We start from the raw sequence: 57,671 nt of genomic DNA, 5'->3' as shown, positions 1-57,671 counted from the left end.
GAGACACAGAGACTCATAAAACTGGAGCTTTCCACGCAACAGGAAAATGAGATGATCCATGAGATAAGAACTTTTTATTGATGGTTTGCGAAATGGAAATGATGAATTAAATCTTGTGCGTCTCGATGATGTTGATTTTCAGAAAAAAATGCAGGAACTGGATGACAAATTCTCTGACCTGTATAAGAAAATTTATCTTGTGAGGTTTAAAGGGGCCAGAAACACAGATATTATTCCGGAAAGTGAGGAGTTTTTTGTGATCTGTGATGAAGCAACAGGTCTGGCTGAAAAATATTCGCAGAAAAAAGCCACATCCTTATCATTGCTTGAAAAATATATCACAGCAGATATTGTTGTATTGATGCTGCTGATCGGATATGAGTTTATCAAAGCAATACAATATGCTGCAATGAACCGTCTGCTGCAGCGAAAGGTATATCTGGATGATGCGACGGGACTTCCGAACAAAAATAAATGTGAAGAATTGCTGAATGAGGAAGAACCGGATGCAGATATCGGTGTCTGTAGTTTTGATCTTAATAATCTCCGGCGTATTAATGACAGCAGAGGACATGAAGCCGGTGATGCCTATATCCGTAGATTTGCTATCTGCCTGCGGGATTCCATGCCGGCTGAGCAGTTTGTGGGAAGAGCAGGTGGAGATGAATTTCTTGCAGTTACCCACGGACTGGACAGAGAACAGATGACACAGTGTCTTGAAAAGGTGCGCAGGGATATGACAGAGGAATCCAGAGTGTATCCGGATACTCCCCTAAGCTATGCGGTGGGATTTGCACTGGCCGGCGATTTTCCCGGAAGTACAATGAGAGAACTGTTTAACTGCGCAGACAAAAACATGTATATCAATAAGAATCATGTGAAACGGGAAGAGGCTGCAGCAGAAAAGAATCAGGGATATCAGCTGTTAAAGCTGCTTAATCAGCACGGCAGTAATTTCTCAGACTGTCTGTATTGTGATGCCAGGATGGATACTTATCGGGCGATTCGTTCCAGTGAAAATTTTTTCCTGGCCTCTGATGGTGCATATTCCGGTGCTGTGGAACAGATCATAGAGGAACAGATTGAAAAGTCCTGTCAGGCAGATATCCGTGAAGGACTGCAGATTTCGGAGCTTCAAAAGAAGATGCATACGAAGGAAGATGTGCTGGAATATGAGTATAATATCGGAAAACAGGGGGCATATAACCGCCTGACACTGATTCCGGTGGACTGGGATGAGGACAAAAAGCTGCATCATTTTCTTCTGGCATTTGAAACCATCCGAAAGACTTCTGAAGGCCAGACAGGGGCAAAAGAGCAGCTGCAGCTTTATTATGAACAGCTGAAACAGTCTATCCTGGAAAATGACAGCTATGTGGATGCACTTCTGGAATTGTCAGATGTGATCTATACAGTAAATCTGACAAAGGATGTTTTGGAAAGAAGGATCGTACTGAATGGAAAAGAACAGAAGAGTCGGGAGCTTTTTATGGACTATCCGCTTCCATGTTCTTATCAGGATTACTGTTGGGAATATGAGAAAAAAATCACCCAGGAAACAATTGCCGGTTACTGCATGACAGATAATTGTGAAAAGCTTCGTAAGAGGTTTGAAAACGGAGAAACAAATATGTCTGTGGAATATTGTGCCCGCGAAGATGATGGAAGTATCCGATGGGTACAGAAAACAGTTCTTATGACCAGAGTGGTAGTGTTTGATACAGAAATCCTTGCTGAGGTACCCATGATCTATGCAATCATTCTGTTGCAGGATACCACACAGAGGCATGAACGGGATGAACAGGAACAGGCGCGCCTTCAGGCCGCATTCAATGAGATGCGTGCCGAGAGCAGGGCGAAAACGAATTTCCTCAGCCGTATGAGCCATGATATCAGGACACCTTTGAATGGTATTATTGGTCTGTTAAAGATTGATGAGACTCATTTTGAGGATAAGGCACTGATACGGGAAAATCATAAAAAGATGAAGATAGCAGCGGATTACCTGCTTTCCCTTATCAATGATGTTTTGCAGATGAGTAAAATAGAGGAAGGTCATATTGTTCTGACTCATGAATATATCTATCTTAAAGATCTGGTCTATGAGATTGAGAGTATTATCACTCACAGGGCAGCAGGTGAGGATATTCAGTGGATTTATGAGAAAAATAAGGAGGATATTCCTTATCCGTATGTCTATGGAAGCTCACTGCATCTTCGTCAGATTTTTCTGAATATCTATGGAAACTGTATTAAGTATAACCGACCGGGAGGAAAGATTACTACGGTAATGGAGGTAGCAGATGTACATGATGGAATCTGTACATACAGATGGACGATTTCTGATACAGGTATAGGGATGAGTCCGGAGTTCCTGAGCCATATTTTTGATCCGTTTTCACAGGAAAAAACAGATGCCCGGAGTGTTTATCAGGGAACCGGTCTGGGAATGGCGATTGCCAGGGGATTGATTGAGCAGATGAATGGAAGTATTGAAGTGACAAGTCAGGTGGGCATTGGCTCTGTGTTTGTCATTACCATTCCCTTTGAAATTGCCCAGGAACAGAAAAGGGATGAGGAACTTGCAGAGAAATATGATATTCGTGGATTGCATCTGCTGGCAGCCGAGGATAATGAGCTTAATGCAGAAATCGTAGAAATGCTGCTGACAGATGACGGTGCGAAGGTTACAGTTGTAAAAAATGGCAGACAGGCAGTGGAGCACTTCGAAAGTAATCCTCTGGGAACCTTTGATGCCATATTGATGGATGTCATGATGCCTGTTATGGATGGTATTGCAGCAACAAAAGCCATACGTGCCATGGACAGGGCGGATGCAAAAATAATTCCGATCATTGCAATGACTGCAAATGCATTTGAGGAAGATGCAAAAAGATGTCTCGCAGCCGGCATGACCGCACATCTGGCAAAACCATTTCAGATAGAAGATGTGGAGAAAACCATTGTGGAGTGCTGTGGAAGGTGATGTCATCTGCAAGATCTGTTGCCATCAGTAAATTATCAGAAGCAGAGTTAAAAGTCTGGATGACAAAAATATGAGTAGAGAAAGGCGTAAGTCACAGAAATGTGGGTTGCGTCTTTTTTGTCTGAAAAACGTAAAAATATTATGAATATAGAATCATAAAACGTGATGACCTTGTTGAGGAAAGAAGCCGGCTGACAGTTCACAAATTCTTCACAAAATAATTAGCACTCACCTATTGACAGTGCTAATAATAAGTGTTATATTACAGCTAGAACAAAGGAAGGGGAACAAAAAGAGAACAAAGAAATAAGTTCTATGAGATTCCTGATAACCTAAGTTCCAAAGAAACAAGGTAAAGATGCATAACTGAGAGTCCATCATATACAGATGGACGGTATAGAAAAGGAGAGATGACTTATGTTGATGCCTAGTATTTTTGGAGAAAATTTATTTGATGACTTTTTTGGAGATTTTCCATTTTATTATGATGACAGAGCAATGAAAGATACAGAGAAGAAACTTTACGGACGCAGAGCCAGCCATATAATGAAAACCGATATCAAGGAAACTGATAAAGGCTATGAACTGGTCGTAGATCTTCCGGGATTTACCAAAGATGAAGTAAAGGCTGACCTGGAGAATGGTTATCTGACTATCAGCGCTGAGAAAGGCCTGGACAAAGATGAGCAGGAAAAAGAGACAGGACGTTATATCCGTAAGGAACGTTACGCAGGTGCCTGTAGCCGTAGCTTCTATGTAGGTAAAGAAGTTGAGAAAGAAGACATTAAAGCAGAATTCAAACATGGTATCCTCACATTATTTGTACCAAAGAAAGAAGCAAAACCAGCAGTAGAACAGAAGAAAACAATTGCCATTGAAGGCTGATGAATAAATATTCTGACTGACCCGTTGAGGGTCAGCCAGAGATTAAGAACAGACAGATATAAAAAATAAAAGCTTACACTAAAAGATTGAAGATAAAAGGTTGAAAAAACCTGTAAAGATAGATTTGGAAAGTAAATCTGGTGAACAGATTTGACATATATAAAATATATTAGAAAAGGAGATATGACTTATGTTAATGCCTAGTATTTTTGGAGAAAATTTATTTGATGACTTTTTTGGAGATTTCCCATTCTATTATGATGACAGAGCAATGAAAGATGCAGAGAAGAAACTTTATGGACATAAAGCAAATCATGTAATGAAAACTGATATCAAGGAAATGAATAACGGATACGAACTGGTTGTAGATCTTCCGGGATTTAAGAAAGATGAAGTCCATGCAGCACTTGAAAATGGTTATCTGACTATCAGTGCAGAGAAAGGCCTGGACAAAGACGAGAAGGAAAAAGAGACAGGACGTTATATCCGCAGAGAACGTTATGCAGGTGCCTGCAGTCGTAGCTTTTATGTAGGTAAAGAAGTACATCAGGACGACATCAAAGCAGAATTCAAACATGGTATCCTGACATTATTTGTTCCGAAGAAAGAAGCAAAGCCAGCAGTGGAACAGAAGCACAGCATCTCCATTGAAGGATAATAGATGTTAAGTTACAGCAACGGGAGGTCAAATCTTTTGGCTTCCCGTTGTTTGCATAATGAGGATTGCAGAAATATGAAGTCAGGAATGATTGCGTTAGAATGTGTTTATGAGGGAAGGTGATGATATTGAAAAGAGACTACTATGAAGTTCTGGGCGTGAACAAAAACGCGGATGCAGCAACGATTAAGAAAGCATACAGAAAACTGGCCAAGAAATATCATCCGGACAGTAATGAGGGAAATGCTTCGGCAGCAGAGCACTTTAAGGAAGTAAATGAAGCCTATGATGTTCTGAGTGATGAGAAGAAGCGTAAACTGTATGATCAGTTTGGCCACGCTGCTTTTGAAGAAGGTGCCGGTAATTATGGAAACGCACAGGGCAGTGGATTTGGCGGAGCGCAAGGCAATCCATTTGGCAGCGGTTTCCATGGTTCGTACAGTGATGGCAATGGTTATCATGAATATCATTTTGAAAATGGCGAAGATATGGATGATATCCTGAAGAACCTTTTTGGTGGTGGATTTAAGAAGAGTAAATCATCAGGTGGTTTTGGAAGCAGCGGATTTGGAGGCAGTGGCTTTCACGGAAGTGGTTTTGGCGGTTTCGGAAGTAACGGAACTGATGGATTCGGCAGTGGCTTTGGTACAGGTGGAAGTGATTTTCGCAGTCAGGGCTTTGGCGGTTCTTACAGCAGCAAAGGTGAGGATCTTCATGCAGAGGTTACTGTCAGCTTTGATGAAGCTGCTTTTGGTGGCAAGAAGGTTATCCGCCTGCAGAGCAGTAATGGTGGCGTCCAGAACTATGAAGTCAATATTCCGGCAGGTATTGAATCCGGTAAATCTATCAGACTTAAAGGAAAAGGCTATCCGGGAGTTGGCGGAGGTGAAGCCGGTGATCTGCTTCTGAAAGTAAATGTTCAGGATAAACCCGGATATAAACGGGAAGGCAGAGATGTTTACACAACAGTGAATATCCCATTTACAACAGCAGTATTTGGCGGTGAGGCGAAGGTTCACACTATTTACGGTGATGTTCTCTGTAACATTAAACCGGGTACTCAGTCCGGAACGAAGATACGTCTGAGAGGTAAAGGTATTGTTGCAATGAATAATCCGTCTGTGCACGGTGATGAATATGCAACTGTACAGATTGAAGTTCCGACCAGTCTGACACCGGAAGCAAGACGCAAACTGAAAGAATTCGAACAGGAATGTAATGGAAACCGCAGAAGCCGTGGATTTGGCAGCGGGAGTGCGGCGTGAAGAGTAATCAGAAATATTTTTGAAAGAGAAACGAAAAGGATACATGCACAGTAACATTACCGTGTATGTATCCTTTTGTCATAATAGGGAAAAATATTCTGTGAGCTTTTTCTGATATAAAATATTGTTTATCTGGGTTCCTTTCCATCACGGAAGAGCATCATCATTTCCTTGGTCAGGCTGATATTATTGCCCTGATCCGGGATTTTATCACGTTCTACCCACTGTGCCATGGAGAGTTCTTCATGGTCAACGGTCAGGGTATCATCACCGTCTACATCACAGAAGAATCCAAACAGCAGAGAGCCGCTGAAGGACCATGGCTGGCTCTTGTAGTAGCGGAGATTTTTGACTTTCAGACCTACTTCTTCCATTACTTCACGGTGTACGGTTTCTTCGATGGTTTCCCCGATTTCTGCGAAACCTGCAATCAAAGCATAGCGTTTGAAGTTGCGTCCCTCATATTTGGAGAGGATGATCTTATCTTTGTTTGTAATCCCCACAATAACAGCAGGGCACAGAACCGGATATTCGTGATTGCCACAGGAAGGGCATTCCATCATACGTTCCTTCTGGCTGTGAACCATTGGTTTTCCGCAGCAGCCACAATGCTGACGTTTGCTGTACCACTGGAACAACTGATGTCCTGTAATCCCTGCAAATGCCAGATGTTGCGGATGTGCAGTACGCAGGACACGTACATCCTGAAATTCATAGTCAGGAAGAAGTGCATTATCCAGATGTGGAATCAGATAAAAGCGCTGGTCATCAATGGAGAAGAGGTAGATATAGTTCACATAAAGATTATCGAGCCGTCCCTCTAATTCCTGGAAACGTGGAAATGTGATTGCCTCTTCGCGATTCTGTCGGGGAAGAAGAATTCTGCCATTTTCATAGGTGAGGATGAAGCTGTCTTTATCCGGGGCAGATGGTTTGTATTCGTTATGGTAAATATGTGGTGCGATGTCTTGAATCATAATGTAATAGTCCTTTTCTGAAAAATATGAGGAGATAATGAGAATACCCTGAAAGGTACAGACTGTTTAACAGCCGGTTTATTATCTGCTCATAGTATATTCCTGAGCTTTTATAAAAGCAAGAGACAAAAATATCTGATTATAAAAAGATATTTCAAAAAAATAGTATGCTCTGAAAAAAATAAAATAGCGTATTGCGCTTTGAAAAAACAAGTGGTATAATCAACTCATAAAATTGGTAATACCAAAAAAGAGAACGAGTAGTACTTCAAGGAGGGCTTTTACAGTTATGGGTTACGTGAAATGGAGTTATGACACATTAAATACTTTTTGCCACGATGTATTTCGAAAGTTTGGTTTCAATGAGGAACAGACCAATATTATTAAAGATGTTTTACTTACCGCAGATCTGTACGGGATTGAGAGTCACGGAATGCAGAGAATGGTAAGATATGATAAAGGAATTGAGAAAGGTACGATTCATCCGGATGCGGAACCGGAGGTTGTATTTGAGACACCTGTATCAGCAGTGATCGACGGACATGACGGAATGGGACAGTTGATCAGTCATTTTGCAATGGAGAAAGCAATTGAGAAAGCAAAAAAAACAGGCGTTGGTTTCGTTTCAGTAAGAAATTCCAATCATTTTGGTATTGCAGGATATTATGCGGAAATGGCTTCTAAACAGGGACTGCTTGGAATGGCATGCACTAACTCAGAAGCAATCATGGTACCTACCTTTGGACGTAAGGCAATGTTAGGTTCCAACCCGATCGCAGTAGCGATGCCTGCAGAGCCATATCCGTTTCTCTTTGACTGCTCTACAACAGTTGTAACCAGAGGAAAACTGGAAATGTATAATAAATCAGGTAAACAGCTTCCTGAGGGCTGGGCTCTCGGAGCAGACGGACATGAAAGTACGGATGCACCGGCTGTACTTGCAAATATTGTTGGCAAAAAAGGCGGCGGAATTATGCCACTTGGTGGAAATAAAGAAGTGAATGGAAGCCATAAAGGTTATGGATATGGAATGCTCTGTGAGATTTTCAGTTCTATTCTTTCTATGGGTGTTACTTCTGATAAATGCTGTACATTTAAAGATAAGACAGGTATCTGCCATGGATTTGCAGCAATCGATCCTGCAATCTTCGGAAATGCAGATGATATCAAGGCGCATTTCTCAGAATATCTGGAAACTCTTCGCCAGAGTCCGAAGGCCGAAGGTGCAGAGCAGATTTATACTCATGGTGAGAAAGAAATTATGGCAGAAAAAGAACGCAGGGAAAATGGCATTCCAGTAAATGACAATACTATGGTTGAACTGGCTAATCTCTGCAATTATCTGAAGATAGATTTTGGAGCTTATTTTAAAGATTATGAGCTGCCAAAAGACAGTAAATTTTTCGGTGGAAATTATTAAATACAAAACATCAACAAAAATCATTAAATAAAAATTACAAAACAAAAACTGCTAAACAGAACCCATCGTACTGATAATATTAACTATAAAATATATGAAATATACCTTTTTTTGAGACAACCGTTTATCAGTATGTGGAAATAAAAAAGAGACTGCATAGTTTCGTACTGTTTGTAAAAATTACAGATAGTATGAAACCATGCAGCCTTTTTTTATTATATCAATCACAGGAAATTATTCCGTAATGTTTCTATGATTGATATAATAAAGCCTTTCGGGCATAATCGCACTGCGGCGGAGAGGAATTATGTCGCTAAAACGATCCGCCGCAGGAAAGAATCCTGCTTGCAGGATTCTTTCCTGAACAAGAGAGCAAATTTTAAAGTTCTTCTGTGTCCTTATTTTTGTGTGAGTTCATGTCATCGTTGTCGGTCATGAGGTATTTGCGGATGCCGAAAAGTATTGCAATACTGATAACACCGAGAAGTGTCTCATTTGGACCGAGATGTTCAACGACCATCTGACGTGCAGTGGCAAACATCAGAACTTCGACAACTGTCTGTGCGGAATGTTGGCAGAGCATTTTTACAAACTCTACGCCGACTACCAGGGACAATGCCTGAGACAGGAAACTGGTAAAGAATTCTGTGTCCATATCGGGAACGGCAGTGCCTGCAACTTCCATGATAAGACGGATTCCGGCCAATGCGATCACTACAAGGATGATGATAGACAGCACGATTTCTGTGTAGCGTGAGATATTGTAAATGATACTATTAAAATGTTTGCGAATGTTGTGGTTTATTTCTTTTTTGGGGCTCATGATAGCGAGAGTCCTTTCATTATATCTATACCCAAACACCTTGCGGAATAGCAGGTTGTTAAATAGTTGTATTTTAATACAGATAATCCTTGTTTACATATCCATACAGATAAAGTTTCGGAGAGTAAACATACCAGTATTGTGCATCACTTGAATCAATAAGCTGAACGGTGTCACCGGAATATAATTGTCCGATTTCGTTAGAAGAATCATATGCTTTGGCATTACGAAGAGCCAGATAACCTGTGGCAACACTTACAGTTTTAGTGGTGTATGCTGTTCCACCGATGAGATAATCCTTATTTACATAACCGTTCATATCATATTTTGGAGCATAGACATACCAATACTGGGAATCGCTGGTATCCAGTAGCTGAACAGTATCGCCGGAATATAACTGTCCGATTTCATTGGAGGAATCGTAAGCTTTCTGGGTGCGAAGAGCCAGATAACCGGTAGCAACACTTACTGTTCTTGATTCACCATAATAACGGGAAACACTCTGCGTACTTGCTCTGCCGCCACTGTAATATAAATAGTCTTTATTTACATATCCATAGCAGTTCAGCTTCGGAGCGTAGACATACCAATATTGTGGATCACTGCTGTCAGAAACAGATACGGTATCGCCGGAATATAACTTCCCGATTTCGTTAGAAGAATCGTATGCTTTAGCATTGCGGAGAGCCAGGTATCCTTTGCTTACACTAACTGTATAGGAAGTAGAATAAGAGTAGCCGCCTGACTGGGAATAGAGGGAAACCAGATAATCATTGTTTACATATCCCCAACAGTCATATTTCGGAGAATAAACATACCAATAGTCGCCATTGGTATATTCTGTAACTTCAACCAGATCGCCGGAATATAGTTCTCCGATTTCATTGGAAGAATCATATGTCATGGAAGAGCGGAGAGCCAGATAACCTTTACTTACACTTACTTCATAGGTATTGGAGGATGCCTCAACATCCTGAGAACTACAAGGTATGGACGCAGCGGCAACTGCGGCTGCGAGCATCATAGGAATTATAACATTTTTTCTTTTCTTCATAAGTAGATCCTCCTTCTGGTTATTACCATATGGTGTAGAGCCACGTAGCGGAAGCGGATTGCGAATATCCGATTGATTACATCGTTGCTGAAATAACTATTGTACCGACAAGTTGATTCTATACTCTATACCACTATGTGTTTGCATATTTGTTCGAACAGATAAAAAATCTCAATAATAAAGCTTTTGCTCTTGAAATCTGACATATTAAGTTATGACGTTAGTTATTGTAGTAGTCATAGATAGTTCTGCTCAGTGATGCAATCGTATTCTGGGCGTTCCCGGCACTGGAGAGATTCTGTGACATAAATACGATAACGAGATCGTTTGCGGCATCGTAGATAATTCCGGCATCATTCTCTACATTATCAAGTTCGCCTGTTTTATTTGCCGTCTTCACTCCATTCGGAAGCATGGCTGGAATTTTGTTCTGACGTGTCTGTGCTTTAAGCAGGGCATACATATCAGAAGCATGGGCGTAACTGGACTCTTCTTCTTTGTAAACTTCAATGAGAAAATGTCCACAGTCATTTACGGATGTATAATTGTCATCCTGATCGTTGCTTGCCAGAAGCATACGTCCCATATGAGTCTGGGTATAACCATGTTCCTGACAGAAACTGTTGACAGCCTGCATACCTGCGCTGGAGTTCCCGCCACCCAGATAGGTTGTCAATGTATTGGCAGCATCGTTATCGCTGACTGTGATCATGGAGTGCAGATTAGAATCTACGGAATCTTTGCCGTATTGTCCAATAATCTGGTCATAATTTTCATAAATTGCTCCCATAATATAAAGCTTAATCAGGCTGGCTGCCTGCATAGTCTGGTCATTGATGCTTCCTTCTGTTTCATTTATAAGATCAGAAACAAAAACAGACCAGCTGCCGTTATCTGCAGGGAGCTGTTCCTGAATTTGATTTAAGAGTGTCTGAAGTGCTTCGTCTGTGACTGGCTCGTCTGAAGCTGATGTTCCGCCAAATACGCTGTCAGAATTTTCAGAAGAGGGGGAGAGTGTACCCTGCTCCGTTTCTGCTACTGCTACGTTTGTTTCTGCTGCGTAGCCGGTGGATACAGGAGCTGCAAGGAGACTCACTGATAGCAGGGGAAGCAAAAGCTTTTTTAAATTCATTGTGTTCACCGCCTGTTAAATAAATATTTGTAGATATTAAAATTATAGCGTGTATGGGGAGAAGTTACAAGTATAATTGAGTGGATAATAACGATATTAGTTACTGTTCACTCCGTTCTCAGTAACACGCTTCGCGATGCACAGAATTTATGCTATTCGCATAAATTCGCGCGGTATGTCTCGGGATTTTGGCATTCTCATGCCAAAACACCTCGCGGGATAGTGGCGTGTGAACAGTAACTGATATTATTACAGTTTTTATTACTGTTCACACGCTAAAAAACAGATTATTCATACAAATTGTAGGAATACAGAGGCGGAAATTCCGCATATCTGCTTATATATTTTGAAGTATACAAATGATACAATAAAATCATCGAAAACGAGATAAAGAGCGACAATTTAACTAAATAAATATGGAAATGTGGGGGCGTTTCCCGAATTATATGAGGAGGTAGATCGTATGTTAACACCAAAACAGAATATGCTTGAAGTAATAAAAGGTGGTAATCCTGACAGATTTGTCAATCAGTATGAAGCAGTGCAGCTTCTGTTTCATCCATTTATGTTTGCTAACCCGCTTCTTGAGCCGGGACAGGAAAACGTGGTAAATGCATGGGGCGTAACAAATACTTTCCCGAAAGGAGTTCCGGGTTCTTTCCCTGTACATACTCCTGATAAGATCGTAGTAAAGGATATCGAAGACTGGCAAGATTATGTTCATGCACCGTCTCTGAAATTTACTCAGGATCAGTGGGATATGGTGAAAGCCCAGTATGATGCAGTTGATGGTGAGCAGGCTTTTAAAGCAGCTTTCGTAGCACCGGGATTATTTGAGCAGACGCATCATCTCTGTGAGATCAGCAATGCGCTGGTTTACTATATTACCAATCCGGATGAAATGCATGATCTGATCAAGTATCTGACAGAATGGGAGCTGGAGCTGGCAGAAGGTATCTGTTCTAATCTTCATCCAGATGCAATTTTCCATCATGATGACTGGGGTGGACTGGACAGCACATTTATGAGTCCGGCAATGTTTGATGAATTTTTACTTGAGCCATATAAAGAAATTTATGGATATTATCATAGTCATGGAGTTGAACTGGTTATCCATCATTCTGACAGCTATGCTGCAACACTGGTTCCGTCTATGATCGAGATGGGAATTGATGTATGGCAGGGATGTATGGAGACAAATAATCTTCCGGAACTGATTAAGAAATATGGTGGCAAGATCAGTTTCATGGGCGGTATTGAGAATCGCGCAGTAGACTTCGAAGGCTGGACAGATGAGAACTGTGATGCAGTTGTACGTCGTGTATGTGAGGAATGCGGTAATAAATACTTTATTCCTTGTATTGCGCAGGGTGGTCCTGGTTCTGTTTATCCGGGAGTTTACAAATCCCTTTGCGATTCTATTGATAAGCTGAATGAAGAGAAGTTTGGTATTAAGGCTTCTGAGTCTACAAGACTTCCATGGCAGATTATGTTTTAACTGAATCAAGCAAGTCCCCCTGCTTCAATTGCGAGGTGCAATAAGCAGCGGGTGGGGACTATTAAATAAATGGACTGATTTTTAGTCTGGCAAGAGTTGAAAGAGACAGCTGGAGGTGTTTGCAAAATGATTATTATTGGTGAGAAAATTAATGGTTCTATTCCGTCAGTAGCAGAAGCAATCGCGAAAAGGGACGCAGAGTTTATCAAAGCGAGAGCAAAACTTCAGGCGGATAGTGGAGCTACATATATTGACTGTTGTGCTTCTGTTCCGGAGGCAGAGGAAGTGGAAACCCTGAAATGGATGATCGATTGTATTCAGGAGGTTACAGATCTTCCGATTTCTATCGACAGTCCAAGTCCGGATGTTCTGGCACAGGCATATAAATTCTGTAAGAAACCTGGAATTTTTAACTCTGTATCAGGAGAGGGACATAAGATTGATACGATTTTCCCGATTATGGCGGAGCCTGGAAATGAAGGCTGGCAGGTAATTGCATTGCTTAGTGATAATACAGGAATTCCGAAATGTGCAGCAGATCGTCTGAAAGTTTTTGACAAGATTATGGCGAAAGCAAAAGAATATGGAATTGCGCCGAACAGAATTCATATTGATCCGCTGGTTGAAATGCTCTGTACTTCAGAGGATGGAATTGCTACAAATATTGAGACGATCACAAGTGTACGCGAACAGTATCCGACCATTCATATCACAGCTGCTATCAGTAATATTTCTTTCAATCTGCCGGTCCGTAAACTGATCAATTATGGTTTCCTGGTGCTGGCAATGAATGCAGGACTGGACAGTGGAATTATGGATCCGACCAACAGAGATATGCTGGGACTGGTTTATGCGACAGAGGCTTTACTGGGACTGGATGATTATTGCATGGAATATATCGGAGCGTACAGAGAAGGTCTGATCGGACCGGTAAAGAAGTGATAGTTTATTAAAACTGAAGCAAAAAATGGTTACGTTTTTAGAGAAAGATAACAGGGAGGTTTTGATTATGTCTAAAATAAATGAAGTTGCGGAATTAGTTGAAAAAGGAAAAGCGAAATTAGTAGGACCGGCTGTTCAGGAAGCAATTGATGAGGGTGATGATCCGGTTGCGATTCTGAATGATGGTATGATCAGTGCAATGTCTATTGTTGGTGATAAATTTAAAAATGGTGAGATTTTTGTTCCGGAGATGCTTGTTGCAGCACGTGCGATGAAGAAAGGTGTTGAGGTTCTGAAACCACATCTGGCATCTGGTTCTACAGGTGCACTTGGTAAGGTTATCATTGCTACTGTTTCCGGTGACCTTCATGATATTGGTAAGAATCTGGTTGCTATGATGATCGAGAGTGCCGGTTTTGAAGTGATCGATCTGGGTGTTGATGTTCCGGCAGCTAAGATTATCGAGTGCTATAAGGAGAATCCGGATGTTAAGATCATTGCGCTTTCTGCTCTGCTGACAACTACAATGCCGGCACTGAAAGAGACGGTTGAGGCTTTGAATGCAGCAGATTTCAGAGGTAATATCAAGGTTATGGTTGGCGGTGCGCCGATTACTGAAGAGTTTGCTGAAGAGATTGGGGCTGACGGATATTCTGATGATGCGGCCAGCGCAGCATCACTGGCTAAGAAGCTGGCTGCGGCTTAAGCTGATCGAGAGGGTCTGAGACAGATCCTGGATAAGTGGGTTAAAAGCATAACATGAAAAGGGGGACTGCTCTGTGATGGGGTGGTCCCTTTGATGTTTTTAGTGATATAATGTACTTGTACTTGAAGGGACGCTCAGCAAAATATTTCATTTTGAGTGCGGTTTCGGGAGCTAAGATATTCTAAGTTCCCTGCAAATGCACTTAAAATGAAATATTTTGCTGAGCTGGTTACTGGGCGTAGGAGGTTTTTTATGGCTTGGGTGAGGTTTGTCAGAGAAGGTAAATGTATAGAGGTGGAAGATGGCAGTTCTGTTCTGGAGGCGGAGATTCGGGCCGGAATAAGACCGGATGCGCCTTGTGGGGGACAGGGTAAGTGCGGTAAGTGTCTGGTGAAGCTGAATGGGAAGATTATTAAAGCTTGTCAGGTGAAGTTGAATGTTGATGTGAAAGCTGAAGCTGGGAAGGAATATCTGGTGGAGACATTGGATAGGAGTGAGGCTGCGAAGATTCTGACGGATGGTTTTAACAGAGAAGTTGTGTTTGCACCAGGACTTCGGATGATGCGGGTTTTGCTGGAGAAGGCGAAACCTGGGGAGAAGAGGTCGGACTGGCAGAGATTGTTGGATGAGTTGGAGAGTGTGGATGGTGAAGTTCGGGCTGGTGAGATAGAAGTGGATCTGAAACTGGCGGGGGAGTTGTATGAGAAGCGTCGGGAGTCGGATGCGTGGTATGTGATTTACAGCAGACGTCGGATATTAGAATTGAGAAAAGAAATTGGCAGGAGGTGTCTGGCGGCGTTTGATATTGGGACGACTACGATTGCGGGGTATCTTCTGGATGGTGTAGATGGCAGGACTCTGGCAGTGGAGAGCAAGATGAATCCTCAGGCACAGTATGGTGCGGATGTGATTATGCGGGCGAATTATGCGTTGGAGCATGGAACAGAGGCGCTGAGTCTGTGTATTCGGGAAGTTGTTAATGAGATGATTGGAAGCCTGGCTGAGAAGGCAGGGATTGGCAGGAGTGATATTTTCCAGATTTGTGTTGTGGGAAATACCTGTATGCATCATTTATTTCTTGGGATTTCTCCGGCTTCGCTGGTGCATGCGCCTTATACACCGGCGGTGAGTGAAAGGCTTGTGTCAGATGCCGGGGATTATGGCCTGAATGTTCAGAAACGGGCGGAGTTGATTTTATTGCCGGATATTGCCGGATATGTGGGGGCGGATACCTGTGGATGTCTGCTGGCAGTGCGGCAGGATCTGAAAGAGGAAATTTCGCTGATGATTGATATTGGTACGAATGGTGAGATGGTTCTTGGGAATAGGGAGAGACTGGTGACTTGTTCTACCGCGGCTGGTCCGGCTTTTGAAGGGGCTAAGATTGAATGTGGAATGCGTGGAGCGAAAGGGGCTGTGGATCATGTAAGGTTTGAGAATGGAGAATGGAGTTATACAACTGTGGGAAGTAAACCAGCAGCCGGGTTGTGTGGTTCGGGACTTATTGATCTGGTTGCCGGGCTTCTGGATGCGGGATTGCTGGATGAGAATGGTGTGCTGAACAGTGGACAGGAGAACCGTAGTGCATTTATGCTTGTGCCGCCAAATGAGGCAGGGAATGAAAAGGGTGTTTATCTTACACAGAAGGACATCGGAGAGGTTCAGCTTGCGAAGGCTGCTATTGCGGCGGGGATTCAGATGCTTATGGAGCGGCTGGAGATTACGGAAAAGGAAATCCAGACGGTATATATTGCGGGTGCTTTTGGCAATTATATGAATCCGGTGAGTGCCGGGAAGATTGGTTTGCTGCCAGCATCGTTGGTTAAAAAAGTGAAGCCGGTCGGAAATGCCGCGGGGGAAGGTGCGAAGATTGCTCTTGTGAATGAGATGGAAATGCTGGATATGGACGAACTGGTGAGGAAGATTGAGTTCGTGGAACTGGCGGCTTCACCGGAATTTCAGGATTGTTTTATTGATGAACTGGGGTTTCCTGAGAGAGAGGAGGAACCGAAATGTTAGATATAAAGAAGTTAGAACAGATGGGAATGGAGCAGGGATTTTCACATGTGGTGTTATTGGATTGTGATACGATTGAGCTGAAGCCGGAGGTGCGGCAGATGTGTGCTTCAGATACATGTCATAAATATAATAAGTGCTGGAGCTGCCCGCCAGGGTGTGGCTCTCTTGAGGAGTGTGAAAAGAGAGTTCGAAATTATAAGTATGGAATCATTGTTCAGACAGTGGGGGAATTGGAAGATGCCCTTGATGGAGAGAGCATGATGGAGACGGAGGCCAGACATAAGGAGTATTTTGTGGAGTTTGAGAAGAAACTGAGAGAGATTTATCCGGATATGCTTGCAATTGGCGCAGGGTGTTGTACGAAATGTAAGGTCTGTACTTATCCCGATGCTCCGTGCAGATTTCCGAAGCAGGCTTTTTCTTCGATGGAGGCTTACGGAATGTTGGTGACTCAGGTCTGTCAGGCAAATGGGTTGAAGTATTATTATGGAGACTGTACGATTGCTTATACGAGCTGTTATTTATTAGAGTAGATAGTATTTCTGTTTATATAAGAGAATTCAGCTTTTTCATAAAATGTGTTGATGACTGCTGGATGTACTAGTATGGCTCACGCTAATTAGCAACCTGCTTCATTTGTATAAATTCCCATCTACTGCGTTGTCGTCAATCGGCGTAGCCATCGCTACGCCTCATTCCTTCGACTTGTAGATGAAAATTTATCCAGCATGAATCAGAGAGAATGAGTTACTGAGAACGGAGCGAACAGTAACCGAGAATGAGAACAGAATATAAAATGCCGGTATTTTTCGTTGTAAATAATCTGGTGCTATGATAAAATAAATACATTGAAAAAGCAGTGATGAAAGTAAAAGTCCTTCGCCGTAAGGCGGGGGATTTTTTTGTAGAAGAATGGTTAAGGGCGGGCTTGATGATATGACAGTACTTGAGCAGTTACAAAAAGCAATTGAAGACGGACATCCGGGGGATACGGAGAAGCTGGTGAGAGAAGCATTGAAGCAGCATATTTCTTCCGCGCGGATTGTGGAAGAAGCAATGACTCCTGCGATGAGAACAGTGGGAGAGAATTATAAATCTAATGGTGCGGATATTATCAGGATTCTGGCGGCGGCCCGGAGCGTGCGTAAAGGATTTGAGCTGTTGGAGGAGCAGGATACACAGTTTGGCAGAAGAAATATTGGAACTGTGATTCTGGGAACTGTGGAGGGAGATCTTCATGATGTGGGTAAGAATCTGGTTGCAGTTATGTTCCGCAGTGCGGGATTTAAGGTTATCGACCTTGGCGTGGATATTTCGGAGAAGCAGTTTCTACGTGCTGTGAAACAGAATCCGGATGTGTCGATCGTTTGTATTTCCTCTCTTCTTAGCACTTCTATTCCGGAGATGGAGCAGGTGGTGAAGTCGCTGAAGCGAAGCAGCAGTAAGCATAAATTTAAGATTATGGTTGGCGGTGGTGCAGTGACAAAACAGCTGGCGAAAGATATGGGGGCAGATGCGTATACAGAAAATTGCATTGAGGCTGTGGAAGTTGCCAAGACGTTTATTGTATAATGCGTGTGAATTAGTGGTAAAGAAGAGCCAATGAAAGAATCTGAATAACAGCCAGAATGAAGAAGGTTGCTAATTAGCGTGAGCCATATCAGAATCAGCTTATGAATTATGTGACGGGAGGAACGGGACTTGCGGTTGTCATCTGTTTATTTATATGAAAAGATAAAAGAGAAATATGAAATTCTGAAAAAGGGAAATTTGTCCGGTAATGATGGGTATCTGCGCCCTTTTTTGCGTTGTGGAATTAACAGAGATGACAGGAAGAAAGAAGATAGATTCCGCAGTGGGCATGTATATGTGATTCAGGTGCGTGATGATGAAGAATGGGAACGTGTAGTGCCGGTAATGAAAGACATTTTCTGGATTTTTTGTAAAAAATCGGATTCAGAAAAGCAAAATGATAATATGATCGTTGGAGCTGGAACCGGAATTGGAACAGGAACTGAAGTTGAGGCTGGAGCTCCTGAAAGTTTTGAAACAGATATAAACCGAAATGAGGTTGAGGTAGCTGTGAGCAGCTGCGATGACTCAGATTTTGGAAACATCCCTTATATTCAGGTGGCACTTGAGAATCTGGAAGAAATTGCGGAATTTATGAATGATATGCAGGAGATTTTTGATACTGCGGATGGATGGGAAAGGAAAATCCATGACCTGATGCTGGAGCATGTGGGAATGGAGCGGCTTTTACAGGTGACATCTGAATTTCTGCAGAATCCGCTGACTGTAATCGGACTGGATTTTACTTTCGTTGCAGAGGCCGGAAGCAAATATCTGCCGCCGCGGGCTCGTTTATATACAGATGAGGGACTGAATGTAGAATATGTAAATGCACTTCTTCAGAATGAAACTTATCGTGAGATGGCAGATACGCATGAAACGGTGATGTTTCCGGCTTATATCAGTGGATGTCGTTCTATGAATCGAAATTTATTTGTGGATGAGAAGGCAACTCACAGGCTGATTTTGACGGAATGCAGAGTGGAAATTACGCAGGGAGTTATCTGCGTGCTGGATATTTTATCAGAGAAATTGGAATTCCTGCTTGCACATGAAGAAGAGGAGACAGATCCGGACCGGGATATAGAACAGATATTTGTGCGTGTTTTATCGGACAGAACAGCGGATTATATGCAGATCAGCAGGGAACTCAGCGAATTGGGATGGGGAGGAAATCATGAATATATGTGTCTGATTTTGCAGATTACATATCTGAACCAGCAGAATCTTTCTACGAAGGCAATCAGCAGATATATTAAGAAGAAACTCGGGGATTCCGTAAGTTTTCTTTATCAGGATGAGATCGTGGTGTTTTTTGACCTTACGAGGTTGGGAATGAATCAGGAAGAGGTAGCCGGGAAGCTTGTGTATTTTATCAGAGATACTTATCTGAAAGCCGGGTACAGCAGAGTAATGACGGGACACATGAACCTGCGCAGACAGTATGTACAGGCGAAAACAGCGCTGGATGTCGGAAGCCGTAAGAAACCGTATCTGTGGATTCATTATTTCAGCCAGGTGGCAATGACATATATTCTGGAGCAGGCGACCAAGAGACTGCCGGGAACTATGATTTGTCATGAGGGATTGTTGGAATTAAAGAAACATGATGAGGAAAATCAGACGCAGTATATGGAGACTTTGAGAGTATATCTTGAACAGCATTTAAGCGCGACACAGGCTGCGCGTGAGTTGTTTATACATAGAAGTACATTTCTCTACCGACTCGACAGAATCAGAGAAATCCTTCAGTCAGATCTGGATGATCCGGAGGAGATTTTTTACCTGGAACTATCGTTCAGACTGCTGGAGCAGGAAGAAGAGAAGGAATAATAAAAATCTTCGCAGTGTGGACAGCGTGTAGCTTTAATGTCGATTTTGCTCATGCAGAAAGGACATTTCTTAGTAGTCGGAGCGGCTGGCTCTTCTTTTTTGGCACCGAAAGATGTTACTTTGTTCACTGCCTTCAGCAGGCAGAACAGGATGAATGCCATAATGATGAAGTTAACTACTGAAGAAATGAAAGAGGATGCTACGGATACAAACCGAATTCATCCGGCAGTGGCATTGGGAGGATGTATTATTTCTGTTATGATCCTGCTCCTTCTGATCGTACCAGGGTCTCCGGCATTTATGGCACCACAGTCTTTTGCAGCACTGATCGTGTGGGTGCTTATGGGCGTTACTTTCTATTTTGTTTCTAAGAAAAACTTTGCAAAGATTTCCAAGAGAGAAATGGATTATCTGATCCTTGGAAATGTGCAGGTAGTCAGAGGAATGAGAAAAGGAAAGGATCAGGGAAGCGTTGTGCATGGAAATGTTGTACAGCCTAAAATATAAATGATGTTAGGGGCAAAAATGAAAAACAGCGGAGCGGATATAAAAATTCGCTTCGCTGTTTTAATGAAATAAAAATTTTTAAAATTTATTTAGCTTCTTCTTCAGCAGCTTCCTCTTCAGCTTCCAGAGCCGGATCTACATGAACTGCGGCTACGGATACGACTGCGGCTTCAAGGTCTGTCTTTAAGTCTACATCTTTATCTTTGGCAATGTCGAGGTCTTTTACTTTGATTACATCGCCGACTTTCATATCGCCGACATCAACCATAACTTTGTCAACCAGTGCGGATGGGAGAGCGCGGAAGGAAATCTCTTCCAGATGCTGCTGTAATACACCAGCTGCGAGTTTATCATGGTTTACAAGTACGATCTCGGCTACGGAATGTACTTTCTCGTTGCTTACCAGTGCCTGGAAATCTATTTCATCCACCTGTCCTTTTAACGGATTGAACTGGATCTCTTTGATCAGTACATCATAAGACTGACCATCTACATCCAGCATAATCTGGCTACCTTTGTTGCTTGTTTTGAGAAGTTTCTCTACTGCGGATTTCTCCATTTTGACAGGCATGGAACCTTCCATCTCTCTGCCAAATACGTTACCTGTAACGTAACCTTCTCTTCTTAATCTTTTGGCCTTTGTGTCCATTGTTCTTTTTTCAGCTTTTAAAGTATTCATTTGACTTTTCCTCCATTATTACAGCTGAGGTGACACGCTTGACACTATCTTGATTCAGGAGCATTTCTGCAATGCTTCAGGTGGTGTTAAGTATTTTTAAGTATTCAGTTGTTTGCTTGTTTCTTATCTTTGTTACAACTGTATTATAACGCACAATAATAGAAATGCAAGACCTGAAATGTGAAGAGTTTGTGAATTCTTAACAAGTATCAGAAAAGAGATTGTATATATTTAACAAAACTTGCATGCTTCGAGGTTTGGTATATTCATGCCAAAACACCTTGCGGAATAGTAGCGTGTGAACAGTAACACCGCCTGAAAAGTAATGCTAAAGAATGCTAAAGAACGTGGAAGGTGCATGTTGATTTTGAAAATAGTATATGTTATAATTATAAAGGATAAGAAGAAATAATATTGTCATAAGAACACAAACAAAGAATCCCCAGAAGTGCCAGCTTCTGGGGATTCACTCTATTTACGGTTGAGTTTCCGCTTATTCCTTGTTGTCACGCTTATGTTCTGTCAGCTTATTATATATGTAAGTACTAATGATGCCAGCTAAAACAGAAGAAATAAAAGGAATAAGATATCTAATAAAGATATGAAACAATATGGTCATAAGAAACACCTCCCTCCTGTTGCCGGTGTGGGGATGTGACAACATGTCAAGTATATCATATGTTAATACAAAAAAGGAACATAATGTACCAATAAACAAAACCCCCGATACACCGTAATAAGTGTACCGGGGGTTTGCATTACTTAATTATAAAAATTACAGAGTATCGTTTCTCTTAATGTAACCAGGCTGATCAGCCGGGGAAATGATTTCTTTCTTATGGATCAGTTTCGCCCATTTATCTACTACTTCATTCTCTACGTGAACGTCTTCACCTACAGTAACCTCAGCAAGAACAACACTGTTTCTGACAACAGCACCTTTCTTGATGACACATCCACGTCCGATTACGGAATTCTCAACAGTACCCTCGATCTGGCAGCCGTTGGAGATTACGGAATTCTTAACTTCTGCTGTATCGAAATACTGAGTCGGGCAGGAGTCGTTCGTACGGGTATAAATTGGCCAGTTCTCATGGAACAGTTCCTGAGCTGCTTTGTAGTCAAGAAGATCCATGTTTGCTGCATAGTAGCTTGGGAAGTCTGTGATACTTGCAAAGAATCCCTTATGTGCTACGCCACGGATATCAAGAGTTTCGCATTTATCGTTCAGGATATCTGCCAGAGTATACATGGAGGAAAGCTTCTTAGCTTCTCTAACCAGGCTGATGAAAAGCTCTGTTTTCATAACGCAGGTATCCATGTAAATGTTCTGGTTCTTCTTATTACCATGGTTAGGTCCGATGGCTTCAACACCTTTCTGACGGTTCAGATTCAGAACATTACAGGTAAGATATGCTTCTTTTGCATTATCAACAGAATGATAAAGCAGAGTAACATCTGCACCGGAGTCAATATGTGTATGTATAAACTGGTCAAAATCAATAGAATAAACCATATAGCTAGGAGCGATAACAACATATGGATGAGACATTCTGCTCAGAGATTCCATGTTTTCCAGGTAGCAGGAGATATCTGTATTGTAAATATCATTGTCATTATTATGCTCTGAGAAGAGAAGCTGAAGCTTACCGCTCTTGGAGTTGATGTTGTAATGACGTCCTGTTCCAACGTGTTCTACAACGGAACGAGGTTTGTTATTGATATAAACCTGGATACAGTCAATATTGCTGTTAGTCATGTTGGAGATAGGGAAGTCAATGACTCTGTATCTGCCAAGGAAGGAAAACGCGCCGATCGGGCGATAATCCTGCATACCATCTACATAAATATTTCTCCCGGAAGATTTTACGATTCCAAATGCCTTATACATATTATTCTGCCCCCTTTACACGTTTCGCTACAAGCTCGATGTGCTCGCTGTCTGGATCGCCTACAACAGCACCCTTGCCGATACGGATACCATCAGCTACAAGTGAACGCTGAACAACAGCACCCTCTTCTACAACAGCACCCGGCATCAGTACACTGTCAATGATCCTGGCACCGGCACCGATCTTAACACCTGTAAAGAGAACGGAATGCTTAACTTCACCCTGAACTACACAGCCCTGAGTGATATATGCATCTTTGACATCTGCTTCTGCACTGATGTACTGAGGAAGTGCAGTGACATCTTCTGTATAAATTTTCCAGGAAGGATCACCAAGGTCAAGCTCGTTCTTGGAGCTTAACAGATCCATGTTAGCTTCCCAGAGAAGAGTCAATAGTTCCGACATCTTTCCAGTAACCTTTGAATTTGTACGCATAAAGAGTCTTGTTATCGTTAAGCATAGTAGGGATGATATCTTTACCAAAGTCATGGTTGGAATCCGGATTCTTGATATCAGCCAGAAGCATCTTGCGGAGAAGTTTCCATGTGAAGATATAGATAACCATGGATGCAAGATTGCTCTTCGGGGGATCCGCGTTTCTGCTTCAAATTCTACGATACGTCCGCTTTCATCTGTATTCATGATACCGAAACGGCTTGCTTCTTTCATTGGAACTTCGATAACTGCGATGGTTGCATCTGCATTAGCCTTCTTATGAGCTGCGAGCATTTCGTCATAGTTCATCTTGTAAATATGGTCGCCGGAAAGGACGAGGACATATTCCGGATCAAATTTATCGATAAAGTCGATATTCTGGGAAATTGCATCTGCAGTTCCGCGGTATACGTTCAGATTCTCATCTGCTTTCTCACGTGGAGGAAGAACGTAAACGCCGCTGTCTTTGGCATCAAGTCCCCAGCGTCCGCCGGCTGCTACATAGCTGTTAAGCTGGATAGACTCATACTGTGTAAGAACACCAACAACATCTACACCACTGTTGGCACAGTTACTTAAAGGAAAGTCTACGATACGATATTTACCGCCGTATGAAACGGCTGGCTTTGCCACTTTATTGGTTAAGTCATGCAGACGGCTGCCACGACCGCCGGCTAAGATCATAGCCAACATACTATTTTGTTTCATAATAGTGAACCCTCGCTTTCATTTATTACATAATATTATACAATTTTTTTTGTCATTTTTCCATAGGTTTCTGAAAAAAATATGTAAATTTTTCGCTAGAAACAGATAAAATTCGAGAAAAAATTATACATTATACACAAATTTGCAGTAAAAAATGGTAAAGTACAGGTTTGTAAATATACACAAATTTAAGGAAAACGGGTGGACGTATAATAGTTCTTACGTTATAATAGGTAAGAATTTAAAAGAAACAGAGGTTATCACGTGAGTAAGAGAGAAGATTACAAACGACTTATCGTGTTCTGTCTGGCGAGTCTGGTAGTACTGGCACAGATGGCAGTCTTTGCCTATGTATGGTATACAGTCTACAGAGGTCAGATTGATGAACCATTCTGGCGGAAAGGTAACTGGGTGCTGATCGCAATTTACGGTCTGCTGTTTGCCATGTTTGCCAAGCTGTATGGAGGACTAAAGGTCGGATACCTTAAAAGAATAGACGTATTTTATTCCCTGACGTTAGCGCTTTTATGTACCAACGTAGTGGAATATCTGGAGATCACTTTGATCAACAGGTGGTTTCTGAGTGTGGGGCCGATGATCGAGATGACAATGGTACAACTGGTACTGATTGTTATCTGGATTTTTGGATCCAGACATATTTATTCCAGATTATATCGTGCGCGTAGATTGTTGGTCATTTACGGTGACCGCGATCCGGGGGATGATCTGATCCATACAGATGAATTCCCGAAAGGATAAATATGATATCAGCGATAAAGTGCATGTCAGCCTTGGAGAAACAGAAATTCACAAGATGATGCGTAATTATGACGGGGTGATCATATGGGATCTGCCGTCAATGGAGAGAAACCGATATCTGAAGTTCTGCTTCGCTCATTCCATCCGATGCTATATCAGTCCGAAGATTTCGGATATCAGTTCTTATGGGAAGCGAGAGAATTCATCTTTTCGATACACCGCTTCTGATGTCGCGAAATATGGGACTTGCGGTAGATCAGAGAGTTGCGAAGAGAATTATGGATATTCTGGTTTCCGGAATCGGCATTGTCATTACATCACCGATTATGTTGCTCATAGCTATTGCGGTAAAAGCATACGACCGGGGACCGGTATTTTACTTCCAGGACCGTCTTACAATTGGCGGTAAGCCATTTAAAATCTGCAAATTCCGCAGTATGTGTGTGGATTCTGAGAAAAACGGTGCCAGACTGGCTTCCAAACATGATTCCCGTATCACTCCGGTAGGGCATGTGTTGAGAAATCTTCATCTGGACGAGCTGCCGCAGCTATTCAATGTGTTCAAAGGAGATATGTCTCTGGTAGGTCCACGTCCGGAACGTAAGACAATCATGCAGGAGTATGAGAAGGAACTTCCGGAGTTCTATTATCGCCTGAAGGTAAAGGCAGGACTGACCGGATATGCGCAGGTTTATGGCAAATATAACACCACCCCTTATGACAAATTAAAGCTGGATTTGTTCTATATTGAGAACTATTCTTTTCTGCTGGATGTTAAGCTGATCTTTATGACAGTCAAGATCTTTTTCCAGAAGGAAGTGTCTGAGGGAGTAGATGATAAACAGGTAAATGCTCTGAAAGATTCCGGAAGAAACACCGGGGCATCAGAGGATAAAACGGAGGAATGACCATGAATAAACCGCTGGTATCTGTGATCATGCCGGTTTACAACGGAGAGAAATATATTAAACAGGCTGTAGATTCTGTCTATGAGCAGGGAGTTTCGCTGGAGCTTCTGGTAATTGATGACGGATCTACAGATCATACAAAGGAAGTCCTGTCTGCCTATGAGGGCAGAGAGGGCTTTCAGTATATTAAGAACAAACAGAATATGGGTGCGGCAGGCTCCAGAAACAGAGGAGTGAAGCTTGCTAAGGGAGATTACATTGCTTTTCTTGATGCGGATGACTGGTGGGAAAAAGGCAAATTGAAAGAGCAGCTTAAATGTCTCGAAGAGACGGGATACGTGTTGTGTTCTACCGGCCGTGAGCTGATAAGATCCGATGGAAGCAGCACCGGCCGTACGATTCCGGTGAAAGAGAAGATTACTTACAGAGAGCTTCTGAAGCATAACAGCATTAACTGTTCTTCCGTAGTGATCAGAACAGACGTGGCGCGGGAGTTTCCAATGGAGCATGATGACAGCCATGAAGACTATATCACCTGGCTGAAAGTTCTGCGAAAATACGGTTATGCGGTCGGAATCGATAAGCCATACCTGAAATACCGCCTCAGTGAGGGCGGCAAGTCCAGAAATAAGCTGAAGTCAGCAGTGATGACTTATAATGTTTACAGATATGCGGGGTATGGACGGATAAAGAGTTGTATTTTCTTTTGCTCTTATGCACTGCATGGAATATGGAAGTATTGCCATAGATAAAAATGAATGTATGGAAATAGTTTCATAAACAAATTATTAACTTTCTATTCCATAAATCATAAAAATATGTTATCCTTTGGATAATAATTATGAATGATTAAAGGATAATATTAAGATGAAATTAAAGAAAGAGAGGCCTGCTGTGCCTTATACCTACCTGATCGATAACTTCAAGGTCCTGCTTATCTTTCTGGTAGTATTTAACCATATTATTGCATTCAATCTTGTAAAAGTGGACACAGTGGTGAGATACGTGTGGTATGCGATCACGATCTTCCATATGCCCGCATTTATTTTTGTTTCGGGGTATTTGTCAAAGAAACCTCAGAATGTATTAAAGAATTTTAAGAATCTTCTGATTCCGTATATTCTGGGATACAGTCTTACCTGGTACTCCCAGATATGGCTGGGACGTTCGGTGGATTACGAGATTCTGCGTCCTACCGGAACAGTTATGTGGTATATTCTGGCGCTGTTTATCTACCGTCTTACCATTGAAGCACTGGGTAAGATCAGATTTATTGTTCCGCTCAGCATCATTATTGCACTGTGGGCAGGAACAAGACCGGAGTTTACAACGTTTTTATCAGCATCAAGAATTGTGGTATTTTTCCCGTTCTTTGTTGCAGGATATCTCTGGAAAAGTGAATATATCACCGCAGTTCGCAAATTTAAAGGAAAATGGGTGTTAGTGCCTATTTCGGGAGTACTGCTTTGGGCAATACCAAACTATATGATTTCCAATGAAATGGGAGTCGCTATTTTCCGTGGTAATCACGGATATAAACTCTGTGGTCTGACAGATCCGGAAGGTATCGTTATCAGATTGCTGATGTATCTGGTATCATTTATTCTGATCTATACATTTCTTGCATTACTGCCGGATATCAAGCTTCCAATTACTTATGTGGGCCGCCACACAATGGGAATTTACTTCTTCCATTACCCGATCATGATCATTATGAACGGGCTGTATCTGCTGCAGATTCCTGAGATGAACAACGTGTGGGTTTTGCTGGGCGTATCCCTGGTGTTTGTCCTTGTTCTGGGAAGTCTGCCGGTGGATCTTCTTTATACAGGTGTGCTGAATCTGGTTGCATTTATTCTGATCAAGAAGGATAAGACAGTCAGAGATGAGGGACTGGAAGAGGAATATGACAGCGAGGACCATGAATATGAACTTCTCAGACGAAAGAAAGCCATTGAGGAGCTGGCCGCTACTCTGGATTCCGAGAGCGAGCAGGACGGCCATATGGAGAAAATAAACCTGGATGATGATTCTCTCGCTCAGGAGAGTGTGCTGGATAAACCGGAAGGATTCAGCAATGTAGCGGGTATGGAACTGGATATCGAAGAAGATAATCTGGATGATATACCGGATGAGATCATTCAGGAGGAAGAAGAACTTTCACTCGAAGATCTGATCCAGGAGCTGGAAGCAGCTACGAAGAATATAGGAAAAGCTGATCCGAAAGACGATACTGCGCAGACAGTAATAGCGGAGAATGTTTCCCGAACTGTAGTCGAAGCAGAGCATTCAGATGAGACAGGAAACATTTTGAATAAACAGTAAAAAACAGGGAATCGTAAAAAGTAGTGTACCGACAAGATTATTTAAGAAATCAACTTGTTGACACGGTAATAACAAGAAATAGCAGAAGAAAATAATAAAAAACGAAAGAGGACTTTGAGATACATGGGGTGTATTTCGGAGTCCTTTTGTTTTAACTATATTATTTTCCGTCTGGCCGGACTAAAAAAATGATATAAATTAACGTGAATTTAACATTTTTGTAACGAAGAGGTGACGGAAGTTGGAAATTATGATATAATCAAATCATCTATAGTGTGAAGCAGGGGTAACTGTCCGTCAGGTACGGAACAGTTACGGGCAGGAATATTTATCGGGAGTTATAAAGAGAAGATGAAGAGAGTGATCACATATGGCACTTTTGATCTGTTTCATAAGGGCCACTACAATATTATAAAAAGGGCAAAGGCGCTTGGCGATTATCTGATCGTTGGCGTTACAAGTGAGAGCTTTGATATTGAACGAGGCAAGCTTAATGTAAGAGACAGCCTTATTAAGAGAATAGAGAATGTGCGGCGTACCGGACTGGCAGATGAGATTATTATTGAAGAGTACCAGGGACAGAAAGTCAGCGATATCATCAAATATGACATAGATGTTCTGGTAGTTGGTTCAGACTGGCGGGGCAAATTTGATTATCTTAAGAACTACTGCGATGTCGTTTATCTGGAACGTACCAAGAATATTTCCAGTACAAAGCTTCGTAGTGAGGGTGTTATCTTTAATATGGGAATTGTGACAGACGATATTAAAGATAATGATTTTGTGCAGGAATCCAAATATGTCAGCGGTATTCACGTAGAACGGGTATTCAGCGGGAATCCGGAGACTGCGCAGGAATTCTGCGATAAATTTGAACTTGGATCCTGTTGGAGCGACTATGACCAGTTCCTGTCAGATGTGGATATCGTTTATATTAAAACTTCGCTGAGCAAACGGGCGGAGTATATCGAACGCGCACTGAAACAGGGCAAATATGTGATAAGTGATTCTCCGTTAACGCTTTCTTCAGAGAAACTGCGCTATCTCTTTGAAGTTGCGAGGGAGAACAATGTAGTCCTGATCGAGAGGATGACGCTGGTTTATCTGCGTGCTTTTAACCAGCTGGTATGGCTGGTGCACAGCAACCTGGTAGGAGATCTGGTCAGCGTTAAATGTGCGATTTCCCAGGATGATTTTGAAGGTGGCAGGACTTTTAATGAGACAGTCTGCACAGCAATCTGCGCGGTACTTAAACTGCTTGGCAGAAAGTGCCAGGATATCAATACAAATGCGGTCCGCGATCAGGAAGGGAAATTTGTATATGACATGATCACCATGAAGTATGCCAATGCACTGGCGACCATTGAGATCGGAACAACCGTAGATATCGAGAATGAACTTGTGATCATCGGAAGCAACGGAAGGGTTACGATCCCGAATGACTGGTGGAACACAGGATATTTCGAGGCAAACATTTCCGGAAAGGAATTCCTGAAGAGATACAGCTTTAATTTCGAGGGAAATGGTTTCCGCTATCTGTTGCAGGAGCTGATGATCATGATCAGAGACAAGCGTACAGAATGTACCCGGCTTTTCTATGATGAGTCGTTAAAAATAATAGAAATTTTGGAAACAATTAATCAGAAAGGATAACTCATGACGGAAAAACAGAAATACCTCCTGAAGCTTTTCAGGGAGGTTGATGAAATCTGCAGAGAACATAATCTGAGATATGTACTGGCCGGGGGCTCCCTTATCGGAGCCCTCAGGCATGAGGGATTTGTTCCCTGGGATGATGACGTGGATCTTTATATGCCACGCTCAGACTGGGAGAAATTTATAGAGATCTGCAAGACAGAACTGCCACCGAACAGAGAGATACAGTGTTCGGAGGTGGACAGAAATTATACAAATTCATTTCCACGCTATGCATCTACCGATACCTGTGCGATTCATAAAAGCCAGATCATCGGCAAGGACTGTGGCGGAGAGATCATAGACATTCTTACACTGGATCCTATTCCGGCAGACGATAAAGAATACGAGAAATATAGAACGCACATGATGATTTACTCGGACCTTATCAATATTTCTGTAGGCTACAGTGACCGCTGGGAGATACCTGCATCCATGTATCTGAAGTATCTTCTTTCTTATATTTTTCTTGGCAAAAAAAGAACGCTGGAGAAACTCGAGAAGATAATGTTTTCCTACAATGAGGAAGAGTGCGACCGCTATGCCATGCGCTGGGGTGGCTGCCCGTTTCTTTTTGACAAAGATATGATGTTCCCTGTCAAAGAGGGGATTTTCGAGGGACAGAAGGCGATGATCCCGAATAAATGCAGCGATTATCTGATCTGGCATTACGGTGATGAGTGGTCTTATATGCCGCCGCATGACAGCAGAGAGGGACATGTGGCTGTCTGCGTAGAAGAACTTCCTTATCAGGAACTTCGTGAGGAATATATGCCGAACATTCATAAAGGCAGACTGCGCCGGGACTCTGTATTCCGTAAGTTCTACAATATGCTTATTGCTAAAAAGAACCATAAAGTCCGCCAGGAAGGACTTGCAATGAAAGCGCGCGCAGTAGCACTGGATCTGCAGGGCGCGATCAGCGAGTCGGGATTAAAAATCAGCGAACTGGTTGAATCCAGATCTTTTCACAGGCTGAATGCATTATTTGGATCTTATTATAAAAGTCAGTTGAGTGCCGATTTTATCGGAAGAGAAGACTACACAAATATTTATGCATTTTATCATCCGATTCTTGTGGGGGTTCCTGATGAAGTATTCTATGCGGCGATGCTGACACTTTTCTATACAGAGCGTGTGTCAAAGGCATATCGAATGCTGCAGATCCGCCAGCAGTCAGATCATATCACTCCTGAGATGGAGAAACTGAAAGAGGATATCGAGCTTTTCAGAAAAGCGGCTGATTATTATGAATTTCATCGTATGGAGGAAGCACAGCAGATTATTGAGGATCTTTTGAACAGATATCCGGGACATCCGGGATTTATGAAATTCCGGTGCCGCTTCCTGATGGAGAATGCGGGAGAGAACCGTATTGAGGCAGAACGATTTATCGATAAAGCACTCAAGAAATTTCCGGAAGATGGATATTTCCTGAAATATAAGGCTGATATCTTCTGGATGAACGGCGAGGTACAAAAGGCAGCAGAACTTTATCTTCAGGTGAAGAGTAAGACCACGAATGGAGTTGTCTGGCTGGAGATGGACAGATTTTTCAGAGGATATAAGGCAGAGATTCTGAAAAACTGCGAAGAGCTTCTGGCAGCCCGCAGAAAGAAAGAGGCACTTTCCCTCATGGAACTGTGGAATCAGCTGATTCCGGAGGATGACGATATCCAGGGCGCGTTCTATCTGGCAAAAGTAGCCTGCGCACGCACCCAGAGTGAGATTGAGCAGGAAATTAATGAGATCCGCAGAGTGATCGAGATACCAATGCTTACACCGGTGAAAGAGAAAACAAATAAAAATAAGAAATCTGAAGAACACCAGATGTATAAAAAAGCACTTACGAGAGCATGGAAACGTCTTGGCTATTCCAAAGAATTAGCAGCCCTGCGCACACAGATCATCTGTACCGGTGAGGAGAGTGAGCTGGAATGGCTTGCCGAGCAGGTGAGAAACCGACAGTTCCGCAAAGAGGAGAAGGCCTGCGTTTATAAACTGGTAGGAGATGTCCGCATGAAACAGGGACAGACCAGAGAAGCTTTTGCCAATTATAAGAAAGCACTGGAATATGAAATGTCATCCTACGTAAAGACCGAACTGTACCGTATTTTTATCAATGATCTGAACGATGGAAGCAGACAGGCGAAGAGCTTTGCAAAGAAGGCAGACATCACAGTTGTGCTTGATAACTGGCTGGATAAATACGGAAGTATTGAAGATGTGAAGCGAATTGTACAGTCAGTAATGTGAATTAGAAATGGAGTAAAGAGTTGAATAAAAAACAAAAGGTAATTTTATCATTATTACAGGAAATAGATGAAATATGCCAGCAGAATCAAATTGAATATTACCTCTCTCCACGACTGACTCTCTGTGCTGTGGAGGGAAAACCTTTCCCACAGAATCCCATGTTTGGAATCGTTCTGATGAAAGTAGCAGACATGGAGCGTTTCCGTAAGGCAGTAGATGAAGATCCGAGAGAGAGACGCGCGCTGGAATCGCTGAAGAGCCATAAATGGTTTTCGGGATTGTATCTGCGCTATACAAACACAGATACTCTGTGCCTGAATATGGATAACACCAGGGATTACGCATTTCCGGGAATCGGAGTCAGTATTTTCCCCCTCAGATCGGAAGCTGAGTCAGCATCGGCCGGACGCAGGTTCTCAAGAGATGAGAATGCTTGGATGGAACTTTGCCATATTAATTATGCTGACAGAAGTCTGAAAAACAGGCTCAACCGTACCTGGATGCGGCTGCGTTGTCTGGTCAATGGACGTCAGAGACAGGCTTCCCGTTTATATGACCGATTCCTCAGATTGTATCAGAAGCCGGAGACAGGTCAATATACCCTTAAGAGAAAAAAACAGACCACCGTTTATCCTGCCGGCATTTTTGCGAAGAGTAAGCGTGTCGAGATGGAGGGAGTTAAGCTTCAGGTTCCGGCAAAAACCGAAGAATATCTGACCATAAGTTATGGAAAGAATTATAAGGATGTCACAGAGCCGCGTTATGTCACTCCGATTGCGCTGGCAGTCAGCGCCAGAGTAAGCTACACACAATTCTGGAAAGAAGCAGGAGATTTCGACAAATACTGCAAAGAACGTATGAAAAATGCCCGCAGGCTTGCAAAGAGCAGGCGGCATAAGGACTACTTTAACGAATGCTGGGATTATGTGGAATTCTGCGGAGAGCGGATGAACCTGGGCGTATCTTATGAGAAACAGAAGGACTATATCAAGAACCTGTATAAGAATGAAGATTATATGACACTTGAGAAGGCATTTCGTCCATACTTCAAAATGATGCAGAAGAGTCTGCAAAAAGGCGAACTCTTTGCGGAGGACGAAGAGATTCTTGATATTTATATAGACGTACTGGAAAAAACAGGAAAAACAGTACAGAGAGAGAAGATCGGTGCACTGATCTGACGGGAGGAAAAATGAAACTTTCAGATTATATTGTTACGTTTTTACAGAAAAAAGGTATCTGCCATTTCTTTGGATATCAGGGAACGATGATCGCACATGTGGTAGATTCTATTGAACGAAATCCGGAGACGGAAAATCACTCCAGCTATAATGAACAGGGAGCGGCTTTTGCAGCATGTGGTTATGCGCAGGCGAAACAGGAATGTGCATGCGCCTATGCGACCAGCGGACCGGGAGCAGTCAATCTTTTAAGCGGCGTGGCAGATGCCTACTATGATTCCCTGCCTGTGGTCTTTCTCACAGGACAGTTAAATACTTATGAATATTCCGGTATCGAGGGACTGCGCCAGCAGGGATTTCAGGAGACAGACATCGTGGCAATGGCGAAACCGATCACGAAGTATGCTGTCCAGATCCGTAATCCTGAGGATATCGTCGAAGAATTAAATAAGGCTTATCACATCGCAACGACAGGACGAAGAGGCCCGGTACTTATCGACCTGCCTATGAATATTCAGAGAAGTGAAGTAGAGAATCCTGTTTATGACATGAAATTCGAGGATAAACATACAGATGAGGCCACAGCGCAGAAGGCAGCCGACACAATTCTGGAAGCGCTGAAACAGGCGAAGCGCCCTGTGATTATGCTCGGACATGGAGTAGACAGCGAGGTAAGCCAGCAGGAGCTGATTCATTTCGCACAGAAAAGACAGATTCCGATTATCACAAGTGTCCTTGCAAAATCCGTGCTGGGCTATGACCATCCGCTGAACTTCGGCTGTATCGGAGGTGCGTATGGACACCGCTATGCGAACATGATTGCAAATGCAAAGAGCGATTTGCTTCTCTGTTTCGGTATTTCCCTCTGCACCAGACAGATTGGAACAAAAGTACATGAATTTGCCAAAGGAGCAAAGATCATCCGTGTGGACATCGACCAGTATAATCTTCAGAGAGATATCCATGAAAACGGAGAGAATGAAGTGAAACTTCAGGCTGAGACCAGTGCAGTGATCAATTGTCTGGCAAGAGCACATTGTCCGGAAATGGATGGCTTAAGCGACTGGCTGAATGTCTGCACAGAGATCAAAGAGAATCTCCAGGCAGTGGATGATAACACGCCGGAGAGATATCCGAACCGCATGATTGCTGATCTCAGTGATATGCTTGAGGATACGTCTGCGGTCGCAGTAGATGTCGGACAGCATATGGTATGGAGCTACCAGTCATTTAAGAACCGGGAAGGTCAGAAGCTTCTTTTCTCAGGCGGACACGGTGCTATGGGATATGGACTTCCGGCGGCGATCGGTGCATATTATGCGACAGGAAAACCAACCGCATGTATCTGCGGAGACGGTGCACTTCAGATGAATATCCAGGAACTGGAGTGGGTGAAGAGAGAGAATCTTCCTATTAAAATAATGGTAATGAACAATGAAGCGCTGGGTATGATCCGTCATCTGCAGAGAGATTATTTCGACTGCCTCTTTGCCGGAACTACGGACGGCTGTGGATTCGCTTCCTGTGACTTCGCTGAGGTGGCTAAAGCTTACGGTATTCCGGCATTAAGAATGCACTGCGATGCGGTAAGAGAACAGGCACCGGAATTTCTGGAAGGTGAAGGACCGAAGCTTCTGGAAGTCATGCTTGAGCACGGAACTTTCGCATATCCGAAAACCTGCCTGGGCGAACCGATCCACAACCAGCAGCCATACGCGCCGAAGAATGTTTATGACAGACTGATGGAATTATAAAACAATTGCCATAGATTAATGTTAAGCAGCGAAAGCGTATCGGGATTATCCATTCAATTGATAGATAAAGATGAATATAACAAAGAGGTAGCAGAAAAAATGAGCAGAGTAACAGTAATCACAGGCGGTACTTCCGGAATCGGCCGTGGCATTGTGGAGAAGATCCTGGCAAATTCAGAACAGGACGATCTGATCTTTGCCACCTACGCACACAATGCGTATAAGGCAAACGACTTCTGGGACAGTCTGAAACCGGAAGACCAGGAGAAGCTTATCATAATGAAAGCGGATATGTCTTCCTATGACGATATGATGAATTTCGTCAAAGAAGTGAAAGAAAAAGCAGGACATGTGGACTGGCTGATCAGCAATGCCGGAATCAGCACCTATGATAAATTTCAGGATTACACATTTGAAGAATGGAATAACATCGTAAACACCAACCTTTCCATCCCGGTATTTATGATCAAGGAATTCATGCCGGTCATGACGGAAGGCGGCAGAGTTCTCTTTATGGGATCTTATGCAGGACAGCAGGCATATTCTTCTTCACTCGTATACGGAGTGACTAAGGCGGCGATCCATTTCCTTACCAAATCCCTGGTAAAGGAATTTGAGCCAAAAGGCATTACAGTTAATGCCATAGCTCCGGGATTTATCCAGACCCCGTGGCACGAGAACCGCACCCCTGAAAGCTACGAACGCATCAACCGCAAGATCGCCCTCCACAGATTCGGAGAGATCAAGGATGTGGCGGATATGGCGTACAGTATTCTCACGAACAACTATATGAATGGAAGCATCGTGGATATCCATGGAGGATATGACTACTTCTAAAAGAACCTGACCAATCAGGTGACTAACCGAATCAAGTAAGTCCCCTGCTTCAATTGCAAATATCCGATTGACTTAAACCAAGTAACGAAAGTAGATCGCAAATATCCGCTTGAATTCCCGACAGATAAAATGGAGAAGCTTCTTCAGAAACTGTCGGGAATTTTTTTTGCATTCCCGGATTTTTTTGTACATTTCAAGAGTTGTCCTACATGATATTTTGTGATATCATGCTGGAAAAAAGTGGACTATTTTTGAAAAAAGTGGATTATTCCTGGAAAAAATAATTTTATGTGACAGATTTGTGACTGCTGGATGGTACAATACAAGAAGAGATAAACATATTCTCTACAAAATATCTGACAATTTACATAATGAAGAGATTAATTAGACAGTTCTGCTATAAGAAGCAGAGTGCGATATATATATAACGGAGAAAACGTATGAATCAGGTAGTAATGGTACATTTTTTGGAAAATTCTGCCTGGAAAGCAAGAACGGACGTCTGGATGAAGAGACGATCCATTCCAAAAAAATTATAAAACTTCTGGCTTTTCTTTTACTAAATCATAATCGTATGATCAATGCGGAAGAGCTCGGAGAACTGGTATGGGGAAATGGCGGATCATCGAATCCGATGGGTGCACTTAAGAACCTCATATACAGACTGCGCAACACACTGAAACAACTGGGACCGGAGGAATACATTGTCTCGCGGTCGGGTACCTATGGGTGGAATGAGAAAATAGAGCTTCACAGCGATATGGAAGAATTCAGATATCGCGCAGAAAAGACCCGGGAGGCCGGGAATGATACAAAACTTCAGATTAAGAAATACGAAGAGGCATTATCCTGCTATGAGAAACCCCGCACCTGTGTTCTGACATCAGAATCCTGGCTTGCGGTGCGGTTCACGTATTACCATTTTGTATATATAAAACTGGTAAATGAATTGTGCGAACTATATAACAGCATACGCGACTACGCAGCGATACAGAGAGTCTGTGGGCAGGCGATGACCTGTGATGAACTCAGCGAGGATGTTCATTACTGGATGATCAGAAGCTGGGTAGAAATGGGAGATGCGGATGATGCACTGAAGCAATATGAAACAGCAGTAGAGATTCTGTATGAGAGGCTGGGAATACACAGATCTGACAGGATGAAGAAACTGTATGATGAGATCCTTGGAATGAACATAAATTCCGCAGAGGCAACCATGGATGATATTTATGAAGAAATTCAGGAAGAAGATCCAAACGGTGTTTTTTTCTGCGAGTATACAGTATTTCGGAAGATATACAGGCTGGAAGCCAGACGGGTGCTGCGGTCCGACAATGCAGAGTATATGCTGCTTCTGACTATAAAGATAAATGAGAGGGAACTGCAGGAAGACCCTGTCAGGATACAGTATTATAGGAAGAGAGCCGGTACGAAACTCCAGAAGGTATTGACGAGGTATCTTCGAATGGGAGATGTAGCTGCCAGATACAGCGATGAACAGTATATAGTGATGCTGCCATATTGTGATTATGAATCCTCGCAGAAAGTCATAAAGAGGATTCTGTCTAATTTCAAAAAAGATATGGACAGCGATAAAGTAACACTTAAAGCGGAAACCAGAGAAGTATCTGTTAATTATGAACTTCCGCAGGAGAGCAGGGGAGGAGTAATATGACATATGAAAGTAAAAAATAATTCACCGGACAGTGGGATAAAATAAAAGTAAGTAGGTAATCATCCGTATCTGTTAGCACCCATACTTTTCTGATACACTCTTTTCATAACAAAGGAAGGAAACTGTATCATTATGAAAACAGATGAAAAAAATACACTGTGGTCTGAAAGAATTAGTGAATTTCATTCAAGTGGACAGCCATGCAAAACATGGTGCTAGGAACATCACGTTCCAGTCTCTGCAATGAATTACTGGATGCGCAAGCTGAAAACATTGGACGAACAATCGGATACTGATATGATTTTTGCAAAAATGCCAACAGAAAAAGAAATTTCGAAGAATGAGACTTTGAACACCAGTCCGTCTCCAGTCCGTATTTTTATCACTAACAGTATTCGGATTGAAGTGATGCCGGAGTGCCCTCCAGAGCTTTTTAGTGTTCTGATTCAGGGATTGAAAGACCATGCTTGATCTGGCAGGTGGCACAACTGTTTACCTTGCCTGTGGATTATCCAAATATTCGGATAATGCGGATTAAACGAGCTTCGTAAAATGGGGCCTTTTCCAAAACCGGATGACCTAAATCGGATTTTGCCATGGTAAGATGAATTACCGGAAGAATTTCAAACCAAACAGAAGAAATAAAATGTGCCGCCCGATGGGCGGCATTTTTTTAAATTCAAGGTACTGATGATTACGTACTTACAAATAAAAGGCATATTACTGAAATTCTAAAATATAAATTAAAGAAAGATTAAAGTTAAAAAGGAGGAATAGTTATGGACAGAACCAAGAAGTGGCGCAAAATACTTGCTATGATGTTGGCTGTAGTTATGATGCTTCAGAACGCACAGTCAGTCATGGTATTTGCGGATGTCACAAACGAGCAGATTGAACAGCGGCTTGCCGGCGGCCGGACACAGACAGAACAGCAACAGCCGAACCAGAGCCAGGTCGAGACAAGAGCAAACGGAGAGGAGTACAAGACGCAGTCCCAGGAATCGACAGATAATGGGAACGACGGCGTAGATATCGGAAGTCCTGAGACAAGCGGCGCAACAACCGAAGCAAAGACTTCCAATGCAGATGTATCTGCAAAGATCACACAAAGTGTATTCCCGAAAGACATCAGCGGAACTACCTACAACTTCGTACAGATGACCGCAGAGATCACAAACAATGACACTGAGAATGCAGCAACAGGTGTGAATATCAAGGCCCTGCTTCAGTCATCACAGTTAAGCTATGTGACAGACTATGGAACACTGACAACGGGTGCAGAAGCTTATGTACCGGACAGTAATAACACAAGCGACCTTCCGGAAGGAAGCGCAGACGGTTATGACCAGATTATCATGTGGAATAACCAGACAATCGGCGCAGGCGAAACTGTGTTCTACCAGTTTGCAGCTCAGCTCAACGCAGAAAATCTGGATGGCGTAGTTGACGCATGGTACATAGACGGAACTTCCTGCAATTATACATGGGAAAACACAGAAGTTCTCAATCCGGTACAGACTCCGGAGGCAGATCAGGAAGAGACACCTTCTGATACAACTCAGGATTCTAACCAGGATTCCAACCAGGACGCTAACCAGGATTCCACACAGGAAGCCACTCCGACACCGGAAGTAACAGAAGAGACAACAGCAACCCCGACACCAGAAGTAACAGAAGAGACAACATCAGAAGCAACAGAGACACCAGAAGCAGAACCTACACAGGCTGCGGATGATAAAAAAGCTAAAGCTGCTAAGAAAAAAAATCAGCAACGGTTATTGGCGCAGAGAGGTATGGGAGAAGAGGATGACGTGCAGGAGGGAGAAACGAATATTCCAGTTGCGACTGCGGACGGAGATATAGAAATACCACCTCTTGTTGATGGAATGACTGTATGCGGAAATGGTGAACCTATAGATTTAAGCTATATTACAAGCTCTATTCTTAAAGTTGATGGTAAGAAGATTGAAGATTGGAGTAATATTACTATTAATAGGGATAGTAAAGTAGAGTTATCAATAAGTTATGAATATCCGGATTCTGCGGCTGAGGGAAAACCAGGAAAGCCTACACTAACAGATAATATCAGGTATTATGATTTGCCTAATAGTTCAGATTGGGAATATTTGAATGTAAATGGTTATATCCATGATAAACAGGGCCATCAAGCTGGATTTTATGAAATTAAAAATAATAAAATTTATTTGTACTATGATAATAGAACAAAAGATACAACGGGTACACAAGGCTTTTTAGAAAAATATCCTGATTATATAAAAGGTACTTTTATGTTAACTATGGAGGTTGATAAACAAAGTACTGCAAGTAAAAGTGACATAGATCTTAATTTCCCAGGAATAACAAATGGTCATGTAAAAATAAATGATTCTGATGTTACTGCAAAGAAATCTTTAAAAACAGATGCAGATAATAATCCGCTATTTGATGAAAATGGGGAATTAGAATATACGATTACTATAGATCCAGTTAAACAGGATACCAAAAATATTGTGATTACAGATAAACTATCAAAAAATTTGAAGTTTGATGCTGGGTCTTTTACAATGTCGAAAGATGGTGGGAATTATTCCTCTATACAACCAACGATTGATGAAACAGAAAATACAGCAACTATTACTATTGGGAACTTAAATTATAATGAAGGCTGTATCATAAAATATAAAGTAAAACCATCAGAAAACATAACTACAGCAACTATTGATAATACAGCAAGTTGGACTTGGGATGGTGCGGGAGATGGACCGTATCAGTCGGAGGTAGAAAATACAATAAAACGTGAAATGCTTTCGAAAACAGGAAGTGATGTGGGAGATAATACTATTTCATATCGAATAGAGATAAATAAATTGAAAGCGACCTTGATACCAAAAGATAGCAGTGTGGAATCAATACAACTTTCTGATAATTTGAATCCTCAATTGTTAACCTATTTATATGATGCTAAGGTTGTAGATGAAAACGGAACTTCCATTAAGGGTGTTTCGATTCGATATAATCCACAAACTGGTGATTTAAGTGTAAGCGGAATACCAGATAAAACATATGCGATATTGACCTATAGTGTTCAAGTAAAAACAACGGCTGGAGAAACGGGAAAGAAAGACATTTATAATCAAGTAAAAATGACTGGAACTGTTCCTGTGGAGGATGAAACAACAACTGAAGTGCGAATTTCGGAACATTCTGTAACTGTTGAAGGTACAAGTGGAACTATTACAATATATAAAAAGGGATATTATCCAGATAAAGACGCACAGCAACAGTTACCATTAAAGGACATAGAGTTTTCTTTATATGAAATAAATCTGCAACCAGAGAATAATAAAGAGGTTGATTTGGAAGGAACTTTACATTCGGTTAAGAAAACAAATGCCAATGGAGAAATTGAGTTTGGATCAGAGCAAACGAATAGGGTTAAGTTGAATACGTTGTATTATTATAAAGAAACAAAAGCACCAGGTTATGTGTTAGATTCAACGAAACATTATTTTGTATTGGCTGCTGACGAGAACACTAGAAATCTTATCAACACAAAATGTAGTTCGATTGCAAATAGTGTTGCATATTATGAAGATGGTGTAATTATTCAGACTCCTATACTTAATAAGAAAAATCCGAATCCTGTTAGTACAGATCTTATTGTTACCAAAAATAAGAATGGAGAAGCAGCGGGAGGATATACCTTTTCTATAGCTTTAGAAAACTATTGCGCTATTGATGGTGGGTATAGCCCGGCTGATAATGATGGAAAGAAGGTTGAATATAGTATTCCGGATAGTACGAGTGATTCAAAAGGTATAGTTTCATTTAAGAATATTATATTTAATTATGAGGGAATTTATACATTTGCGGTTAAGGAGAAAGAGAACGTAAATGATAGCAAAGTAATTTATGATGATATGGAATATAAAGTAATATATACGGTTAAACGAGATGACTTCGGAGACTTAATGGTTGAAAAGAAAGAAGTAAAGAAAGGAGATCAGACAGTCTATACTGGCAAAGACGATAAAAACTCGAATTGTAATATTGTATTTAATAATTATAAAGCTGTAAGTTTGACTTTAACCAAAGATACAGCTGGTAAAAAAATAACGTTAAATAACGGTCAAGATTTTACTTTTGAATTAACTGGAAAATGGAAAGATGAAAGTGACTATTATTTTGGAGATAGTAATAAAAAAATAGGCATACTGAGTGATGATAAAAAGACATTGACAGTTAAAGTAAAAGTAGCTAAGGGACAGACACAAGGTTCTCTTAATTTAAGTGGATTACCTAAAGGGGTAACAATAACGGTAAAAGAAGTTTCAATACCAAATGGTTGGAGTTGGAGTTCTTCTGATCCGGATGGTAATAATAAAACAACCAGTATTGAACTGAGTGATACCAATAAAGTTACGGTAACAAACAGTTACAGTGATGAAGGAACAGTAACTTTTAAAGTTAAAAAGAGTTTCAATGATTGGAACGCTAATAGTCAGTTTAGCTTTAAAATTGAACGCTGCGATACGAATGGTAATACTAAAGACGTTGCTCAGAACCAATATTTACCAAAGCAAAAAACGGTAATAATAACAGGAAATGACACAGAAAAAATAAAGTCATTTGGCGATTTCAAGTATACTAAAGATGATATATACTATTATATTATTTCAGAAGTAATACCAGAGGATGCTGTAAATGGACAATTTAATGGAATCACATATGACCAAACAAAAACATATGTCAAAGTAGTTGTAGAACCAAATGATGAAGGAAATGGTCAGAAGAAGATTACGATTTATCAAGCGAAGTTCTTTGGAAATTGGTCAAAACCTAATGATGGTTCCTTAGTAGAAGCCTCTTTTGAAAATAGCGTTGCAAGTACGAATGTTACATTGCAGTTAACAAAGAAATTAATCCATAAAAACTTAACTAAGGATTCAGGATTCAAGTTTAAGATCACAGATATTACAGATGAGAGCAATAAAAAAGTACTTTCTGATGAAACGACAATCTTTGAGACAGATGAGAACAAAATTGGAAAGATTAATTTCAAGATTAATTATAAGAGCACTCAATTAACAGACGAAAATGAAAAAACTTTTAAGTATTTGATTGAGGAAGTGATACCTTCGGAAAAACAGGGCATTGAGTATGATGAGACTCGATACACAGTAGAGGTTACAGTTGCTAAAACAGGTGATAATCTGAATGTTAAGTCGGTTAGATATAATTCAAAAGATATTTTACCGGATAACGATGTGTATGTAGTTCCTGTTAATGAAACTGGAAAAGCTGCAAACTTTGTAAATACTTATAAGGCAGAGACAACAATTCATTTTGAAGGTACCAAAGCATTAGAGAATAAAGCGTTAAAAGGAGATGACTTTACATTTCAAATTAAATCTGATTCTAATACAGATCAGAGGTTTAGTAAGAACGGGCAATCGTCTACTACAGCTACAGTGAAAAATGATAAAAACGGAACCATTGTATTTCCAGATATGACGTATACAATGGATGATTTAGACAAAACAGACAATACGACGGGTAAAAAATATGGAGAGTTTAGCTATACTCTGAAAGAATTATCCAATGATAATCAAGGAGGAATTACCTATAGTAAACATGAGATAAATGCAACGGTAGTTGTAATTGATGAAGGAAATGGAAATCTTTCTACAAAGGTAACATATGGAAGCGGATATGAAACTTCTAAGAATGGAACCTATACACTTCCAAATGAAACAGGGGAAAATGTAACATTTAAGAACATATATGGTTCTAATGCTAAGATTCAGGTCCAGGGAACAAAATCTCTCGCGAATAAGTCATTTAAGCAAGATGATTTCAGTTTTCAGATTGTTTCTGAAGATGATACACGGTATACAAACCAGAATCCATTAACAGCAAAAAATATAGAACCAGAAAATGGAATAGCTAACTTTGTATTCCCAGAGCTAACTTATACAGCAAAAAATTTGGAAGATGTTTCTGAGGAAGATGGAATTAAAACAAAGACATTCCATTATACCATTTCGGAAATTATACCTTCAGAAAAAAATGGTATTGTATATGATGGTACAAAGATCAATGTGGATGTAAAGTTGACAGATGACGGAAAAGGAAATCTTACAGCAATATTAATGAAAGATAATCAAGAATTGCCAAAGATTTTGAAAGATGGTATGCCAGTGTATACATTGCCAAAGGCAGAAAATAAATCAGCAACGTTTAATAACACATACGATGTAAGTGTCAGTGTAAAACTGGAAGGCACAAAGGAATTACTTAATAATAAACTGACAACAACGATGCCGTTTAAGTTTAAGATTACGGGTGATGAAAGTGACAAGCGTTTTACAGTAAATGATGATACAGGTGAATCGAAATCTAATACTGTATTAGTAGGAATTGATCATATTGGAAACAATGATATTGGTACATTTGAGTTTCCTCTTATGACATATACTGCTGAAGATCTTAAAGATGAAACTCCGACAGATGATGGAGTAAGGGAAAAAGATTTTACCTATACAATAGAAGAAGATAAAACAGGAATTGTTCCTGATAAAGATGGCCTGTATATAAAAGACGGGGTTACCTACGATAATTCCGGTTATACAATAAAAGTTCATCTGGAAGATAATGGTAGCGGAAATCTTACAGCGACAATGAAACTTGTTACAAATGAGACAGAGACTGATCTTTCGGAATCTTCTAAAGGTGATTATGTATTGTATACATTACCTGCTGCAGTGGATGAGAATGCAACTTTTACGAATATCTATGATACAGAGGGTTGGTTTGAAATTCCAGCAGTTAAGTATTTAAATGGTCGTAATTTTAAGAAAGGCGATAAATTTACATTTATAGTAACAAAGAATAATGTAGAGTTTGATAAGGTAACTATTGAGCCGACAGAGACAGATGGTAACGAAAAAGAGATTAAGTTTAAAACAGATGTATATAGCTTAAAAGATGTGGGAAAAACTTATCATTATTCTATTCGTGAGGATCATGAAAATACTATTACAGGTGTAAAAGATTCTAACCGGGTTTATGAAGTAAGTGTAACGATTACAGATGAAGCTAAAAATGGACAGCTTGAAGTCGTTGCAGTGGATCATAGAACAGTTACTAAAGAAGATGGAACAAAAGAAACGATAGAAGAGCCGTTTACAAAAGCTACATTTATCAATGAATATACGGCTGATAGTACTGTACAGATTTCAGCAGAAAAGAATTTGGGTCCTGTAGAATTGAAAGATAATGCATTTTCATTTACGTTAACTCAAACAGATAAAAATGGAGAAGTTCTTACTAAGACTGAGAAAGATAAGGATGATCAGGATGTGGCAGTTCCTGTATATACAGAGACTGTGAAGAATCAGGGATCGAATGTTGCGTTTAAGCCTATTACTTATTCCCAGAAAGATGTAGGAAAAACTTATTACTATACAGTAAAAGAGGAGATTCCTAAAGATATTCCGGCAGGATATACGTATAGCCAGAGTGAATATAGAGTAAAAGTTGTAGTAAGTGCTGCTGAAGATGGAGACAAGGATAATAAATTAAAAGTTGTAAAAACTATTACCAAGGTTACAGATAAGGGTAACATGGAAACAGAGGATATTATATTTGACAACTTTTACAAGGCGGAAGGTTCAGTAAACTTTGCAGCTAAGAAAGAAGTTACCGGATATACCAAAAATCTTCCAGAATTTAAGTTTATCATTACCGAGAATGGTAAAGAAGTTGCGACAGGTAAAAATGATAAAAACGGAAATATTGAATTCTCTGAAATTAAATACACCTATGATTCAAGTAATAATTCTTCTATAGGAGAGCATACGTATGTAATCAGTGAGGTACAGCCGAAATCTGGTGATAATTACATTTATGATAAGGGCACATATCAGGCAGTGATTAATGTAACAGATAATGGTGATGGCACTCTGAAAACAGAACTGGTGACAGATAAATCTTCTAAAGACTTTAATGTTGGTACAGATGGAAAGATTACTTTGAAGAAGAGTTTTGTTAATGAAGAGGTAGGAATAGGCTTCTGTAAAACAGATGTAGCTGATCAAAACTTGCCAGGTGCGGTTCTTACGATTTATCAGAGTAATGATGGAAAGAAAGGTAAAGAAGTAACTCATTGGACAACAACAGATAAGGAATATGTAGTAACAACAGGATTGGCTGCAGGTAACACATATATTCTGGAAGAGACATCTGTTCCAAAAGGATATGTAAAAGCAGACTCAATAGTATTTAAGATTAATAATGATTCTGAGCGTACAATAGAAGTTATAAACGGTGGTCAGAAAGATAAAAATGGAAACATCGTTATGATTGATAAGAAAACAGGGGTTCAGATTTTGAAAGTGGATGCAGATGGAAAACCATTAGCTGGTGCTAAACTTGCAATTAAAGATTCCGCTGGAAATATTGTTGAAAGTTGGACATCTACCACTTCGGCACATTCTATTGAGGGAACATTGGCAGAAGGCTCAAATTATGTCCTTACTGAAATTGAGACCCCGACAGGTTATAGAAAAGCAGTAGATATTCCTTTCAAAGCGGAGGCAAGCGAAAAAGCAGTAGTTCTTACAATGAAGGATGCTCCAACCAAAGCAAGCATCCTCAAGACTGACGAGAGCGGCAAAGCACTCAGCGGTGCACAGCTCGTAGTGAAAGATTCCACTGGCAAGGAACTTGACAAGTGGACAACTGACGGCAAGGCTCATGAGATCACAGGTCTCCTCACAGTAGGTGAGACCTACACATTAAGTGAGGTTTCAGCTCCGTCCGGTTACACAGTAGCTCCGGACCAGACATTTAAGATGGAGGATAAGGACGTAATCGAAGTTACTATGGTTGACTATCAGGCATCTGGTTCCGGTCAGATCACAGTAACCAAGAAAGTTACTTACGCAAATGGCGGTGATTTCATAGACCTGATCGCTCAGGACGATACCTTCTATGTAAATCTGTTTACAGATGCAGCAGGTAAGTATCCGTACAAGGGAGCTCTTCCACAGGCCATTCATCTGGTAAATGCTTCCGCAGGAAGTGTGACATTCAGTGATCTGGCACAGGGTACCTATTATGTATATGAGACAGATGCAAACGGCAATGTGATTAATCTTGATCAGCAGGGTATGCACAATGGATTACAGTTTATGTGTACAGTTGACGGCGGTTCAAATACCGTGAAACTGGATCTGAAAGCTGGTCCTAAGGAAGGTGCTGTAAACCTGGAGAATGTATTCTTTGATATTCCTACAGGTTATTCCTATAAGGGCGAGATCAACATTAACAAACAGGTACTGAAAGGCACCACACAGACAACTACGGACGATACGTTCTATGCAGGTATCTTTACAAAGGGTGATGATGGTGTTTATAACCTGTTCACGGTAGTAACGCTGGTACAGAATGACACAGTTACTGTTGAGGTTCCTCTTGGAGGAGAAGATGGTACAGAACCGATCAACTACTATATTCTGGAAACAGATGCGGATGGAAATATTCTTGACCTTGATGTCTTTGAATATGAAGTAACAGGTGAAGGTACAGTTGCTCTGAGTAAGGAGAATCTGACAGGTGATATTAATCTTGTAAATAAGATTCCGGAAGAAACAGATGGTAAGCTTCGTGTACAGAAGACGGACGGAAATGGCGTTGGTCTTGCAGGCGCAAGCTTCAGACTGACAGATGAAGAAGGAACAGTAGTGGATGAGTGGACGTCTGAGGCAAGTGCTCATGAGTTAGAGCTTGAGCCGGGTACTTATACTCTGACAGAAGTTCAGGCTCCGACAGGCTATACAGGTGCGGGAAGTGTAACGATCGAAGTTGATGATGATTATAACTTCTCTGTAAATGGAGAAATTGAGTACAGCTATAACAATGGTCTTCTGAAGATCGTCAATAAGGTTGTACCGGGCGGTTCCACAACTCCGGGAACATCTGGAGGTGGTGGTTCAACACCTGCTTCTTACAGTGCTGCACTCAGTGGAAAGGTAGCAGTTAAGACCGGCGATAACACCCCGATCGGTGCTTATGCAGCAGTTCTTGTAATTGCAGCTCTTGCTATCGCAGGCGGAATCTATTATAAGAAGAAAAGAAAAAACAGCAAATAATGACAGCGGTTGTTATTTGCAGAACAGACGATAACAGGTTAGATGTTACTGTTCACTCCGTTCTCAGTAACACGCTTCGCGATGCACAGAATTTATGCTATTCGCATAAATTCGCGCGGTATGTCTCGGGATTTTGGCATTCTCATGCCAAAACACCTCGCGGGATAGTGGCGTGTGAACAGTAACGGTTAGATAATTAATCGGTTTGAGACGGGCCCGATATGTTTGACATCCCCGCACAGTACTTATATAATGGAACAAACACATTCTGTTGATGAGGACGGAATGAACAAAAAATATTCCGTTAAAAGTAGAGCGCGGGGGCGGACAACAGTGAAAAGGCCGGATAACAAGAAAAGGCGAAAGAAGATTCTATTTTTAACAGCGCTCGCTGCAGTGATTTTCATTGCATGGGCGCTGGGTGCATATCGGAACGTTTTGGTGAGATTTTCCAGATTGCCTTAATATGAGTCTTAATGCCAAAAATATGCGATAATTTATAGGCATAAATTAAGAAAAGACTTGACTTAAGCATGTCATGTGTGATAAACTTGACAAGCGACATGGAAGTTAGGTCTTTTTTTTATGCCCGAAAAAGATGACGGATACATCGTCAGGCATGAGGAAAATGACCATGCAAATGAAAACACTGGAGGTGGAAGTTGTGCGCGTTAAGATTACATTAGCATGTACCGAGTGCAAGCAGCGTAACTACAATATGACTAAGGAGAAAAAGAACCATCCTGAGAGAATGGAAACTCAGAAATATTGTAAGTTCTGCCGCAAACACACTCTGCATAAGGAAACAAAGTAATCCAAGGTAACTGGACGAAACAGTTACTCACAGAGAATTGTGAGGTCAGGCTATGCAAGGAAATGAAAAATCTGCTGGCAAAAGCCAGAAGAAGAGTTGGTTTCAGGGACTTCAGTCAGAATTCAAAAAAATTGTCTGGACAGATCGCAATGAACTGATCAAGCAGACTATCGTAGTAGTTTGCGTATCAATTGTTCTCTGCGTACTGATCAGCGTTATGGATTCATTTATTCTCGAAGGCATTAATCTTTTAATGAAATAAGGATAAGGTGATTGTATGTCAGAAGCGAAATGGTATGTTGTTCATACTTATTCCGGGTATGAAAACAAAGTAAAAGCCAACATTGAAAAAACCATCGAAAACCGACACCTGGAAGATCAGATCCTTGAAGTTCGTGTTCCTTTACAGGAAGTATCCGAACTGAAGAACGGAACTATGAAACAGGTTCAGAAAAAAATGTTTCCTGGCTATGTACTTCTCAACATGGTTATGAATGACGATACATGGTATGTTGTCCGTAACACCAGAGGTGTGACAGGCTTCGTTGGACCAGGGTCCAAGCCGGTACCGTTAACTGAGGAAGAGATGATTCCTCTTGGTATCCAGAATGAGGATATCCAGGTAGATTTCGCAGAAGGCGATACAGTTGTTGTAACAGGCGGTGCCTGGAAAGATACCGTTGGTGTTATTACTGCTCTTGATATTCCTAAGCAGACAGCAACGATCAATGTTGAACTTTTCGGCCGCGAAACGCCGGTAGAAATTAGTTTCGCAGAAATCAAACAGATGTAACAAGCAAAGGTAACAATATCGTGGGAGGGACATAAACCCCCGCCAATACCACATAGGAGGTGCCGAAAAATGGCAAAGAAAGTAACAGGATATATCAAATTACAGATTCCGGCTGGTAAAGCAACTCCAGCACCACCTGTAGGTCCAGCTCTTGGACAGCACGGTGTAAATATCGTTCAGTTCACAAAAGAGTTCAATGCAAGAACAGCAGATCAGGGAGACTTAATCATTCCTGTAGTTATCACTGTTTATGCAGACAGAAGTTTCAGCTTCATAACCAAAACTCCGCCGGCTGCAGTTCTTCTTAAGAAAGCTGCTAAGATCAAATCCGGTTCCGGCGTACCGAACAAGACAAAAGTTGCTAAGGTTACTAAAGCTCAGGTTCAGGAAATCGCTGAACTTAAGATGAAAGACTTAAATGCAGCATCCCTCGAAGCAGCTATGAGCATGATCGCTGGTACTGCAAGAAGTATGGGAATCGAAGTAGTTGATTAATTTTATTATTAAATAGTAAGTGGGAGGGCGTTCCCCGCAAATACCACAGGAGGTTATAGAAATGAAACGAGGAAAGAAATACGTGGAAGCTGCCAAAGCAGTAGACCGCGCTACATTATATGATACCGCAGAAGCTATCAGCTTAGTTAAAAAAGCTGCAGTTGCTAAATTTGACGAAACTATCGAAGTTCATATCCGTACAGGCTGCGATGGACGTCATGCAGATCAGCAGATCCGTGGTGCAGTAGTTCTGCCACACGGTACTGGTAAAAAAGTTCGTGTTTTAGTATTCGCTAAAGATGCTAAAGCTGAAGAAGCAAAAGCAGCAGGTGCTGAATTCGTTGGAGCTGAGGAGTTAATTCCGAAGATCCAGAACGAAGGATGGTTAGACTTTGACGTTGTTGTTGCAACTCCAGATATGATGGGTGTTGTAGGTCGTCTTGGTCGTGTACTTGGACCGAAAGGTTTAATGCCAAACCCGAAAGCTGGTACAGTAACAATGGACGTTACTAAAGCAGTTCACGATATCAAAGCAGGTAAGATTGAGTACCGTCTTGATAAAACCAACATTATTCATGTTCCGGTTGGTAAAGCATCCTTTACAGAAGAACAGTTAAGCGACAACTTCCAGACGCTGATCGATGCTATCGTTAAGGCTAGACCAAGCACACTGAAAGGTCAGTATTTAAAGAGCGTTGTTATTGCTCCGACAATGGGACCTGGTGTGAAGATCAACCCGATGAAATTAGCATAATAGATTTTAGCAATTTAAGGCTCCCGGGGATTCTCCGGGGGTCTTTTTGCGTCTTTGTCCTTTTTTGACTAAAGGACTGGAGGGAAAATATTTTTCCTCCCTGGGGAATCTAAGGGAGAAGGAAGAGGCGTAAGAAGAGGGTTACAGTGGTGAGATGAGGTGTGTTATAGTAGGGAGGATGAGATCGGGACAGAGAGGAGGAGTCGGTTTTGGCAGCTAGGAGACGGAAACAGAGAAGTGGAAGAAGTTATGCGTGGAGATATCGGGGCAGGATTGTGGCTTGTGTGTTTGTTGAGGTGCTCATTATCTGTGCGCTGGTTATTATGATCGGATGGAATAAGGGCGTGAAGGAGTGGTTTGAGCAGTTTGAGCAGCCGGTTCTGAAGGAAGTGGATATTAGTGGGATTAACAGTCCGAATGCGATTCTGATGCAGGTCAGGGGAGGTAAGATTCTGGGTGAGATTAACGGGGAGGCTCAGATTTATCCGGCTTCTATGACGAAGATTATGACTGTGATACTGGGGATTGAGAATTTTGATGATCTGGATGCGAAGATTACTCTTACGAATGAGATGTTCTCCGGATTGTATGAGCAGGATGCTACGCAGGCAGGTTTTCAGCCGGGGGAAGAGGTTCGGGTGATTGATCTTCTCTATGGTGCGATGCTGCCTTCGGGGGCGGAGTGCTGTATTGCGCTGGCAGATACGATCAGTGGTTCAGAGGCAGATTTTGCGGAGCTGATGAATAAGAAGGCAAGGAAACTTGGAATGGAGAATACTCATTTTTGTGATTCTACAGGACTGCATAATCCGGATCATTACAGTACGGTTAAGGATATTGCTGTTTTGATGAAGTATTGCATTAAGAATGATACGTTTCGTGAGATTGTGGAGACCTCCAGACATTCTACCGGAGTTACAAATATCCACCCGGATGGAATTACTTACTACAGTACAATGTTTAAAAATCTGTCTGATCCGACAGTCACAGGTGGAAAAATCCTCGGCGGAAAGACCGGTTATACCAGTGAGGCAGGACACTGTCTGGTAAGCTTTGCGGAGATTGAGGGCAGGGAATATATCTTTGTTTCCGCAGGTGCTTCAGGAGCGGATGGAAATACGATTCCGCATATTCAGGATGCTGTGACTGTTTATAACAGAGTTGGTGCGGCGATTGAGGCGAAGATGAATGATAATAACAAATAAAATCTCCCACAAATTGTGACGCACATCTTGTGGGAAGCATTTTATAGATTTTTATAGACATATTTTTATGTGTGTGATACAATCAATCACATACAAAAGAACGATACGGGCTACAGAGGAGGTGAAAGTGGTGACAGACAGACAAATGCTGGAAGCTGTTTTGACGGAGGTCAGAGGACTTGGAACGCGAATGGACCGAATGGAAGAGCGTCAGAAGTGTTTTGAAGAAGAGACCAGAAATAACTTTGCAGATATCAGACTGCATTTGGAGAACATAACGGATAGGAATATTTCAATCCTTGCAGAGAATCATCTGAATCTTATCAATAAGATGGATGTGTCGGCTACCTGGATGAACAGGATTATGATTAATGAGGTTAAGATGAATGCTCTGACAGATCAGGTTGCCAGACTTCAGGCGAAATCCAGTTAAGCTTCCAATTATGAAAATACGAACGGATAAAAAGGGAGAACCTCAATGGTTCTCCCTTTAAAAGGTTTATTTTATGCGATTTTCCGATAGAATTATTCTCCGAAGTATCTCTTAAGCAGACCTGCGAATGCTTTTCCGTGTCTAGCCTCATCTCTTGCCATTTCATGAACTGTGTCATGGATAGCGTCAAGGTTAGCAGCTTTTGCACGTTTAGCAAGATCTGTTTTACCAGCTGTAGCGCCGTTCTCAGCTTCTACACGCATCTGAAGATTCTTCTTTGTGCTGTCTGTTACAACTTCGCCTAATAACTCAGCGAATTTAGCAGCATGCTCTGCTTCTTCGTAAGCGGCTTTCTCATAGTATAAACCAACTTCCGGATATCCTTCTCTGTGAGCAACTCTTGCCATTGCAAGATACATACCAACTTCAGAGCATTCACCTTCAAAGTTAGCTCTTAAATCTGCAAGGATGTCTTCGCTTACGCCTTTAGCTACGCCAACTACGTGCTCAGCAGCCCATGTCATTTCACCTTCCTGTTTAGTGAATTTAGAAGCTGGTGCTTTACATACTGGACAGGCTTCCGGAGCGTTCTCGCCTTCATAAACATAACCGCATACACTACATACCCATTTTGTCATAATTAAAATCTCCTTTTCTCTTAATGATTTATTATTTGGATGTCAGTTAAAATTTATTCTTAATGACATCAGTTTGTTTGTTCTGTACTATTATCTGTTTTTGATAATAGTAATTGTTACTGTTTTGCTGTGACCTTAGAGTATCATACTTGATATAAAAAGTCAAGTTTTATTTTAACTTTTTTGCTATTTTTTATCATTAGCAGTTTTAGTAGAAATATTCTTAACTATTATCAGAGGTATCGTCATTAATTAAGGAAGACTGATTAACTTCCTTAAGGCAGTCCTCACACAGTCCGAAAAATCTGGCGCTGTAATCGGTAATCTTTCCGCCGAAGTTCTCACCCGCAAGCTCCATAATGTGATGAATCCCCTCACTCTCCAGATCCATGATCCGCTCACATCTGGTGCACATAAAGTGACAATGCCTCTCGGTCCGTCCATCAAAATGATCCGCACCGGCAAATGAGGAAAGCTTCTTGATTTCTCCCAGATCAGCAAGCAGAGATAAGTTGCGATATACCGTGCCGAGGCTGATATTCGGATAAATGAGCTTCATATTCTCATATACCACATCTGCCGTAGGATGATCTGTTCTGTTCCGGAGAAATTCCTTAATTGATTCCCTCTGACGGCTATATTTCAGTGTCGCCATGGTATTCCTCCCTTCTCTGAGTTTCAGTAAATAAATACGTTTAATAACGATAATCATTACTGATATTGTTACTATACAATAATGGACTATATTTGTCAAGATAAAAATGTGTATTTAATCTTCGTAATGTCCTCGACATGATAAAATTTTAATATTCTGGAGTTCATCAATTTCGTAGACAAGACGATTCGTATCATCTATACGGCGGGAATAACCAGAATGGTGTTTTAGCTTTTCTGGTTTCCCTGTTCCTGCTAAAACACCATTTCTTTTGATATCATCAAGGAGAGAATTGATCTTTTTTAATGTTTTTCTATCCTGAGATTGCCAATATAAATAGTCCTGAAATCCATTTACTGTGAAAGTAAATTCATTCATTCTTCATAAGCTCCATAAAATCAATAATCTTTTGAGAGGGTTTCCAATCATCCGCTTCCATAGCTTTCATTTCGTCCATGGTGAGAGTGATAGTCTTTTTTTGCTCGAGCTGAGAGATACTGTTTTCTAAGCGTTTGAGATATTCAGCTGTTCTTTTTGCCTTTTGCAGATCGTTGTATTGAGTTTCAGATATAACTACGACATTTTCATTTTTTTTACGGGAAACAATTACAGGTTCACCAGAAAAGGCAATGTCAAAATATTTCTTCAGATTAGCTCTTAAATCCATTTGTTTTGTTGCAATCATAATAACACCTCCGAATAAGTACTAAAAACCGTACGCTTTTATGTACCTATATTATATGCAGAAAAATCTATACACGTCAACAAAAACTATTCGACAAAACAAAAAGCAATAGCACATTTCAGTGGGTTTACAAACCCTTAGAAATGTGCTATATTTTCCCTATAACAGGAAATAACTAATTCCTATAACTGATAACAGCATTTCAGATAACTCACAGAACTGCTGTTACGAAATAATACAAACTCATTGAAGAAGAGAGTACATCTGCAGACCGTATTACAGAGAAATCCCCATGGACGACGATAGTAAGTCCTGAAGGCTGAGAGGGATATGCAAGGAGCAGATCGAAGATGGCTTCCGAGAGGCACTGCTGAGAGTCATGGACTTTAGGCAGCGACAGGCACGCCTGTTATAGCGTAGAGGTATTACACGTACCTCCCAAGGTTTCCCCGCGCGAGCAGGAAACGAACAGAAGTGGTAACACGGGCAAACACTCGTCTTCTCAGATAACTCTGGGGAGACTTTTTTTATGTTATAAACATATATGAACCTCCATATCTTAACCAGGAGCACTAATAAGTCCCACTTCCATTCATTTTCCCTTATGAAGAATTTATATTTTTCTTCCATAGGAAAGGAGCGGTTGTTACCATTCTGAAAAACCAGGCGTCCACATTCAAAAAAAGGAGACAACAACCATGGAAAAACAGAAATACTACATCACCACTGCAATTGCCTACACATCCGGCAAACCGCATATCGGCAACACTTATGAAGTTGTATTAGCCGACGCCATCGCCCGCTACAAACGTCAGCAGGGCTATGACGTATTCTTCCAGACCGGAACTGATGAACACGGCCAGAAAATCGAATTAAAAGCCGAAGAAGCCGGTATCACCCCGAAAGAATTCGTAGACAACGTATCCGGCGAGATCAAAAGAATCTGGGATCTGATGAACACATCCTACGACAAATTCATCAGAACCACTGACGAAGACCACGAAAAACAGGTCAAAAAAATCTTCAAAAAAATGTACGCAAAAGGCGACATCTACAAAGGACACTACGAAGGAATGTACTGCACACCGTGCGAATCTTTCTTCACAGAATCCCAGCTTGTAGACGGCAAATGTCCTGACTGCGGACGTCCATGCGTACCTGCCAAAGAAGAAGCATACTTCTTCAAAATGAGCAAATACGCTGACAAACTGATCGACTACATCAACACACACCCGGATTTCATCCAGCCGGAATCACGTAAGAACGAAATGATGAACAACTTCCTTCTTCCGGGACTTCAGGATCTCTGCGTATCCAGAACATCTTTTAAATGGGGAATTCCGGTAGACTTCGATCCGAAACACGTAGTATATGTATGGCTTGATGCCCTCACAAACTACATCACAGGAATCGGTTACGACTGCGATGGAGAAAGTACAGAGCAGTTCAACAAACTCTGGCCGGCAGACCTTCACCTCATCGGTAAAGACATCATCCGTTTCCATACAATTTACTGGCCAATCTTCCTGATGTCACTGGATCTTCCACTTCCGAAACAGGTATTTGGACATCCATGGCTCCTTCAGGGTGATGGCAAAATGAGTAAATCCAAAGGAAACGTAATCTACGCAGACGAACTGGTAGACTTCTTCGGTGTAGATGCAGTGCGTTACTTCGTACTCCATGAAATGCCATTCGAGAACGACGGTGTTATCACATGGGAACTGATGGTAGAGCGTCTCAACTCCGAGCTTGCGAACACCCTCGGAAACCTTGTAAACCGTACGATTTCCATGTCCAACAAATACTTTGGCGGCGTAGTAGAGAACAAAGGCGTAACAGAGCCTGTAGATGATGATCTCAAGAACTTCATCCTCTCCGTACCGGAAAAAGTAAACGAAAAAATGGACAAACTTCGTGTAGCAGACGCAATGACAGAAGTATTCACTATCTTCAAACGCTGCAACAAATACATCGACGAAACAATGCCATGGGCACTTGCAAAAGATGAAGAAAAGAAAGACCGTCTTGCAACCGTTCTCTACAATCTGGTTGAGGGAATCTGCATTGGCGCAACTCTGTTGAAATCCTTTATGCCGGAAACAACAGAGAGAATTTTTGCCCAGTTAAATGCTCAGGACAGAAGCTTAGATGACCTCAAGACATTTGGTCTCTATCCATCAGGAAACAAAGTAACTGAGAAACCGGAGATCCTTTTCGCACGTCTTGACCTTAAAGAAGTAATGGCAAAAGTAGCAGAGCTTCATCCACCAAAAGCTGAAGAGCCTGCAAAAGAAGAGAAAGAGGATGTGATTGACATTGAGGCAAAACCAGAAATCACATTTGAAGATTTCGGCAAGCTCCAGTTCCAGGTTGGTAAGATCATCTCCTGCGAGGAAGTAAAGAAATCCAAGAAACTTCTCTGCTCACAGGTACAGATCGGAAGCCAGGTACGCCAGATCGTATCCGGAATCAAAGCACACTACAGTGCAGAAGAAATGGTAGGCAAGAGAGTTATGGTAGTCACAAACCTGAAACCAGCCAAACTTGCCGGAGTACTCAGTGAAGGAATGATTCTCTGCGCAGAAGATGCAGACGGAAACCTTTCCCTGATGGTACCGGAAAAAGAAATGCCGGCAGGTGCTGAGATCTGCTGATTACAAAGTGAACAGTGACAAATTTACTGAAAATACAGATTAAATTCTGTGAAAATTTCCGAAAAATGAACTTGACAAATGCGTCCCCAAAAGCTATATTAGTATTAGATAAAGGGGAGTAGCTGGCACGTGCATGTTCATGATGTTGTCAATCTCGATGGGTAAAGACTCCATCCGTATCGTGATGAATGGGCGAGGCTTTTATTGCATGATTTCGTGTAATAAAAGCCTCGTTTTTTGTCTGAAAATGAAAATAACGTTACTGTTCACTCCGTTCTCAGTAACGTAGCCAAAATTCATTCCAGATTGCCTGTGGCAATGGAATTTTGGCTTGTATGTCTCGGGATTTTGGCATATTTATGCCAAAACACCTCGCGGGATAGTGGTGTGTGAACAGTAACAAAATAACAATGTAAAGGGGATAAATTATGTCACAGGGTTTTAATCATTTTGATGAGAACGGAAACGCAGTTATGGTGGGATGTTTCCGGGAAGAATGTTACGTATAGAACGGCGGTTGCTACAGGTGAGATTGATGTAGGAGAGGCTATTATGGCAGCGGTGAAGGATGGTTCCGTGAAGAAGGGGGATGTGCTTGGTGTGGCGCGAGTAGCCGGGATCATGGGAGTTAAGAGGACTTCTGAACTGATTCCGATGTGCCATCCGCTTCCGATTCAGAAGTGTTCGGTGGATTATGAACTGGACGAGTCGAATGGAATTATCCGCGCATTCTGTACAGTTAAGACTGAGGGAAAGACTGGTGTGGAGATGGAAGCGTTGACTGGTGTTCAGGTGACGCTTTTGACGATTTATGATATGTGTAAAGCAATTGATAAGCATATGGTAATGTCAGATATCCATCTGGTTGAGAAAACTGGCGGGTAAGCTGGATCTCCATTTTTGACCGAAACCGCGGCAGTCATTCGGTGTAGAGCCACGTAGCGAAAGCGGATTGCGAATATCCGATTGAAATATCTGTTGGGCAAATCGGAATAAGGGTGTATAAT

At 41.5% G+C, this 57,671-nt stretch carries 45 protein-coding genes and 2 pseudogenes (1 of these 47 running past the window's edge); 35 read left to right on the top strand and 12 right to left on the bottom strand.

All coding sequences use genetic code 11. The features are described 5' to 3' along the window. The 5 genes from AC058W_RS08505 to AC058W_RS08485 all read left to right on the top strand — a co-directional run. Nucleotides 1-81, top strand: the end of a protein-coding gene (locus AC058W_RS08505; protein ID WP_479389969.1) for a hypothetical protein. Its footprint begins 162 nt before the window's first position; only the last 81 of its 243 coding nucleotides appear in the window; its start codon lies off the left edge, out of view; the stop codon is at nucleotides 79-81. A gap of 4 nt (nucleotides 82-85) precedes the next feature. Next, the gene (locus AC058W_RS08500) at nucleotides 86-2,986 is read left to right on the top strand and encodes an ATP-binding protein (RefSeq protein WP_479389968.1); all 2,901 of its coding nucleotides are present in this window, start codon (nucleotides 86-88) and stop codon (nucleotides 2,984-2,986) included. A 417-nt stretch (nucleotides 2,987-3,403) separates the two neighbouring features. After that, nucleotides 3,404-3,871, top strand: coding sequence for an Hsp20/alpha crystallin family protein (locus tag AC058W_RS08495; RefSeq protein ID WP_008705428.1), 468 nt, complete (start codon nucleotides 3,404-3,406; stop codon nucleotides 3,869-3,871). A gap of 190 nt (nucleotides 3,872-4,061) precedes the next feature. Continuing rightward, nucleotides 4,062-4,529, top strand: coding sequence for an Hsp20/alpha crystallin family protein (locus AC058W_RS08490; RefSeq protein ID WP_019160363.1), 468 nt, complete (start codon nucleotides 4,062-4,064; stop codon nucleotides 4,527-4,529). A gap of 125 nt (nucleotides 4,530-4,654) precedes the next feature. Beyond that, nucleotides 4,655-5,794: a DnaJ C-terminal domain-containing protein gene (locus tag AC058W_RS08485; protein ID WP_479389972.1), complete on the top strand. Its 1,140-nt coding sequence runs from the start codon at nucleotides 4,655-4,657 to the stop codon at nucleotides 5,792-5,794. Between the two features lie 128 nt (nucleotides 5,795-5,922). On the opposite strand, the gene nudC is transcribed toward AC058W_RS08485, so the two are convergent. Beyond that, the gene (gene nudC / locus AC058W_RS08480) at nucleotides 5,923-6,771 is read right to left on the bottom strand and encodes an NAD(+) diphosphatase (RefSeq protein ID WP_118247774.1); all 849 of its coding nucleotides are present in this window, start codon (nucleotides 6,769-6,771) and stop codon (nucleotides 5,923-5,925) included. Nucleotides 6,772-7,060: 289 nt separating this feature from the next. On the opposite strand from nudC, the gene AC058W_RS08475 reads away from it, so the two are divergent. Continuing rightward, entirely contained in the window at nucleotides 7,061-8,191 is a 1,131-nt protein-coding gene (locus AC058W_RS08475) for an Ldh family oxidoreductase (protein WP_118137237.1), read from the top strand. A 379-nt stretch (nucleotides 8,192-8,570) separates the two neighbouring features. Here AC058W_RS08475 and AC058W_RS08470 read toward each other — a convergent pair whose 3' ends face one another. The 3 genes from AC058W_RS08470 to AC058W_RS08460 all read right to left on the bottom strand — a co-directional run bounded on the left by AC058W_RS08470 (nucleotide 8,571) and on the right by AC058W_RS08460 (nucleotide 11,200). After that, nucleotides 8,571-9,014 carry a phosphate-starvation-inducible PsiE family protein gene (locus tag AC058W_RS08470; protein WP_118411294.1) on the bottom strand — a complete coding sequence of 148 codons (444 nt, stop codon included), beginning with the start codon at nucleotides 9,012-9,014 and terminating at the stop codon, nucleotides 8,571-8,573. 73 nt (nucleotides 9,015-9,087) lie between these two features. Continuing rightward, nucleotides 9,088-10,068 carry an SH3 domain-containing protein gene (locus AC058W_RS08465; protein WP_243118123.1) on the bottom strand — a complete coding sequence of 327 codons (981 nt, stop codon included), beginning with the start codon at nucleotides 10,066-10,068 and terminating at the stop codon, nucleotides 9,088-9,090. Between the two features lie 220 nt (nucleotides 10,069-10,288). Beyond that, entirely contained in the window at nucleotides 10,289-11,200 is a 912-nt protein-coding gene (locus tag AC058W_RS08460; protein ID WP_118630575.1) for a serine hydrolase, read from the bottom strand. A 463-nt stretch (nucleotides 11,201-11,663) separates the two neighbouring features. Here AC058W_RS08460 and AC058W_RS08455 point away from each other — a divergent pair, with 463 nt between their 5' ends. The 7 genes from AC058W_RS08455 (at nucleotide 11,664) to AC058W_RS08425 (ending at nucleotide 19,770) form a co-directional block, all read left to right on the top strand. Continuing rightward, complete coding sequence (locus AC058W_RS08455) at nucleotides 11,664-12,698, top strand: uroporphyrinogen decarboxylase family protein (protein ID WP_117675997.1); 1,035 nt, start codon at nucleotides 11,664-11,666, stop codon at nucleotides 12,696-12,698. 126 nt (nucleotides 12,699-12,824) lie between these two features. Further along, nucleotides 12,825-13,640 (top strand): methyltetrahydrofolate cobalamin methyltransferase, encoded by an 816-nt coding sequence (locus AC058W_RS08450; protein WP_117675999.1) that lies wholly within the window; start codon nucleotides 12,825-12,827, stop codon nucleotides 13,638-13,640. 67 nt (nucleotides 13,641-13,707) lie between these two features. Next, nucleotides 13,708-14,346 carry a corrinoid protein gene (locus tag AC058W_RS08445; RefSeq protein ID WP_117676001.1) on the top strand — a complete coding sequence of 213 codons (639 nt, stop codon included), beginning with the start codon at nucleotides 13,708-13,710 and terminating at the stop codon, nucleotides 14,344-14,346. A 252-nt stretch (nucleotides 14,347-14,598) separates the two neighbouring features. After that, a complete protein-coding gene (locus tag AC058W_RS08440) occupies nucleotides 14,599-16,365 on the top strand; it encodes an ASKHA domain-containing protein (RefSeq protein WP_479389967.1) in 1,767 nt (588 codons plus the stop codon). After that, complete coding sequence (locus tag AC058W_RS08435; protein ID WP_118591191.1) at nucleotides 16,359-16,898, top strand: DUF2284 domain-containing protein; 540 nt, start codon at nucleotides 16,359-16,361, stop codon at nucleotides 16,896-16,898. The genes AC058W_RS08440 and AC058W_RS08435 overlap by 7 nt, the downstream gene beginning before the upstream one ends. 403 nt (nucleotides 16,899-17,301) lie before the next feature. Next, nucleotides 17,302-17,937 (top strand): cobalamin B12-binding domain-containing protein, encoded by a 636-nt coding sequence (locus AC058W_RS08430; protein WP_117677594.1) that lies wholly within the window; start codon nucleotides 17,302-17,304, stop codon nucleotides 17,935-17,937. 129 nt (nucleotides 17,938-18,066) lie between these two features. Continuing rightward, nucleotides 18,067-19,770: a PucR family transcriptional regulator gene (locus AC058W_RS08425; protein WP_479389966.1), complete on the top strand. Its 1,704-nt coding sequence runs from the start codon at nucleotides 18,067-18,069 to the stop codon at nucleotides 19,768-19,770. On the opposite strand, the gene AC058W_RS08420 is transcribed toward AC058W_RS08425, so the two are convergent. Beyond that, nucleotides 19,719-19,931, bottom strand: coding sequence for a large conductance mechanosensitive channel protein MscL (locus AC058W_RS08420; protein WP_117846140.1), 213 nt, complete (start codon nucleotides 19,929-19,931; stop codon nucleotides 19,719-19,721). The two genes, AC058W_RS08425 and AC058W_RS08420, sit on opposite strands and share 52 nt — an antisense overlap. Between AC058W_RS08420 and AC058W_RS08415 the strand changes: the two genes are divergently transcribed. After that, the gene (locus tag AC058W_RS08415) at nucleotides 19,921-20,277 is read left to right on the top strand and encodes a hypothetical protein (RefSeq protein WP_118609919.1); all 357 of its coding nucleotides are present in this window, start codon (nucleotides 19,921-19,923) and stop codon (nucleotides 20,275-20,277) included. The genes AC058W_RS08420 and AC058W_RS08415 overlap by 11 nt on opposite strands. A gap of 85 nt (nucleotides 20,278-20,362) precedes the next feature. On the opposite strand, the gene AC058W_RS08410 is transcribed toward AC058W_RS08415, so the two are convergent. The 3 genes and pseudogenes from AC058W_RS08410 to AC058W_RS08400 form a co-directional block, all read right to left on the bottom strand. Further along, nucleotides 20,363-20,956, bottom strand: a complete 594-nt coding sequence (locus AC058W_RS08410) for a 50S ribosomal protein L25 (RefSeq protein ID WP_117846139.1) — start codon at nucleotides 20,954-20,956, stop codon at nucleotides 20,363-20,365. A 775-nt stretch (nucleotides 20,957-21,731) separates the two neighbouring features. Continuing rightward, complete coding sequence (gene glgD / locus AC058W_RS08405) at nucleotides 21,732-22,847, bottom strand: glucose-1-phosphate adenylyltransferase subunit GlgD (RefSeq protein WP_117677590.1); 1,116 nt, start codon at nucleotides 22,845-22,847, stop codon at nucleotides 21,732-21,734. A gap of 1 nt (nucleotide 22,848) precedes the next feature. Beyond that, nucleotides 22,849-23,991, bottom strand: a pseudogene (locus tag AC058W_RS08400) (glucose-1-phosphate adenylyltransferase). Nucleotides 23,992-24,255: 264 nt separating this feature from the next. Here AC058W_RS08400 and AC058W_RS08395 point away from each other — a divergent pair. The 19 genes from AC058W_RS08395 (at nucleotide 24,256) to AC058W_RS08305 (ending at nucleotide 52,029) form a co-directional block, all read left to right on the top strand. Then, entirely contained in the window at nucleotides 24,256-24,750 is a 495-nt protein-coding gene (locus AC058W_RS08395; RefSeq protein ID WP_479389965.1) for a hypothetical protein, read from the top strand. A 185-nt stretch (nucleotides 24,751-24,935) separates the two neighbouring features. Next, complete coding sequence (locus AC058W_RS08390) at nucleotides 24,936-25,658, top strand: sugar transferase (RefSeq protein ID WP_479389964.1); 723 nt, start codon at nucleotides 24,936-24,938, stop codon at nucleotides 25,656-25,658. A 2-nt stretch (nucleotides 25,659-25,660) separates the two neighbouring features. Next, entirely contained in the window at nucleotides 25,661-26,410 is a 750-nt protein-coding gene (locus tag AC058W_RS08385) for a glycosyltransferase family 2 protein (RefSeq protein WP_118411297.1), read from the top strand. 115 nt (nucleotides 26,411-26,525) lie between these two features. Beyond that, the gene (locus AC058W_RS08380; RefSeq protein WP_117677586.1) at nucleotides 26,526-27,983 is read left to right on the top strand and encodes an acyltransferase family protein; all 1,458 of its coding nucleotides are present in this window, start codon (nucleotides 26,526-26,528) and stop codon (nucleotides 27,981-27,983) included. A 351-nt stretch (nucleotides 27,984-28,334) separates the two neighbouring features. After that, the gene (locus AC058W_RS08375) at nucleotides 28,335-29,636 is read left to right on the top strand and encodes an adenylyltransferase/cytidyltransferase family protein (protein ID WP_117677585.1); all 1,302 of its coding nucleotides are present in this window, start codon (nucleotides 28,335-28,337) and stop codon (nucleotides 29,634-29,636) included. Nucleotides 29,637-29,639: 3 nt separating this feature from the next. Further along, nucleotides 29,640-31,934: a LicD family protein gene (locus tag AC058W_RS08370; RefSeq protein WP_479389963.1), complete on the top strand. Its 2,295-nt coding sequence runs from the start codon at nucleotides 29,640-29,642 to the stop codon at nucleotides 31,932-31,934. 20 nt (nucleotides 31,935-31,954) lie between these two features. Further along, nucleotides 31,955-33,115 carry a LicD family protein gene (locus AC058W_RS08365; protein ID WP_118137219.1) on the top strand — a complete coding sequence of 387 codons (1,161 nt, stop codon included), beginning with the start codon at nucleotides 31,955-31,957 and terminating at the stop codon, nucleotides 33,113-33,115. Between the two features lie 11 nt (nucleotides 33,116-33,126). Further along, nucleotides 33,127-34,869, top strand: coding sequence for a thiamine pyrophosphate-binding protein (locus AC058W_RS08360; protein ID WP_117846133.1), 1,743 nt, complete (start codon nucleotides 33,127-33,129; stop codon nucleotides 34,867-34,869). A gap of 99 nt (nucleotides 34,870-34,968) precedes the next feature. Next, nucleotides 34,969-35,706 (top strand): SDR family NAD(P)-dependent oxidoreductase, encoded by a 738-nt coding sequence (locus tag AC058W_RS08355; RefSeq protein WP_117677593.1) that lies wholly within the window; start codon nucleotides 34,969-34,971, stop codon nucleotides 35,704-35,706. A gap of 418 nt (nucleotides 35,707-36,124) precedes the next feature. Further along, complete coding sequence (locus AC058W_RS08350; RefSeq protein WP_479389971.1) at nucleotides 36,125-37,381, top strand: AfsR/SARP family transcriptional regulator; 1,257 nt, start codon at nucleotides 36,125-36,127, stop codon at nucleotides 37,379-37,381. A 243-nt stretch (nucleotides 37,382-37,624) separates the two neighbouring features. Further along, nucleotides 37,625-37,852 (top strand): hypothetical protein, encoded by a 228-nt coding sequence (locus AC058W_RS08345; protein ID WP_479389962.1) that lies wholly within the window; start codon nucleotides 37,625-37,627, stop codon nucleotides 37,850-37,852. Between the two features lie 308 nt (nucleotides 37,853-38,160). Next, nucleotides 38,161-47,535, top strand: a complete 9,375-nt coding sequence (locus AC058W_RS08340) for a Spy0128 family protein (RefSeq protein ID WP_479389961.1) — start codon at nucleotides 38,161-38,163, stop codon at nucleotides 47,533-47,535. A 664-nt stretch (nucleotides 47,536-48,199) separates the two neighbouring features. Beyond that, complete coding sequence (gene rpmG, locus AC058W_RS08335; protein WP_025578252.1) at nucleotides 48,200-48,349, top strand: 50S ribosomal protein L33; 150 nt, start codon at nucleotides 48,200-48,202, stop codon at nucleotides 48,347-48,349. A 52-nt stretch (nucleotides 48,350-48,401) separates the two neighbouring features. Next, nucleotides 48,402-48,611, top strand: a complete 210-nt coding sequence (gene secE / locus AC058W_RS08330; protein ID WP_117675709.1) for a preprotein translocase subunit SecE — start codon at nucleotides 48,402-48,404, stop codon at nucleotides 48,609-48,611. A gap of 15 nt (nucleotides 48,612-48,626) precedes the next feature. Then, complete coding sequence (gene nusG, locus AC058W_RS08325) at nucleotides 48,627-49,142, top strand: transcription termination/antitermination protein NusG (RefSeq protein WP_117675707.1); 516 nt, start codon at nucleotides 48,627-48,629, stop codon at nucleotides 49,140-49,142. A gap of 69 nt (nucleotides 49,143-49,211) precedes the next feature. Next, nucleotides 49,212-49,637, top strand: a complete 426-nt coding sequence (rplK, locus tag AC058W_RS08320) for a 50S ribosomal protein L11 (protein ID WP_008705378.1) — start codon at nucleotides 49,212-49,214, stop codon at nucleotides 49,635-49,637. A 61-nt stretch (nucleotides 49,638-49,698) separates the two neighbouring features. Beyond that, nucleotides 49,699-50,391, top strand: a complete 693-nt coding sequence (gene rplA, locus AC058W_RS08315; protein ID WP_216460740.1) for a 50S ribosomal protein L1 — start codon at nucleotides 49,699-49,701, stop codon at nucleotides 50,389-50,391. A 209-nt stretch (nucleotides 50,392-50,600) separates the two neighbouring features. After that, nucleotides 50,601-51,596 (top strand): D-alanyl-D-alanine carboxypeptidase family protein, encoded by a 996-nt coding sequence (locus AC058W_RS08310; RefSeq protein ID WP_479389960.1) that lies wholly within the window; start codon nucleotides 50,601-50,603, stop codon nucleotides 51,594-51,596. Nucleotides 51,597-51,726: 130 nt separating this feature from the next. Next, entirely contained in the window at nucleotides 51,727-52,029 is a 303-nt protein-coding gene (locus tag AC058W_RS08305) for a hypothetical protein (RefSeq protein ID WP_226839669.1), read from the top strand. A gap of 92 nt (nucleotides 52,030-52,121) precedes the next feature. On the opposite strand, the gene AC058W_RS08300 is transcribed toward AC058W_RS08305, so the two are convergent. The 4 genes from AC058W_RS08300 to AC058W_RS08285 form a co-directional block, all read right to left on the bottom strand. Continuing rightward, nucleotides 52,122-52,667 carry an NADH peroxidase gene (locus AC058W_RS08300; RefSeq protein WP_479389959.1) on the bottom strand — a complete coding sequence of 182 codons (546 nt, stop codon included), beginning with the start codon at nucleotides 52,665-52,667 and terminating at the stop codon, nucleotides 52,122-52,124. 223 nt (nucleotides 52,668-52,890) lie between these two features. Beyond that, entirely contained in the window at nucleotides 52,891-53,322 is a 432-nt protein-coding gene (locus tag AC058W_RS08295; RefSeq protein WP_479389958.1) for a Fur family transcriptional regulator, read from the bottom strand. 114 nt (nucleotides 53,323-53,436) lie between these two features. Beyond that, the gene (locus tag AC058W_RS08290; RefSeq protein WP_479389957.1) at nucleotides 53,437-53,700 is read right to left on the bottom strand and encodes a Txe/YoeB family addiction module toxin; all 264 of its coding nucleotides are present in this window, start codon (nucleotides 53,698-53,700) and stop codon (nucleotides 53,437-53,439) included. Continuing rightward, a complete protein-coding gene (locus AC058W_RS08285) occupies nucleotides 53,693-54,007 on the bottom strand; it encodes a type II toxin-antitoxin system Phd/YefM family antitoxin (protein WP_479389956.1) in 315 nt (104 codons plus the stop codon). The genes AC058W_RS08290 and AC058W_RS08285 overlap by 8 nt, the downstream gene beginning before the upstream one ends. A 698-nt stretch (nucleotides 54,008-54,705) precedes the next feature. Between AC058W_RS08285 and metG the strand changes: the two genes are divergently transcribed. Beyond that, nucleotides 54,706-56,664, top strand: coding sequence for a methionine--tRNA ligase (gene metG / locus AC058W_RS08280; RefSeq protein ID WP_118591313.1), 1,959 nt, complete (start codon nucleotides 54,706-54,708; stop codon nucleotides 56,662-56,664). Nucleotides 56,665-57,092: 428 nt separating this feature from the next. Further along, nucleotides 57,093-57,549: pseudogene (moaC, locus tag AC058W_RS08275) on the top strand (cyclic pyranopterin monophosphate synthase MoaC). Nucleotides 57,550-57,671: the final 122 nt, after the last annotated feature.

The sequence above is a fragment of the Blautia sp. CGZ-1-C1 genome (assembly GCF_056504575.1).
This window is presented reverse-complemented; position numbering and strand designations above follow the sequence as displayed.

Excerpts from the sequence above, each read along its gene's own strand:
- AC058W_RS08445 (WP_117676001.1), top strand. The coding sequence starts at position 13,708 with ATGTCTAAAATAAATGAAGTTGCGGAATTAGTTGAAAAAGGAAAAGCG.
- rplK (WP_008705378.1), top strand. The coding sequence starts at position 49,212 with ATGGCAAAGAAAGTAACAGGATATATCAAATTACAGATTCCGGCTGGT.
- AC058W_RS08430 (WP_117677594.1), top strand. The coding sequence starts at position 17,302 with ATGACAGTACTTGAGCAGTTACAAAAAGCAATTGAAGACGGACATCCG.
- AC058W_RS08440 (WP_479389967.1), top strand. The coding sequence starts at position 14,599 with ATGGCTTGGGTGAGGTTTGTCAGAGAAGGTAAATGTATAGAGGTGGAA.
- AC058W_RS08465 (WP_243118123.1), bottom strand. The coding sequence starts at position 10,068 with ATGAAGAAAAGAAAAAATGTTATAATTCCTATGATGCTCGCAGCCGCA.
- secE (WP_117675709.1), top strand. The coding sequence starts at position 48,402 with ATGCAAGGAAATGAAAAATCTGCTGGCAAAAGCCAGAAGAAGAGTTGG.
- AC058W_RS08455 (WP_117675997.1), top strand. The coding sequence starts at position 11,664 with ATGTTAACACCAAAACAGAATATGCTTGAAGTAATAAAAGGTGGTAAT.
- AC058W_RS08285 (WP_479389956.1), bottom strand. The coding sequence starts at position 54,007 with ATGATTGCAACAAAACAAATGGATTTAAGAGCTAATCTGAAGAAATAT.
- AC058W_RS08390 (WP_479389964.1), top strand. The coding sequence starts at position 24,936 with ATGGGAAGCGAGAGAATTCATCTTTTCGATACACCGCTTCTGATGTCG.
- rplA (WP_216460740.1), top strand. The coding sequence starts at position 49,699 with ATGAAACGAGGAAAGAAATACGTGGAAGCTGCCAAAGCAGTAGACCGC.
- glgD (WP_117677590.1), bottom strand. The coding sequence starts at position 22,847 with ATGTATAAGGCATTTGGAATCGTAAAATCTTCCGGGAGAAATATTTAT.
- AC058W_RS08375 (WP_117677585.1), top strand. The coding sequence starts at position 28,335 with ATGAAGAGAGTGATCACATATGGCACTTTTGATCTGTTTCATAAGGGC.
- AC058W_RS08385 (WP_118411297.1), top strand. The coding sequence starts at position 25,661 with ATGAATAAACCGCTGGTATCTGTGATCATGCCGGTTTACAACGGAGAG.
- AC058W_RS08355 (WP_117677593.1), top strand. The coding sequence starts at position 34,969 with ATGAGCAGAGTAACAGTAATCACAGGCGGTACTTCCGGAATCGGCCGT.
- AC058W_RS08300 (WP_479389959.1), bottom strand. The coding sequence starts at position 52,667 with ATGACAAAATGGGTATGTAGTGTATGCGGTTATGTTTATGAAGGCGAG.
- AC058W_RS08360 (WP_117846133.1), top strand. The coding sequence starts at position 33,127 with ATGAAACTTTCAGATTATATTGTTACGTTTTTACAGAAAAAAGGTATC.
- AC058W_RS08295 (WP_479389958.1), bottom strand. The coding sequence starts at position 53,322 with ATGGCGACACTGAAATATAGCCGTCAGAGGGAATCAATTAAGGAATTT.
- AC058W_RS08435 (WP_118591191.1), top strand. The coding sequence starts at position 16,359 with ATGTTAGATATAAAGAAGTTAGAACAGATGGGAATGGAGCAGGGATTT.
- AC058W_RS08420 (WP_117846140.1), bottom strand. The coding sequence starts at position 19,931 with ATGGCATTCATCCTGTTCTGCCTGCTGAAGGCAGTGAACAAAGTAACA.
- AC058W_RS08415 (WP_118609919.1), top strand. The coding sequence starts at position 19,921 with ATGAATGCCATAATGATGAAGTTAACTACTGAAGAAATGAAAGAGGAT.
- metG (WP_118591313.1), top strand. The coding sequence starts at position 54,706 with ATGGAAAAACAGAAATACTACATCACCACTGCAATTGCCTACACATCC.
- AC058W_RS08345 (WP_479389962.1), top strand. The coding sequence starts at position 37,625 with ATGAATTACTGGATGCGCAAGCTGAAAACATTGGACGAACAATCGGAT.
- AC058W_RS08460 (WP_118630575.1), bottom strand. The coding sequence starts at position 11,200 with ATGAATTTAAAAAAGCTTTTGCTTCCCCTGCTATCAGTGAGTCTCCTT.
- AC058W_RS08490 (WP_019160363.1), top strand. The coding sequence starts at position 4,062 with ATGTTAATGCCTAGTATTTTTGGAGAAAATTTATTTGATGACTTTTTT.
- AC058W_RS08410 (WP_117846139.1), bottom strand. The coding sequence starts at position 20,956 with ATGAATACTTTAAAAGCTGAAAAAAGAACAATGGACACAAAGGCCAAA.
- AC058W_RS08340 (WP_479389961.1), top strand. The coding sequence starts at position 38,161 with ATGGACAGAACCAAGAAGTGGCGCAAAATACTTGCTATGATGTTGGCT.
- AC058W_RS08290 (WP_479389957.1), bottom strand. The coding sequence starts at position 53,700 with ATGAATGAATTTACTTTCACAGTAAATGGATTTCAGGACTATTTATAT.
- AC058W_RS08450 (WP_117675999.1), top strand. The coding sequence starts at position 12,825 with ATGATTATTATTGGTGAGAAAATTAATGGTTCTATTCCGTCAGTAGCA.
- nudC (WP_118247774.1), bottom strand. The coding sequence starts at position 6,771 with ATGATTCAAGACATCGCACCACATATTTACCATAACGAATACAAACCA.
- AC058W_RS08495 (WP_008705428.1), top strand. The coding sequence starts at position 3,404 with ATGTTGATGCCTAGTATTTTTGGAGAAAATTTATTTGATGACTTTTTT.
- AC058W_RS08380 (WP_117677586.1), top strand. The coding sequence starts at position 26,526 with ATGAAATTAAAGAAAGAGAGGCCTGCTGTGCCTTATACCTACCTGATC.
- nusG (WP_117675707.1), top strand. The coding sequence starts at position 48,627 with ATGTCAGAAGCGAAATGGTATGTTGTTCATACTTATTCCGGGTATGAA.
- AC058W_RS08475 (WP_118137237.1), top strand. The coding sequence starts at position 7,061 with ATGGGTTACGTGAAATGGAGTTATGACACATTAAATACTTTTTGCCAC.
- AC058W_RS08370 (WP_479389963.1), top strand. The coding sequence starts at position 29,640 with ATGACGGAAAAACAGAAATACCTCCTGAAGCTTTTCAGGGAGGTTGAT.
- AC058W_RS08470 (WP_118411294.1), bottom strand. The coding sequence starts at position 9,014 with ATGAGCCCCAAAAAAGAAATAAACCACAACATTCGCAAACATTTTAAT.